Genomic DNA, 57,671 nt, shown 5'->3' on the forward strand with positions numbered 1-57,671 from the left:
TTTAGTGTGTTTTGATAACATTTTTATCCCCCACAAAAGCTTTATTCCTTTCTATTATACAAAAAAAGCTTGTAGACTTGGTCTAATTCTTAGACTTTGTCTACAAGCTGAGAGGGACGGACTATGATAAGTCCGTCCCTCTTTGTATTCTTTCTGTTCCGCTTTTTTGTCCGGCTACGGCGGCTAGACCCTCGAGGGTTTTCTAGGCTGCTACGTCCCTTTTGTTGAATACCAGGAAGGCAAGCAGCTGGAAGATGATGAAGTAAATGATCAGCATGGTGATGGAGAAGCCCATGGTCATGCCATCGACGAGTGGCGCTGTAAAGCCTGTGTACTGAGTCAGGTCTGTGTTGGCGAACAGACTGTATTTTGCCCAGTCGAATTTAAGGGCGAGCAGGCTTGTGGCATTGCCCCCGACGAATAGTAGGAATAATGAAATTCCGATCGCCAGTGAGCTGCTTCTGAACACAGCTGAAATCATGAAGGCCATAGTAGCCATCATCACGATATTGACGGTTTGTAATAAGTACGTCTTGATCAAGTACCCAACAATATTCTGTTCAACCACTTTTCCATCCACAAATGCCAGGTGAGTGGACTGATCTGTCCCTCCGAACAATAGAAGCCCAAGAAGGAGTGATACGACAAATAATAATAACAACATACTCATACCGTACAGTAAGACTGTAAAGTATTTAGAAAGAAGGATCTTCGTGCGTGAAATCGGACGGATGAGCAATAGCTTGATGGTCCCCCAGCTAAATTCACTCGCGACGATACCTGCTGCCACAATGATGGTAAATAATCCGACAACCAGAACGATATTGGCATTCGTCTCTACGAACGTCCAGGCCGTTTCTTTTACCTTTGGTTCGATATTGTTCTCAATGCGGTATTCGTTAATTGCGATTCTTCGTTCAGTGTCTTTTTCAATAAATTTATTCAAATTTGGAGTTTCAGCCAGCATTTGCTTATCTGATTCCACCTGGGCTGATAGTTCCTGTTTCCAGTTATTCATTTCTTTCGCTTTCGAATCACTATATTTGGTGAATGCCCCTGTCACTCCAATAATGAGAATCAACAGTCCGAGCATGACAAACGTTCCGACCCGCTTGAAGATTTTGGTCCATTCATTTCTGATAAGACTAAGCATGCATGACCTCTCCTTTATCATTTGTAATTTCCAGGAACCTGTCTTCCAATGTTTTGGCTACAGGCATGACGCTGTAAATTTGGACACCGTCTTCTACCAGTGACCGTATAACTTCAGGTACTTGTTCTTTTGTCAGGGCCACTTGCACTTGTTTTCCTTGAGCTTCAAATTTGATGCCAGGATCGATTGATTTAAGGACAGCCTTCATTTTATCCACTTCATCGATTTCAAAGTGATAGACCTGTTCAGATCCTTCTACAAAGTCCCTGACTTGTTGTACATCGACAAGCTTACCGGACTGGATGATCCCGATCCGGTCACACATCATTTCCATCTCGGATAATAAGTGACTCGATACGATGACCGCCATTCCCTCTTCCTGTGCAAGTTTTCTGATATACGCACGGATTTCGCGGATTCCCGCCGGATCAAGGCCATTTGTCGGCTCATCGAGAATGAGAAGTTTCGGTTTATGAAGCAGGCATTGAGCAAGCCCCAGACGCTGTCTCATTCCAAGGGAGTAAGTCTTCACCTTATCATGGATGCGATCTGTTAAACCGACCAGCTCGATCACTTCCTTCATTCGTTCATCGGAAATCCCCTTTTGCATGCGCGCAAAGTGCTTTAAGTTCTGATAACCGGACATGAACTTATAGAGCTCAGGGTTTTCGACGATCGCCCCCACATCCTTTATGGCGCCTTCGAAGTCTTTCTTGATGCTTTTTCCGGAGATGAGGACATCTCCTTTTGAGATATTCATCAATCCCACGATCATGCGGATCGTCGTTGTTTTCCCTGCTCCATTGGGTCCAAGGAAACCGAATACTTCCCCTTCATACACGTCAAACGATAAATTATCAATGATCGTCTTGCCTTTGATGACTTTGGAAACACTTTGCAATTGCACAACCGTTTTCATCCATTCATCTTCCCTTCTGATTTTGTTGTCTTTTTCAACCACTGCAGGACAGATAAGCCTTCTGATTCTCTCAGTTCCTCCACCTGGCAATGGCCTTTTATTTCTCCATCCGAGATGATATAGGCCTCATCCAGGATCGCTTCAATTTCATCGATTTCATGGGTGGCTATGATCACGGTCTGATGTCCGAAATCAATATAGGAGAGGAGGCCTTTTACGATCGTGTCCCTCACCATGGGATCCAATCCCGAAAAGGGTTCATCGAGTAGCAGCACTTCCGTGTTACGGGACAATGCCAATACGAGCTTCAGCCTGCCCCGATTCCCTTTCGATAAGTGCTTGATTTTCTTCCCGCTATCAAGCTCCATGAATTCCACCAGTTCATTCGCTCTCCCTGTATCAAAATCAGGGAATTGAGAGGCATAGAAACGGATCATCCCCTCAACGGTGAATGCTTCATAAAACATATCCAGTTCCGTCAAATAAGCGACTTCACTGGCACTTTTCCTGGTGACTGGTTTCCCGTTCATGGTGACCTTGCCGGCGTTCGGGAACACAAGCCCGGCAATCATTTTTAATGTGGTGGATTTGCCGCTGCCGTTCGGACCGAGGAGACCATATATCTTCCCTTTTTGAAAATGAAAGGATGTCTCGTTCAGTGCTATTTCGTTCCCGTACTTCTTGGTGACAGCTTCAAATTTCACAACCATCTCTATTCCTCCCCTCTTCAATCAAGGTATTTTTCAACACCCTGGATCATTTGATCTTTCGTCAGACCTAGTTCTTTCATGTTCCGGATGAAGGACTCGATCACTTCCCTCTGGACCTTTTCATTCAGCTCTGTCAGAACCTCTTCCTTTTCCGTCACAAATGTTCCCTGTCCTCTCCTCGTCTCCACGATGTCCATCCTTTCTAATTCACTGTACGTACGTTGAATGGTATTCGGATTCACTCCTGATTGAACGGCCATTTCACGGACGGAAGGCAGTTTATCACCAAGTGCTAACTCTTTCCGGACGATTTCACGGATGATTCGATCGGCAATCTGCAGGTAGATGGGCTTGGAAGCTGTGTATTCTTCTGTCATAAGCTACACCTCAACCTTGCGATCCAATAGCCGGCAGGAAATGATAAAGACGATGATCATGATCATTCCTTCAAACAGGAAAGGCATGACCGGGAATGGGATCATCTCTCCATCGAAACCTGCATTCGTTTCATTTGCACCAACAGAGAAAAAGAACCCGGAACTAACCCTTACGGTAAAGGTTTCAAAGAAGAACTTTTCGACCCATTCAATACTCATAATAATAGCCACTGCACTTTGATAGACAATGATGCATCCCGCTATAACGATCCAGCGTATATTCTTGATGGAGGGATACTTTGAGAGTGAATGATACAGTGTCCACAGGAATATCGTCCATCCCGTGAAATAGAGACCGACGATCGTCACGCCAAGATTAAAGAGAATGCCTTCTTTGATTGGCCAATAAGAGAAGAGGGAATCCTCCTGAAAAAAGACCATGGTCAGCATCCCTAAAATATCCACTACCAAAAGTGACAAAGTGGAATACATAAAGGCAATGATGATTTTCGGTAATAGGAGCTTAAACCCGCTGTGGGGACTATGAAGCCACAGCTGCGTTTTTCCTTCCACCCTCAGCATGGAGCAGACGATTCCGGGAAGAAAGGCGAAATGGAATACTCCGATCATAATGAGGAAAATTTGTGTCACGCTTGGCTCATGGATATAATGGCCAATCACCAACCCTATGATAAAAATGAGAAATATAATGGCTATCCAGCCATAAAACCAGATACTGGAGGTTTTGAAGTCTTTCCAAAGTAGTCCTTTAAACGCAATCATCCATACACTCCTCCGTAAAGTGTTTTAGTGTTCTAGTTAGATAGTACACTAGGGCCGGACGAATCGTCAATCCTTTTTTTACCTATTTATTGGAATTTTTTCAACAGACATTTCTGAAAAGAGGGACAAACAAAAGGACTGAATCCAGCTCTGGGATTCAGTCCTTTTGAAGGGTCATGATTTGTCTTTTACTCTTTTGATTTCAATATCCTTTAACAACTCGTTCATCACATGACTCGCTGCAATCAGTCCGGCCACGGAAGGAACGAAGGCATTGGATGACGGGGGAAGCTGTGCTTTACGGATCTTCGCATCATCTTTCCCTACTTCCTTCCTGATTTCTTCACGGATGACGATAGGGCTCTCATCAGAGAAAACCACCGTCACGCCTTTTTTGATTCCCTCTTTTTTCAGGCGGGTACGGATCACTTTGGCAATTGGATCTGTATGCGTCTTGCTGATATCAGCAATTTTGAAGCGGGTCGGATCGGTTTTATTCGCCGCTCCCATGCTCGCGATCAACGGGATATCCCGCTTCAGGCATTCTTTCATTAAATGAATTTTATATGAAATCGTGTCAGAGGCGTCTATGACATAATCGAGTCCTTGATCAAAGAATTCCTCGTATGTTTCTTCCGTGTAGAACATTTTTAAAGCGATGACTTCACAGTCTGGATTGATGTCCATAATGCGGTCCCTCATCAGATCAACCTTTGGCTGACCCACAGTGGAGAGTAATGCATGCACTTGACGATTTACGTTGGTGATGTCCACATCGTCTTTATCCACTAACACTAAACGGCCTACACCGGAACGGGCTAACGCCTCAGCTGCAAAGGATCCCACTCCCCCGATTCCGAGTACGGCCACTGTACTATTTTTAAGGGTTTGGAGACCTTCCTTACCGATCGCTAGTTCATTTCGAGAAAACTGGTGTAGCAAAATAATCAACTCCATTATAAGTATTCAACTAGGTTTATACTGAATTAGAATAAAGGATAGGTGACCGAAAATCAACATGAAATGTTGTCCTTCTCTTTCGTTTACCCTATTAAGGGCAGATTTAGTCCCAACAAAAGAGTCAGGCTGCTGTCAGCCTGACTCTTCACTTTATTCAATATCATTTATTGGATTTGTTTGGACGAGTCCCAATCGTGCCGCCGCCATCATTTCCTTCGTTTTGAACCCGCTCTCGGCAGGTGGGTGCTTTATTCCACTATTTGTTAGTCCCCGGCACGGGGCATGAACGCCTAGCGGAAACATCAAGCTCCCGAAGTTTGAATTGTTCGGTCAAAACTGTTAGGTAAAAACGTCGTACACATCAGGACTCGTTTGTGATTGTCTAAATAATATCATACCACCAGGATGATTTCAACGAATGACCCCCGGTATTTAATTACATTATTCTACATCGAGTGACAAAGATAATTCTTTTAATTGAGCTTCACTCACTCCACCCGGTGCGTCTGTCAGTACACAGCTTGCACTTGCCGTTTTCGGGAACGCAATCGTATCCCGGAGATTCGTGCGGCCTGCAAGGAGCATCACCAAACGGTCCAGTCCAAGGGCGATCCCGCCATGTGGAGGCGTTCCATATTCGAAGGCTTCCAATAAGAAACCGAATTGCTCTTCCGCTTCTTCTTTCGAGAATCCAAGCACCTTGAACATTTTTTCCTGAATGTCACGCTCGTATATACGGAGTGATCCGCCTCCAAGTTCGTATCCGTTCAAGACAAGGTCATACGCTTCCGCGCGAACAGATGCAGGGTCGGTTTCGAACAGTTCAAGATCCTCCTTCACCGGCATGGTGAATGGATGATGGGCTGCATAGTAACGGTTCTCCCCTTCGTCGAACTCAAGGAGCGGCCAGTCTGTCACCCACAGGAAGTTAAATACCGTTTCATCAATCAGCTTCAAGTCTTTCCCTAATTTCAATCGAAGGGCTCCAAGGGCATCTGCCACGACTGATTTCTTATCCGCCACAAACAGCAACAAGTCTCCAGCTTCCGCATTCGCAGAAGTTGAAATCGCCGAAGCATCTTCTTCGGTCACAAATTTGGAGATCGGGCCTTTCAAGCCTTCCTCTTCTACCTTCAGCCAGGCTAACCCTTTTGCTCCGTAACGGGAAACGAACTCAGTCAAGCCATCAATGTCTTTACGGGAATACTGTGAAGCGCCGCCTTTCACATTGATCAGCTTCACTTGTCCACCGTTTGCGACAGCGCCGGCAAATACTTTAAATCCTGATTCCTTGACGATTTCGGATACATTGATCAGTTCCATGCCGAAGCGTGTGTCAGGTTTGTCAGAACCGTAACGGCTCATGGCATCGTCATACGTCATTCTTGGGATAGGCAATGTAACATTTACGCCTTTCACATCATTCATCAGCTTCTTCATCATATCTTCGACAAGTGAAATGATCTGTTCTTTATCCATGAAGCTCATTTCCATATCGATCTGAGTGAATTCAGGTTGACGGTCTGCACGAAGATCTTCATCACGGAAACAGCGGGCGATTTGATAATAACGGTCGAATCCGGAAACCATCAATAGCTGCTTAAAGATTTGTGGTGACTGTGGAAGGGCATAGAATTCCCCTTTATGAACCCGGCTCGGAACGAGATAATCACGTGCCCCTTCAGGCGTACTCTTTGTTAAAATCGGCGTTTCCACATCCAGGAATCCGTTATCGTTCAAGAAATTACGGAATGATGTCGTTACATTATGACGCATCTTGAACGTTTCCATCATCGCTGGACGACGAAGGTCAACGTAACGATATTTCAAGCGGACATCCTCCGACACTTCCATCTGGTCATCAATCATGAACGGTGGGGTTTTAGCTTCATTGATGATTTGAACCTCTTCAGCGTGGATTTCCACTTTTCCGGTTTTCAGGTTCGGGTTCACCGTTCCTTCTCCCCTTGCCACGACCGTACCCGTTATGCTCAGGACATACTCATTTCGGATTTTCTCTGCAAGTGAAAGGGCCTCTTCCGATAAATCCGGATTAAACACGACCTGTACGATTCCCTCTCTGTCACGAAGGTCGATGAAAATCAAGCCTCCCAGGTCCCTTCTCTTTTGAACCCAGCCTTTGATCGTGATTTTCTCATCGATGTATGTTTCTGTTATGTCTCCACAATATGCGGTTCTTTTTGTCATCATGTTCTCCTCCTTATCAAATCAACAGGTTCTATTTACCGAGCTTGCTCTTTACACTTTCAACAAACTGATCTAGGCTCACTTCTTCCTGTTCACCAGTAGCCATGTCTTTCAGATTAATTTTATTTTCTTGTAATTCATTATCACCGATGACGGCGACATATTTCGCTTCATAACGGTCGGCCGCTTTGAATTGGCCTTTTACCTTGCGATCCAGATAATCTTTCTCTGAAGAAATCCCTGCCGCTCTTAATTGATGAAGAAGCTTGACAGCATGATCTTTCGCGTCATCGCCCAATGATACGATGAAGCACTCAACTCCCTGTTCGATCGGGAGTTCGACCCCTTCTGCTTCCAGAGCCGAAAGCAGCCTTTCGATACTGAAGGCGAATCCGATTCCCGGGGTCTCAGGACCACCGATCATTTCAACCAGTCCGTTGTAGCGTCCACCGCCACAAAGAGTGGTAATGGCCCCGAAGCCTTCTGCATCACTCATGATTTCAAAGGCTGTATGGTTATAATAATCAAGCCCTCGTACAAGGGTGGGATCGACTGTGAATTCCACATCCATGTCAGAAAGGTGAGTCTGGACTTTTTCAAAATACTGCTTCGATTCGTTATTTAAGTAGTCGAGAATCGATGGTGCTGTAGACATCAACTCATGGTCGCGGTCTTTCTTACAGTCAAGGATCCTGAGCGGATTTTTCTCCAGGCGATTCTGGCAATCGCCACAGAATTCATCGATCCTCGGTTTAAAGTGATTGATCAATGCTTCTCTGTGTGCATTCCTGCTACCGGCATCACCGAGACTATTAATGACAAGCTTTAATTGAGTCAGCCCTAGTTTCTTGTAGATTCCCATTGCGAGGGAAATCACTTCTGCATCAATGGCAGGATCTTCACTTCCGAGAGCTTCGACGCCAAATTGGACAAATTGACGATAGCGTCCTGCCTGAGGTCTCTCATAACGGAACATGGGACCCGAGTAGAAGAGCTTCGTCGGCTGATTCGGGTGCCCGAACATTTTATTCCCTACAAAGGAGCGGACAACGGAAGCGGTCCCTTCAGGCCTGAGCGCCAGGCTTCTGCCTCCCCTGTCTTCGAACATATACATTTCTTTCTGTACGATATCCGTCGTATCCCCCACTCCACGGGTGAACAGTTCACTCGCCTCGAAAATCGGGGTGCGGATTTCTTTATACTGATAGTTGTGACAAAGGGTCTTTGCCACTTCCTCTACATACTGCCATTTTTCCACTTCACCAGGCAGGATGTCCTGTGTACCTCTTGGAATCTGAATGGACAAGATGATTTCCTCCTTTTATCGTGCACGTTGATCTTTATGTAAATAAAAAAAGCCCTCAGTCCCTTGTATATCATACAAGGGACGAGAGCTGTTATTCCCGTGGTGCCACCCTAATTGAAGTCTATGAAAGACCTCCACTTAGCCAGTTAACGCCTGGTACGTTCATCTCCTACTGACGAATCGTTTTCAGAGAGAAACCTCCTGAGTGTTCATTCACTAAGTCACATTGTAGAAATGCTCTCAGCCAAGGCATTTCCTCTCTTTACATGCGGGGGTTAGCTACTATGCTCGATCAACGGTTTTTGTAATGTTATTTTATTTGTATAATGATACGGTTGGCGCAGGTCCATGTCAAGAGGTTAAAGAAAATTTCGTCAGGATCGCTCCATTTTCTTTTTTAACAATTTCACTTCCCGTAATGATAATCCGAATTCGGAAGCAAGTTCAACGTTCAACGCATCTTTTTCACGTTCTAAAAACTGGTGGAAATCCACTCCAAATAACTGGTTATCCCCATTTGCATTCATGAATCCTTTTTCACTCGTCCTCACGTACACTCATCCTTTCAAAAACATTCCTACCTTTATCATTTCCAATTACCTATTTTTCTTTCGTTTTAAAGGGATTTTATTTTTTTTATCGTATTAAATCCATAAGGATTTCTTCCGGAACATCCCTTCTTTTAAAAAATTGACAGATGGTGTTCAACAGTTGAGCAGGAATATCCGATATTACTATGGGTGTTTGTATTTCTTACAGGAGGTGACGAAGATTAAGAAAGTAATCGCATCAATGCTGATTGTGCTCCTTATGTTCCCCTTGCAGCCCTTCATGGATCAGGCACAGGCTGAAACCGGAAAGGTCACGATCAGTGTCTCGACCCTTAATGTCCGGACAGGACCGGGACTGAGCTTCCCTGTTTTGACAACGGTACATAGAGGGGAAGAGTACAAAATAGTAGATACGCAAAAGGATTGGTATAAAGTCGAAACAAACAGTGGGGACGGCTGGGTGGCCGATTGGCTCGTCAACGTGGAAAAGACCGTTTCTGCTGATCCATCCCCTCGAGATGGCCAGGTGAACACAGACGGTCTCCGCGTCAGAAATGGCCCAAGTACCTCAGACGACGTCGTCACGGTATTACAAAATGGAGATATGGTGACCGTTATAAAAGAAGATGGGGACTGGCTGAACATTGAATCAGGAAGCATCAGGGGATGGGTCCACCGTGATTACATAACGGGAACAGAAGCCGCCCAAGGGAAAAAAAAGGTGAACCAAAAAGGGATCATCACAGATGACGCTTTGAATGTCCGAACATCACCATCCCTGCAGAGCTCCATCCTTGGCGTATTGAATAAGGGGGATGAGGTAGAGGTGACCGGAAGTGTTTCCGGTTGGTATGAGGTCCGATTCGGCGATGAGGTGGCATGGATCAGTGATTCATACGTAGAGTTCTCTACCGGTTCTGATGAAGATGAAACAAGCCCATCTGAAGAGGAATCATCCTCTACTGGAGATATGGTCGGGATCATTTCGGTACATGGTCTCAATGTCCGAGATGAAACCTCCCTGGACGGCCGAATCGTCGGTAAAGTATCCAAGGGTGAGAAATTCAAATTGTTAAAAGAGAAAAATAATTGGTATCAAATCAAGCTCTCGAATGGGGAGAAAGGCTGGGTTGCCGGGTGGTATGTTCAAAAAACGGTGACAGCCGCCGCCCACGAAAGTAGCAGCTCGAATGAAAACATCACGATTCTATACAACGGCACAAATATCCGCAGTGAAGCAAACACCCAGGCAAGTGTGGTCAAACGAGCTTCAAGTGGAGAGTCTTACGGGGTAAAAAGTAAGGATGGAGACTGGTATGAGGTGGAATTAGCCGATGGCAGTGCCGGGTTTGTAGCCGGCTGGGTCGTTTCGGTCCGCTCTGCAGCCGGTGAAGACACGACGCCTGACCGCAAGAAAAGCGGTGGTCTAAAAGATAAAGTGATCGTGATCGATCCCGGACATGGAGGAAGGGACAGTGGCACTACGGGAGCAAGTGGTACACTTGAGAAGCTTCTTACCATGAAAACCGGCGAACTCCTTGCAGAGAAATTGAAAAGTGCAGGGGCAAAAGTCAAATTAACAAGAAAAACCGATGAATATTTATCGTTACCGTCCAGGGTATCATTATCCCATTATAATCAGGCAGATGCCTTTATCAGCATACACTTTGACAGCATTATGGATTCTTCCATTGCAGGCCATACGACTTACTACTATCAGAACCAGCAAAAAGAGCTGGCAGAGGACGTCCACGAGAATCTCTCGGATCGATTACCCACCTCAGACCGGGGTGTCCGCATCGGGGATTATCATGTCATCCGTGAAAACAACCGGCCAGCCGTTCTTTTGGAATTAGGATTCCTCAGTAATCCCTCAGAAGAAGCCAATGTTAATACTCAGTATTTTCAAGATTTGGCTGCGACGGCCATCTATCATGGTTTAAGTGATTATTTCTCAGAGTGATGTCCATTCAAATAAAAAGGCTGATTCCGGTAGTGGAATCAGCCTTTGTTATCAGGTTTTACTCTCGATCAAGAGTGTAACAGGACCATCATTCGTCAAATTCACATCCATCATTGCACCGAATACGCCTGTTGCCACCTTCACTCCTTTTTCCTCAAGGATCTCATTGAAATAGTCATAGATCACTTCTGCATGGTCGGGTTTGGCTGCATTCATGAAATTCGGCCTTCTTCCCTTTCGGACGTCGCCATACAGGGTGAATTGGGATATGGATAGAATCTCTCCCCCAACATCCAGGAGTGAATGATTCATCTTCCCCTCTTCATCCTCAAAAATGCGAAGATTGACAACTTTTTCTGCCGTATAACGGGCATCTTCTTGTGTATCTTCATGGGTGATCCCCACAAGCAGTACAGCGCCTGATCGGATTTCCCCCTTTACTTCTCCATCTACAGTGACGGAGGCTTCTTTACTTCTCTGCAGTACAACCCTCATAAAGAAATCTCCTTTAGTTCATGATTCGTCTTACAGCATATATATCTGAAATCTGTTTGATTCTCTCTACCACTTTGTGAAGATGGGAAATGTTTTGAATCGAAATGGACATGTTGATGGTGGCCACCTTGTTCCGGTCCGATTTCCCGCTCACAGCCGATATATTCGTCTTCGTTTCATTCACCGCCTGAAGCACTTCATTCAGGAGGCCTCTGCGGTCATAGCCGGAGATTTCAATATCGACATTGTATTCTTTACGGTCATTCCCGTCACTTTCCCATGATACGGGAATGAGGCGCTGTTCCACTTCATCCGCCATGACATTCGTACAATCCGCACGATGCACTGAAACGCCGCGGCCCTTTGTAATGAAGCCGACGATTTCATCCCCGGGAACCGGACTGCAGCAGCGGGATAACCGGATAAGGAGATTGTCGATGCCCTCTACCTGTACACCCGCATCTTTTTTGCGCTTGACGGGTTGAGCGTTCAATTCCTTCATCGTTTCTTCCAGGTTATCTTCCTGTTCCCGCTTCTTCCGGTGTTTTTCCGTTAGCCGGTTGGCAATTTGAGCCGCTGTGATCCCGTTATATCCGACAGCTGCATACATATCATCTTCGTTTGAGAAATTGAATTTCTCCGACACACGCTTGATGTTTTCCGGATTCAGGATCTCCTTGACATCGAAATCCTGATTCTTGATTTCTTTTTCGACCAACTCACGGCCTTTTTCAATATTTTCTTCCCTGCGCTGTTTCTTGAAGAACTGCTTGATTTTATTCTTCGCCTGGGAAGTCTGGGCAAGCTTCAGCCAATCCTGACTCGGCCCATACGAATGTTTGGACGTAAGGATCTCGATGATATCCCCTGTTTTCAGCTTGTAATCGAGAGTGACCATTTTCCCGTTGACCTTGGCACCGATCGTTTTATTGCCGATTTCCGAGTGGATCCGGTAAGAAAAATCGATGGGGACGGAGCCTGATGGCAATTCCAATACGTCTCCTTTAGGTGTGAATACAAAGACCATATCGGAAAACAGGTCGATTTTAAGAGATTCCATGAATTCTTCAGCATTGGCCGATTCATTCTGGAACTCGAGTATCTCCCTGAACCAGGATAGCTTCTTCTCGAACGACACAGGTTCATTCGCTTCTTTCCCTTCTTTATACGCCCAGTGTGCCGCTACCCCGTATTCAGCGATCTGGTGCATCTCAAGAGTTCTGATCTGCACTTCCAGTGGATCTCCTTTAGGACCGATGACCGTCGTATGAAGGGATTGATACATATTCGGTTTCGGCATGGCAATATAATCCTTGAACCTTCCAGGCATAGGTTTCCAGCAGGTATGAACGATTCCGAGTACAGCATAGCAATCCTTGATGCTGTCTACTACAACCCGTACGGCCAGGAGGTCGTAAATTTCATTGAATTGTTTGTTCTGCAGCGCCATCTTACGATAGATGCTGTAAATATGCTTAGGGCGTCCAGAAATTTCAGCCACGATTTTCACATCGCCGAGCTTATCTTTTACTTCATTGACGACTTCCTCTAAATACTGTTCACGCTCCGCACGCTTCTTCTTCATCAAATTGACGATTCGATAATACTGCTGAGGATTTAAATACCGGAGCGACGTATCTTCCAATTCCCACTTGATCTTTGAAATCCCCAACCGATGGGCCAAAGGAGCGAAGATTTCAAGTGTCTCATTCGCTATTCTCCGTTGCTTCTCCTGTGGTAAATGTTTCAGGGTTCTCATATTGTGGAGGCGGTCTGCCAATTTAATCAGGATGACCCGGATATCCTGAGCCATCGCCACGAACATTTTCCGGTGATTTTCAGCCTGCTGCTCTTCATGGGATTTGTATTTAATCTTCCCTAGCTTCGTGACCCCATCAACGAGCATGGCCACTTCGGCATTGAACGCTTCTTCAATTTCACCAAGGGAAATGCCTGTATCCTCCACTACATCATGAAGAAACCCTGCAGCAACGGTCGCCGGATCCATCTCTAGATCCGCAAGTATCCCTGCCACCTGGATGGGGTGGATGATGTAGGGTTCACCTGACTTCCGGTATTGCTCACTGTGGGCATCCCTTGCATACTCGTATGCCTTCTGGACCATTTCAACATGCTCATCGTTTAAGTATGCTCTTGTTTTATCAATAACCTGTTCCGGGGTTAGTACTTGATCTTTAGCCATGATCAAAATCACCTTTGTATTTTAATATAGTTCACGATTGTTCGATTTTAATGATTGTTACTATTATCAAAAAAAAAACAGCTTCTGTAAAGTGTTTCGCAGAAAATTCTCAGAATCCAACTGTTTTTGTCGATAAATGTCGATGCTATTCCTCTTTAAATTAAAAAAATAAGGGCTGACACGTTAACAGTTGTCAGTCCCTTATTTCAGTATATCACACATTCAATACGTTTATCAGATTTGATAAAGGTAATTAGTATTGCATCAACGTCATAATATCGTAGTTCTCAAGTTTGTCGCGGCCGTCAAGGTACGTAAGTTCAATTAAGAACGCAGTCCCTGCAACGATTCCACCGAGTTCTTCCACAAGCTTGATCGTTGCTTCGATCGTTCCACCTGTTGCCAGTAAATCGTCCGTGATCAGGACACGCTGGCCGGGCTTGATGGCATCTTTATGGATGGTCAAAGCATCTTTACCATACTCAAGGCCGTATTCCTTCTGGATTGTTTCACGTGGTAATTTACCAGGCTTGCGGACAGGCGCAAAGCCTACGCCGAGTGCATAAGCGACTGGGCATCCGATGATGAATCCACGGGCTTCCGGTCCTACAACCAGGTCGATCTGCTTTTCTTTTGCATATTCGACGATTTGGTCTGTAGCATATCTATAAGCATCACCATTATCCATAAGGGTTGTGATGTCTTTAAACTTAATCCCTTCTTTTGGCCAATTCTCAACGATTGTAACATATTGTTTTAAGTCCATGCTTCTACTTCCTCCTCAATTGTAACAGACTCTTCTATCCTTTCATTAAACCAAGTCTTCAACTCTTGATAGGAAGAATATAACAATTCGTTTTCAAGCTCGTATTGTTGTTGTTTCTTCTGATATGTTCGAGATTCAGAAAGATCTTTCTTGGTTTTCGCAGGATTAAGAGAAATAAATCCATTGTCTATTGTAACAAACTTCAAATCAAAAAACACCTGTGACATGAAATCGATTGTTTCTTTTGACCAGCCTTTGTATTTGGCCAGGTCATCGCCATGCTTATTGACATCGAACGATCCCCTTTTGGTTAAAAAGCCATAGTACCATTTAAAATGGTCCCGGGTCGGCATGGTACTGAAGAAATGATCTTCTTCCTGGAAGAAATGAGCATAGATCCGATGAGGACGCCCCTTCTTCAAAAGCTCTTCAAGTAGAGGCTTGGAATTCGGCAGATCCAACAGCACAAGGCTCGCTTTCTCCGTTGATAACCCATCAAGAGTCGAGCTTTCCTCCAAGAGGATGACTTCATCTTTCGGCAGGTTCAGTTTGTCCAACGTGGATGGATGAAAACAAATCATTTTCTTATTTTCTTCTGGGATGAGTCCGTTCCATTTATGGACCTGCTTGATTCCCCGCACATCAAATAATTGCCAATGATCGATTTTCACATCTTGTAAAAATACCTGGGGCTTCTTGCGGTTGTTCCACTCATTTATGGATAATTCACCAATGACGGACGCATTTGAAAAAGGCGTCATGTGGTCAGCCAATTCACCAAGCCCGAAGCCTACACCATCCAATTGAATGCCCTTGTCCTCTAAAACGAGCTTCAGATGATTTTGGGCAGATCCGATTTTTTTATAATGCTCGATGCTCACATTATCAATGATCCACTTAGGCTTTGGATTCTTCATCCCAAAAGGCGCTAAAAGCTGAAGCTTTTCAATCGATTCTACAGAGATTTCGTCCACTGTCACAGGAGCATCGAGCTGTGTGACCGGGATGAAGTCTTCTGGTGTCAGTTCCGTGCCCGCCAGTTCATTCAACCGATTTCTCAACTGAGCTACATCGTCTAGTTGCAGCGTCATTCCGGCAGCCATCGGATGTCCTCCGAAGTGGGGAAGGATATCCCGGCAGGTTGAAAGATTTTTGAAAAGATCAAATCCTACGATGCTTCTCGCAGAGCCTTTCGCCGTCCCCTTTTCAGAGTCGTAACACAGCACGATGGTCGGCCGGTAAAACTTGTCGACAAGGCGGGAAGCCACAATCCCGACAACTCCCGGATTCCAGCCTTCTTTTCCGATGACGAGTACATGGTTATCCTTCAGCGGGAAGTCCCGCTCCACCATCTCAATGGCTTCCTCGGTCATTTGAGCGACGATCGCCTGTCTTTCTTTATTCAAGCCGTCAATTTCTTCTGCCAATGCCTTTGCCTCTTCTTCGTCTTCTGTAAGCATGAGGTCAACGGCGGGATCGGCATCACCTAAACGACCGACGGCATTAATCCGTGGAGCGATCATGAAGCCGACCGTCTCTTCTGTTATTTCATGCTGCTTCGCATTGGCGATTTTGCATAAAGCTTTGATCCCCAGTCGGTTTGAACCCCGGAGCTCTGCAAGACCTCGTTTAGCCAAAAGGCGGTTTTCTCCTCTCAAAGGAACGAGATCCGCAATGGTTCCAATCGCGGCAAGGTCCAGTAAATGGGTCGGCAGCTCGCCATAAAGGGCATGGGCCAATTTAAATGCCACCCCTACCCCGGCAAGTTCCCCAAACGGATAGGCTACTTCTCCTATCTTTGGATGTAGTAGGGCATAGGTTTCCGGTAATTCGGGTCCAGGTTCATGGTGATCTGTAATGATCAAGTCCATCCCGAGATCTTTCGCGAGTTTAGCTTCGTTCACGGCAGAGATCCCTGTATCGACCGTGATGATGAGCGAGAATTCCTCATCCTTCGCCCAGCGGAACGCCCCCTCATTCGGGCCGTATCCTTCACTGAACCGATTCGGGATATAGAATTCCACCATGGCGCCCAAATCCCTCAGTACCGTCATCATGACCGACGTACTGCTGACCCCATCTGCATCATAGTCACCGTAAACGAGAATTCTTTCCCCGTTTTCAATGGCTTTATGGATCCGTTCCGTAGCTTTTTTCATATCTTCAAATAAAAACGGATCGTGAAATGAGTCGCCTGAATCAAATAAAAAATTACGGGCTTCTTCTACATCGTCCAAGTCACGATTTATCAATAATTTCGCTACAAGCGAAGGTACTTTAAGTTCATTTGCCAATTCTGCTATTTTATGTTCATCTGTTTCTGTCAATATCCAACGTGTTTTTGAGTTTAACATACGTTCACCCCTCAGCCTTACTCATTATACAAAAGTGAGGGGGTTGTTTCAATCTTAATGAAGGTCTGTGAAGAGGATGTAGGATGGGTGGACGTGGTTTTAAAGTCGTCATGGGTGGAAATCCAGCCGCTTTTGGTGAAAAACCAGCCGGAATCGGGAATAATCCGGCGGGTTTACGCCATTTTCCAGCCGTTATGGTTGGAAATCCGGCCGAAATCCAACAGAATCCAGCCGAATGACATTTATATCCAAAAACAACCAACCAAACGCCCCAGTCCAACACAAAAAAAGCCCGGCGGCAACAGCCACCAGACTCATTTATTCTCCCACTTCCCCTACCGAATCGGGAGCGCGTTTTTTCAAGGGGATATCTTCCGTCTTTTGTTTATGCATTCCCTCTGCCTGTTCCCGGAGCAGCATATTTTCCTTTTCAAGGGATTTGACCCTGCGCTGGACGACGAATAACCGGAACAACCCAACGGAGCCGATGATGATACCGCCCATCAGGACAGATCCGAGAATAACTAATATAAGAGGCCAGTCGGATTCACCGAACAGATAATTGACGGTGACCGGGTCGACGTTGATGACGGCGAAAACCGATACGACCAACGCAAAGAAAATACCTAATAATAATGTCCATTGAAACTTCATGAGACTTCCCTCCCTTTAAGTTAAGTCTATTTGATCATCACTTTCTTCAGAAGCAGGATTGAATGGATTGATATGGATGAATACATCATTCACATTGGATTCCTCCAGGAGCTTCTCTTTGACTCTCTTCCCGACACGATGACCTTCCTCTACCGTCATGTAAGGATCGACACTGATTTTTAAATCGATGATGACGTAGTGTCCGTGTTCCCTTGCATGAAGCTCGTTGATTTCCTTCACTTCCGGGACGGTCTCCACGATTTTTCGAAAAGGCAGTACATCCTCGTCATGCATGACGTGATCAAGGGTCGTATGTATGGATTCCGCCCCCAGATGCCAGGCCATCCTGAGTACAAGCAGTGAAACGAATATTCCAGCAACAGGATCCGCATAAACAAGCCAGCCGATATCGAACTTCCCGCCAAGGATGGAAGCTGAGATCCCGACCAGTGCCGCGATGGAAGAGAACACATCCGAACGATGCTCGTATGCATTCACGATCAATGCATCACTCTTTAACCTTTTACCCAAACGATATTTGTATTGAAACATCGCTTCTTTCACGATGATGGAGAAGATGACGGCATAAATCGCAATCGCTGTCGGCGGGGTGAGAGGGTGAAAGAAGGATTCAATCGATGATTTCCCAATTTCGATCCCCACCAGGAACAACAGGACGGCCACGATGATTGCCGCAATGGACTCCGCCTTTCCGTGACCATAAGGATGATCCTGATCGGGGGGCTGCTTGGCAGCACGCAAACCGATAAAGACGGCAAGTGATCCCGCTACATCCGATGCTGAATGAACCGCATCGGCAATCAGTGCCCGGCTATTCCCCATGATGCCTGCCGCCCACTTTATCACCGCCAATACAATATTTCCCACCACACCGATCATGGCAGCAAACTCCGCTTTTTTAAAACGATCCTCATGATTCATTCAAGTCGCCTCCCTTATAACTTCTATTAGTGTAACCCAATGCTGTAAAAATACAAAAAAAGACAGGTCCGGGAAGAAATACTTCCCGGACCTCTTAATCGTCATTATACTTGCGGTTCATCCGACCATGTTTTCTTTTCTTTTACTGTCTTGATGGTTCCTTTTTTCTTCAGTTCTTTCTTCTTCATTACGAGCCATACCTGGGAAGCGATGAATACGGAAGAATAGGTACCTGAGATTAATCCGACCAATAAGGCGATGGAGAAGTTACGGATCGACTCACTTCCGAAGATCATGAGTGCAATGACCGTGAACACCACAGTCAATACTGTATTGACTGAACGGCCCATCGTCTGTCTGATACTTAGGTTCACTACCTCTTCAATGTCCTTATCCGTCTTCAAACGGCGTTTCTTATGAAGATTCTCACGGAGCCTGTCAAAGGTGACGATCGTATCATTGATCGAATAACCGACTATTGTCAGGACGGCTGCAATGAATGTGATATCCACTTCGAGCCTCGTCAAGCTGAAGAATGCGATGATAAAGAATGCATCATGCATAAGGGCAAGGATTGCTCCCAAAGCCATTCTCCATTCGAATCGGAGTGTTACGTATATAATGATCCCGATGGAGGCAATGACCAAAGCAATCATGGCGTTCTTTGCGAGTTCCTTCCCGATGACAGGAGATACGGTACTGATACTCGGTTCAGCTCCATAAAGCTTGTTAAAGTGATCTTTCAACTTTGCGATCTCGTTCTTGTTCAAGTCATCCGTATAGCGGACAACGGCAATGTTATCTTTTTCACCAGAGATGACGACATCATTAGAAGGCAGTTTTATTTCTTTCAGTTCATCCTGAACCTGTTCGGTCTTCAAGCTCTGATCAGCCAGGATTTCCATACGGGAACCACTGACAAAGTCGATTCCAAGATTCAGTCTGAAGATGGCCAGAATGATGATCCCCGCCGTGATGAGTACAGCTGAAAACGCGAAAAACTTCTTACGCTGTCCAGCAAAATCAAATCGGTCGAAGCGGGTAGGCAGATCCAGGGTATCATAATTCTCCGACAGATCTTTGATTTCGGATTTCTTCACACCGAACCAGCCCGGCCTTTTATTAAAGATGCGGCTGTGTACCCAAAGGCTCATTAATAGACGTGAACCCCATACCGCCGTGATGAAGCTTGTCAGAATACTGACGATCAGCATCGTTGCAAACCCTTTAACCGAGCTATTTCCATAGAAGAATAGAACAGCAGCGGCAAGGATCGTCGTCACGTTGGCATCAAGGATCGTTAAGAAGGACGACTTGTTACCGGCCTGGAATGCAGAGCGGATCGGCTTCCCGACTCGCATTTCTTCTTTGATCCGTTCATACGTGATGATGTTCGCGTCTACGGCCATACCCACACCAAGGATGAGGGCTGCAATCCCCGGCAGGGTCAGGACCCCGTTCATGAAATCGAAAATCAACAGAATCAAGTAAATATAAACAGAAAGGGTGATCGTGGCGATCAGTCCCGGGAATCGGTAGTACGCAATCATGAATAAGAAAATGATGGCAATCCCGATGATACCCGCAGTCACTGTCTTATCCAGCGCCTGCTGACCGAATTGCGCCCCCACTGAAGTTGAATATTTCTCCTCCAGTTTGACCGGAAGTGCCCCCGCATTTAGAAGGGAAGCAAGATTTTGGGCCCTCTCAACCGTAAAGTTCCCTTCAATGATGACTTCATCCGAGTTGATCGGCTTTCTTACCGCCGGGTCGGAGATGAATTTCGGGTCTTCCTTCCCTACCTCAGCTTTGTAAGAATCTTTTCCTTCCTCGAAATCCAGCCAGATGACAAGCTGGTTCTGTGGAGCCATCGAGGAAATATCTTTCGTTAATTCATAGAATTTTGAGCGGTCTTTTAATTTTAATGAAACGATTGGATTATTTTTGTCATCAAACGTTTGTTTCGCAGAATCGGATACAAGATCCGATCCGTCCAGACGGACTTTATCGTTCACGTCACGGAACGTCAGATTGGCTTGAGTGGAGAGGATTTCCCTTGCTTCGTTCTGGTCCTCGACACCGGCCAGTTGAACACGGATGCGGTTCCCGTCTTCGATTTGGATATTCGGTTCACTGACACCCAATACGTTAATACGCCTGTCGAGTGCATCGGCAGTATTGGCGACAGTCTCTTTCGTGATTTCCTGGCCTTTTTTGATCGGCTGAACTTCATAAAGAACTTCAAATCCGCCCTGCAGGTCCAATCCCAGTTTAATGTTATCTACAATACTCTTCGTTGTGCCTCCCATAGTACCTGCAAGCAATACCACAAGTATAAAGAAGGCAATGATTCGGCCACGCTTTACCATTATGTATAGATCCTCCTTGCCGTTTTAAAAAAACCATACGAACTATGCTTCAAAAAGTAATATAATTCCTGAAAACTTCACCTTTCTCATTATCTATGAGAAAGAAATGAGTGTCAATTTCTTTTCGGGCTATTTTCCATTCTTATTCGGGCGAAGAAGCTCGTTCAGCTCATCTTCATTCACTTCTGCAAACCAATTGGGAGACCTGTACGCTTCGATCGTTTCAAAGCTCATATACTCTCCTGGCTTGACCGTTAACACATCACTCACTAACTGAAAGAACTTTACATCCACTTCAGGCTTCTTCCATTTCTTCTTCGTTAAGTAGGACCATAGGCGGTCAGCGTCTGCCTTTCCGTATCCAAGAATTTCAAATTCTTCTACTTTGCTTACAAGCGCTGGTACTAATGATTCAAAAAAACGATCGTAAGGATGCTGATTTTTCTTCATACCCCGTCCACCCCATTTGGGCTATATTCAGCCCGAATTGTTCACTACTTGTCATGCTTTGTCCACCCTTATGCATATACATCATTGTAAACGATAATACCAATTTTGAGAAGGCAGGGAATTTTATGTCAAAATTTCTGAAAGGCACCATGATCTTAATGATGGCCGCCTTTATAACTAGAATATTAGGGTTCGTGAACCGCATCGTCGTCGCCAGGTTCATCGGGGAAGAAGGCGTCGGCCTGTTTATGATGGCTTTCCCCACCCTCATTCTCGTCATCACGATCACTCAACTGGGGCTCCCTGTAGCGATCTCAAAAAATGTTGCCGAGGCAGAATCAAAGGGTGATATACGGAAGGTAAAGAAGATATTGGTCGTCTCCCTTTCCATCACCATGGGGCTGTCCCTCATCTTCACCCCGGCCCTCATCCTGCTCGCCCCCTATTTAACTGACGTCTTATTTACAGATGACCGGATATACTATCCATTGGTGGCCATTGCCCCGATCATTCCGATCGTAGCCATCTCTTCCGTCATCCGCGGCTATTTCCAGGGAAGGCAGAACATGAAACCTTCCGCTTATTCACAAGTCATCGAACAGGTAGTCCGGATTACCCTGATTGCCGTATTGACCAAAACCTTTCTTCCATACGGAATTGAATACGCTGCAGCCGCTGCCATGGTGGCGTCGGTCCTTGGTGAACTCGCATCCCTTCTTTATTTATTCGCAAGTTTTAAAGTAAAGAAGAAGTTTAAAATCAGGCACAATTTCTTCACCTCGATCAAGAATGGCCGGGAAACCTTTAATGAACTCATGAGTGTGGCCCTGCCGGCAACAGGCAGCAGGATGATCGGGTCGATTGCCTGGTTTTTTGAGCCGATCGTGGTGGCGAACAGCCTAGCCCTCGCCGGAGTGGCTGCCGGGATGGCGACGAAACAGTATGGCTCCTTGACGGGATATGCCCTTCCCCTTCTGTTTCTTCCATCATTCGTGACCCTTTCATTATCGCAATCCCTTGTCCCGGCCATCAGTGAAGCCAACTCTCAAAAGAATTTCACCTTAATCGAACACAGGCTTCAGCAGGCCCTCAGGTTCTGTTTGATCACAGGGGGAATTTCCGTCGTCATCCTCTACGTGTATGCAAAGCCCCTCATGCAGGTCATGTACGGGAATGAAAACGGGGCAGGTTTCTTGATGATTATGGCGCCTTTCTTTTTATTTTATTACTATCAGGGGCCATTGCAGGCCGTGCTCCAGGCGTTGAACCTTGCAAGGGCCGCCATGATCAACAGCCTGATAGGGGCAGTGGTGAAGACCGGCGTCATCTTTGTCCTTGCTTCACAGCCGGCTTTTGGCATCAACGGGGCGGCACTCGGAATCGTCACCGGGTTCCTGCTTGTGACCCTGCTTCATTTCATGACCATCCTGAAATATATCCCGATGACGATCTACGCCCGGGATTACGTAAAGACGGTGTTAGTCCTGTTGATTACCGGAGTATGGGGACACTTTTCTTATCTTTACTTATTTGATGGTCAGTCCACCGTATTCAGATTGCTGTTCGGGGTCCTGACTTGTACGGCTCTTTATACTGTGCTCTCCATCACCCTTAAGCTCATCGTGAAAAACGACCTTGCCAGGATCCCGTTCATCCGGCGATTCATCACTCCATAGTATCTCCAAATAAAAATACTCCTTGACATTTTGTTGAGGAGTATTTTTATTGGAGTCACTTTCGTAATCGGTATTGCTTCATTTTTCAAAAGTAAGCAGAAAGTTGATTTCCACTCCAGGATGCTCGCTTTCCGCGGGGCTGGCGGTGAGCCTCCTCGGCTACGCCTCCGGGGTCTCACCTGTCCAGCAATTCCCGCAGGAGTCGAGCATCCTTCCGCTCCAATCAACTTACGGAGCATGTATCCTTACACAGAAATTAAATAAGAACAAGAAGGTTAGCAAACAACCTGATTAATATTCAAAAAGATTTTTCAAATCACCAAAAAATAAAATATCGCTAAAAACTTCACTTTTTGTAGAGTGAAAACTCAAATACAAACCTTTTAGGAATGACGCTTGTAATAGCAAAGAGTGGAATGAAGCGGAAGGCATTTGACTCCTGCGGGAAATAGCGAAAAGCGGAGGCGGCTTGCTCAGCCCCGACAAGCATAAGATGAATGGGCCGGGAAGGCGTTTTTTGCCTTCTTGGACCATTTAGCTTATGACCTCGAGGGGCTAGCCGCCGGAGCTGGACAAGGGTAGGACACCACTTGAAGCCCGAGGAGGCTCAACTTCCTCCCCGCGCGAGTCTTGTGCCTGCAACGGAAAGGAACGGTCCACCATTCATAATCAGATCATTTCTCAAAGATTATTTGTTTTTTTCATCAATGTAAAATTGTCCGTTTTGGAAGCTGCAGAAGGAGATTTCCTGGACGTTTTTGAATCCGCGTTCTCTCAGTTCTTTCCGTAACCAGAAGGACGTTTTTCCGATCATATCGAGATGGGTGGTTTGGACTTGTCCATCGAGGATCAGGGGCAGTGTCAGGGAATGCGGAGTCTTTTTGTCTTTCTGGAGGACAGATAGTTTTCCCGATGGCTCTAATATTGCAAATTCGACATCTGCCAAATTGAAAATATCCTTTTCCCTTAATTGAAGAAGCAGATCATCATAATTGTAGCGTTGTTTCTTCATGGCTTCGTCGTCGATTTTTCCGTTATGGATAATGACGGTAGGTTTTCCGTCCAATAATTCCCGAAAAGATTTAGATCTGAGAGAAAACCATGCAAACAGGATCTGGACGAGGACGATGACCCCCATGGGCAGCACTGTATGAATGATGGGATCCTCCGGTTCTTCGATGGCCATGACCGCCATCTCTGCAATCATCATGAATACGACCAGATCCAGAATGCTCAGTTCCCCGATCTCTCTCTTCCCCATGATTCTAAAAATGAAAATGATCATTACGTAAAGAAAAAGAGTGCGTAAAATGATGATAAAATATTCCTCCACTACTTTTCCCTCCCATACACATGTCATTATGTAGTATCGACAGAAGGAGAAAATAAATCGGAGGAATTTTTATCCACCCATGAATGGGCAGATGTATTTAAAATATACGGATATGGTGGCCTCAACGGATACATGGTCAGAGCCCCTCTTTTCCAGGAAGATCCATACTAGTCTACGAGGCTTGACCACATAAAATTTCTAGTCTTTTTTACCATTGCGATGAATATGCTTGTACTAATACGGAATAAAATTATCGATTTAGAAGGGAGAGGACCGTCATCGAAGCGAAAAAAATGGGTGGTGCCGTCCTTTACGGCACGACCACCATATTTGTCATAGCGATTGCCGCAAGTTTATTATTCTCACTGTTGCTCCGGTTTACCGATCTTGCTGAAAACTCCATTACATTGTTTGTCACGATCATTTCATTTCTTTCTTTGTTTGTTGGTGGATTTATGTCAGGTGGAAAAGGAAAGACCAAAGGCTGGGTGCTTGGAGGTTCTACAGGACTCATTTACACCCTCGTCATTTTCTTATTTCAATACCTGGGATACGATAGCCTGTTTTCAATGGAACAGCTTATCTATCACGGGTGTTATATCCTGACGGCCATGATGGGGGGAATCCTTGGTGTAAACATGAGTGGCGGTCCGAGGGAAGGATAATCCATCCCCATAATAAAAAAGGGTCCCTCTTCCACGTGCCTTGGCACATGGAGAGAAACCCTTTTTTTATTATACCTGCTCGGCTCTGATGACTTCCCTGATCGCATTACGATCATATGTAAGACGGCTGCCGTCACCACACAGGATGACTACTTTACCTTCTTCGATAGCATCGATTGATCCGTGTAAACCGCCAATCGTGATAATTCTATCACCCTTCGCAAGCTCATTTTGCATTTTAGAGACTGCTTTTTGACGCTTTTGCTGAGGACGGATCAGTAAAAAGTAAAACAGAACGAACATTAATATCAAAGGTAGTATTGTTCCTAAACTTCCTCCCATTCTTTTTCCCCTCCTTTCAATGATTTATTTATTGCATGCTTTTTTAGAAGTTTTTCGCATCAGGACGGTTGAAGCCGTACTGCTCGAAAAATTCTTCCCTAAAGTCACCTAGACGATCTTCACGAATCGCTTGTCTGACTTGCTCCATCAATTTTAACAGAAAATGAAGATTATGATAAGTCGTAAGGCGAATTCCGAACGTTTCGTCACATTTGATCAAGTGACGGATATAGGCACGGCTATAATTTTTACACGTATAGCAGTCGCAATTCTCATCGATCGGTCTGAAATCCCTTGCATATTTTGCGTTTTTCACGACCAGACGGCCTTCACTTGTCATAAGCGTTCCGTTGCGGGCGATACGGGTCGGGAGGACACAATCGAACATATCGATTCCGCGAATCGAACCATCGATCAGTGAATCCGGAGATCCGACGCCCATCAGGTAACGGGGCTTATCCGTCGGAAGATGTGGCGTGGTGAAATCAAGCACTCGATTCATGACGTCCTTAGGCTCCCCGACAGAAAGTCCACCGACGGCATATCCAGGGAAATCCATGGATACCAGGTCACGGGCACTTTGCTTACGAAGCTCTTCGTATTCCCCACCTTGGACGATACCGAATAACCCTTGATCCTGCGGTCGCTCGTGGGCTTCCAGGCATCGCTCTGCCCAACGCGTGGTACGCTCCACTGAACTCTTCATATACTCGTATTCCGCAGGATACGGTGGACACTCATCGAATGCCATCATGATATCAGATCCCAATGCATTCTGTATCTCCATCGCTTTCTCCGGGCTTAGGAAGAGTTTATCCCCGTTCAGATGATGACGGAAATGGACTCCTTCTTCTTCAATCTGGCGGAGCTTACTCAAGCTGAACACTTGGAAGCCTCCTGAATCGGTCAGGATGGCGCGATCCCAGTTCATGAATTTATGAAGGCCACCTGCTTCCCTTATGATCTCATGACCTGGACGTAACCATAAATGATACGTATTACTAAGGATAATCCCGGATTCCATGGATTTCAGATCCTCCGGGGACATCGTTTTTACAGTAGCCATGGTTCCTACAGGCATGAAGGCAGGCGTTTCGAATGAACCGTGTGGCGTATGGACGCGGCCCAGTCTGGCACCGGTTTGTTTGCATGTTTTAATGTGTTCATATCTTATTGCAGTCAACTTGGGAATTCTCCTTCCAATTTCCATTGGGTTTTACAATCAGTCATCATTTAATCAACATCGCATCTCCAAAACTGAAGAAGCGGTACTTCTCTTTAACGGCGGTTTCATAGGCATGCATCACGTTGTCCTGCCCCGCAAAGGCGCTGACCAGCATGATCAGGGTCGACTTAGGCAAGTGGAAGTTGGTGATCAGCCCATCAATCCCTTTAAACTCATAGCCTGGATAAATGAAGATATTCGTCCATCCATTCTCTTCAACGAACGTCCCATGTTTGGATGCAATGGTTTCAAGTGTGCGGGTGGAGGTAGTTCCCACCGTTATGATCTTGCCTCCATTTGCTCTTACCTCATTCAAGAGGCGGGCGGTCCCTTCCGATACCTGATAGAATTCGGCATGCATATCATGATCTTCTATCGTCTCGACGGAAACCGGCCTGAACGTACCCAGTCCCACATGAAGGGTGATGAAAGCGATGTGTACACCTTTTTCCTTCAGCTCCTCCAACAATTCTTCCGTAAAGTGGAGTCCTGCAGTCGGCGCAGCCGCTGAGCCCCTTTCCTTGGCAAACACCGTCTGGTAGCGGTCCTGTTCTTCCAATCGTTCACGGATATACGGCGGCAGCGGCATTTCACCCAATTCATCCAATACTTCGTAAAAAATCCCTTCATATCGGAATTCAAGGATCCTTCCACCGTGATCCTTCAAGTCAACACACGTTGCTTTTAATTTCCCGTCCCCGAATACAATCTCAGTTCCGACACGGATCCGTTTTGCCGGCTTCACAAGTGTCTCCCATTTGTCGCCGTCCTCCTGTTTCAGGAGGAGCACTTCAATATTGGCACCTGTATCTTCTTTTTGTCCAAAAAGACGTGCCGGCAGTACTCTTGTATCATTCAGGACGAGGCAATCCCCTTCCTGGAGGTACTCGGTGATCTGTTTGAACCGGATATGCTCCATGGAACCATCTTCTTTATCCAATACCATCAGCCTGCTCTCGGAACGGTTCTCAAGAGGCGTCTGGGCAATCAATTCTTCTGGTAAATGAAAATCAAAATCTTCTACTTTCACAGTTCGTCACCTGGCTTATGTAAATCTCACTCATGAATCCTATTTAAATCTCCCGATGAAATAAAAGACAACGGAAAGTATAACACTTATCAGAATAGAAGTCATAAGTGGAAAATAAAATGTCGCATTTTCTTTTTTGATGATGATGTCACCCGGCAGTTTCCCTATTTTGATGAATTGCATAAGGAAGCCGATCACAAGGATGATCGCGCCGATGATCATGACTAATTTAGGCAGACCTGTCAATTGTCCGGCACCTCCAGTTGGAAATGGTCATACACAAGATGAGTGACGATCCTCCCTCTCGGCGTCCGCTGGATGAATCCAATCTGCAAAAGGTACGGTTCGTACACATCTTCAATCGTATGGGACTCCTCCCCGATGCTTGCTGCGATCGTATCGAGTCCCACAGGTCCTCCCCTGAAGCGCTCGATGATCCCTCTAAGAAGCTTATGGTCGATATGATCGAGACCGAGTTTATCGACCTGAAGAAGTTCAAGGGCTTCCCGTGACATGGTGGTGGTAATATCCCCATTCCCCTTCACCTGGGCGAAATCCCTTACCCTCCTGAGCAGCCGATTGGCGATACGCGGGGTCCCTCTTGATCTCCGCGCCAATTCTTCAGAAGCCTTCGCTTCGATCTTCGTGTTCAAAATCGCCGCTGTCCGCTGAACAATTTCATTCAACTGCTCTTCATTATAATATTCCAACCTGCATAAAACACCAAATCGATCTCGAAGGGGAGCCGATAAGGCACCGGCACGGGTTGTCGCCCCCACCAGCGTAAAAGGGGGAAGATCCAAACGGACAGACCGTGCACTTGGACCATTCCCGATGACAATATCCAAACAGAAATCTTCCATTGCAGGATACAGAACCTCTTCGATCGCCCGGGGCAGCCGGTGGATCTCATCGATGAACAACACATCACCCGGCTCGAGTGCCGTGAGGACGGCGGCCAGGTCTCCCGGTCTCTCGATTGCCGGTCCTGAGGTCGTGCGCATGTTCACTCCCATCTCATTGGCAATGACGGCGGCCAGGGTCGTTTTCCCTAATCCCGGCGGCCCGTAAAGAAGGACATGGTCCAATGTCTCCTGTCTCATCTTTGCCGCTTCGATGAAAACCTCAAGATTATGTTTGACCTTATCTTGCCCAATATATTGTTTTATTGTCTGAGGACGCAAGGAATATTCAAAGGAATCTTCATTTAATTCCGATTCTCCTGATACGATTCTGTCTTCCATTTAGACTTCCTCCTTTCATAGCAGTCCTTATTTCAAGAGAAGTTGAAGGGCTTTCCTGATGATTTCGTCTGACGAATGCCCTTCCCCTTTCAGTTTAGGGGTGATTTTCTTGATTTCGCGTTCAGAGTAGCCCAGGGCTTTAAGGGCAAGGATGGCTTCATCAAATGCCTCATCCTTTCCATGGGATACTTCCGCCTCTTCATGATCCGAGAACAGGCTTGGGAAATAATCAGGCACAACATCCTGCAGCTTCCCTTTTAAATCCAGGATCATCTGACGGGCCGTCTTCTTCCCTACACCAGGGAACTTCGTCAGGAAGCTTTCATTCTCTTCCTCAATGGCCGTGATCACCTGCTGAGGGGCACCTGAAGCCAAAATCGCCAGGGCTCCCTTTGGTCCGATCCCCGACACATTTAATAGTTTCATAAAGAGGAGCTTCTCTTCAATGGCAAGAAACCCGTAAAGGGCGATAAGATCTTCCCTGACATGCTGATATGTAAAAATCTGAATCTCTTGATTTTGATATTTTGAATACACAAATGGATTCGCCGTATACAACTGATACCCGATTCCATTATTCTCCACTACAACATACTCGGGACCCACTTGACTGACCGTCCCTTTTATATATTCATACATTTCATTCTCTCCCCATTTGGTACAACTTCCTGTTTATTCTTCCGTCTCTCATTCCTGATCAAAAAGACATATAAAATCTATTGTATCATATCACTATTTGATGGGATGGGAAAGGGAGACGAAAGAGAAACACCTGTTCTTATTTTATCAAAGAATGCGGGGATTGGGCAGAGGAAACTGAAAATAAAAAACCAGTGGCATATGCACTGGTTCTTCGCTGTTATTTAGGGACAGAATAGGGTTTGTATTGTTCGAGTACCTCTTCATACTCCTGTTTCGACTTAATGGGGATCCCTTTGACGAGATCATCGTGACGCTTACTCTCAAGCTTCCCTAAATCGATCTGGAAGAAGGACTGAATGATTTCCGCCTGTCCGGGTCTGCCGTTAAAGATGGACAGTACACCCTTATCCGATATACCGAAGTAGCCATTGGTCTTGAGAAGGGGAGAAATATCATCCATCTTCTTCTGGAACACGATTTGTTCTTCCGTCATATCCATCAGCTGCCAGTCTTCATACGCAGCCCAGAAGTCTTCCATGCTCCAAATCGTTTCCTGCACGATTTCCTCACTCACTTCCCCGTCCAGATACACGCGTTCCAATAGTACCGTGACCGTATGGGCGGACGCAACCTCAGCAGGGGTTTCGTTCAGCATCTCCAGGGAACTGCCGTCTGCAGCCTGTTTTTCCTCTGTATAAAAAAACGTGAAATAAAACGCACCGATCAACAACATCACCATAAACACGATTCGAACCTTCATCGTCATCGTGATCACCTCGAACTTGATTTATGTAATACTCTATCCACTAGTCTTACCAAAGCCTGTTTAGAATATCCAATCTGCCCCAAACTTTTTAGGGACGGACCTCCCCCGCAAAAAAAAGACTACCCAAGAGCGTTCACTCTTTAAGTAGTCCATCCTTGTTATCGGTTGATGCGGTCCTTCACCGACCGGAACATATCGTGCATGTCGAAGTTGAGAGCGTCCCTTGGACCACCGTCGCGTAAATCATTATCAATGTTTCTTACCCGGCTGAAGGTTCCCTCATCGGTCACCACTGAAACCGTTCTTCCGTTCAGATAAGGCTGCACGGCTTCTTTTACACGTGCTTTCGTTTCCTCGATCTTACTATGGTCATCAAGCTCAATGGCTATGAGGACGTCGGAACCATAGGCGACGGCACGAACGTCACTGACGTTCTCCACCTTCCCCGTCACGTCGCCTATCTTCTCGGCCAGATCTCCTTCATATGCTGTATAATAGGATCTTCTTGCAGATCGGGTATTATCATCGAGATGACCATGATAATTCGCATCCCCGTGGCTCGCACGGGCATCCCTTGCCAAGAAGTTCTGGTCATAATCTGCAAGCGGCCGGGACGGGTTCTTCGGATTTCCATTCTCATCCCTCACCTGGAGGAACTGGCGTTTCTTTTGACGGATATCCTGCCCTTCTTTTCCGGCAGAGTGATCATACATTTCAGTCAGAGGTCCGTCCCTCTCATCCCGGTTGTCCCCGCCATGTCCCTCGTTGGAGTAGAAGCCGAGTGGCTCGTAGGAGTCTGAATAACGATCTTGAGCTTTTTCTTCTCCGCTGTTACATGCAGCAAGACCCAGGGTCATGACGGCTGTTAATGGTACCATGAATAATCGTTTATTCAAGTTACGTTTCCCCCTTCAACCCAATACTTGAGCATTCTTTCTGCTCACCATTAGGTTGTGAAAGGAGATTCTTTTTCATTCGGGTCAATGTTTGGAGACATCCCCTGCAATTGGGTATTGATCCTTTTCACTTCTCCATGGAGTTCTTGATTAAATTGCATCCGCTGGGAGAACTGCTGAATCGTCAAGTTCGTTAAATAACCCCATACACGCTGTTTATACGATTGATCTTCCCTGATGAATCGGTTCCACTCCCTGAATACATCGGATGGATACATCAATCCGATGTGAAAGATGAGATGATCACGATAAGGATGGAAAGGTTCCATTTCTTTGATATCACTGAGTGACCAATTTAAATAGGGCAAGATCCGATTGCAGTACTGCAGGTCGTCCGTTATTTCCGTGGAGAGTGACATAAGATCAAAATCGATCAAATAGACAAGCCCATCCTTTCCCCTTAAGAAATTATGATGCGCCACATCTCCATGGGTGATGCAGTCCCCATATTCATGAATGCCGACCGATTTCAATTCTTTTAGTGCCCATTTCCCCCACTCTAAATACGTATATAAGTAATATGGCTGAATGAATGCCTGCAGATAGGGGAGATTATATTGAAACTGCATCAGCCGTTTTTTCCATTTCTTCAGCCAGTGATAATGAGGAATCTCTTCTGTCCATGAACCATGGATCGTTTTTGAAACAGCATGAAACTTTTTCAAAACGTGCAATGCATCATCCCTGTCAACCGCCTGATCGTAATGAATGGCCCTCGAAGTTTCCAGCCACATCGTAATACCGATGGGGGATCCTTCAAATAATAAAAGCTCCCGTTCATGAATGGGATGAAACGGCAGGACATGATAAAACTTTTCCCTTAATAGGGTTGAAATCAGACGTTCCTGAAGCAGGAACTTCAATTGACTGGGAAACCGTTTGACGAACCATTTACTCCCATGGCTTTTCAGCACCCATTTCCCTTCTTTAATCATTTTCAGCGATGCCCCGGGATCCTTTAATTTATATTGCAAAAAAGAAAGGAGACGATGTGAATAATCGTCCCCTCGTGCATGCATCTTATCCCTCAAAATCATCGTCATTGAAATTCGGCATGCTAAATGCTCTTGGACCAAACATTCCCGGTGATCCCATTTGCATACCCTGGCCCTGAGGTCCCATTGGCATCCCCTGAGGACCCATCGGCATTCCCATTCCCTGACCTTGAGGTCCCATCGGCATTCCTTGAGGGCCCATCGCCATTCCTTGACCAGGCATTCCCTGACCCATCATTCCCGGACCGTAGCCGTATGGCTGTTGCATTCCTTGAGGCATCTGCTGCGGCATCATCGGTTGATGCATCATTTGACCTGACTGCGGTCCACCACATCCGCAATCCCACTGGTCACTTGCTCCCATCACATTGGATGGCTGACCCATAGGCGTTTGATACTGTGCTCCCATCACATTGGACGGTTGGCCCATCGGCATTTGATATCCGCCCATGGAAGGCGACTCTTCCGCCATCGCTCCCTGTACCTGGCCTCCAGGTCCCATCGGATACCCGCCCGGCATGCCGCCTTGGAATCCAGGTCCCGGCATGACTGGGGAGACAGGATAGCAGTTCTGTGGATACGGCATATACGGAGCCTGTTGCTGCGGCATTTGAACAGAAGGGTAGTTCTCTTCTGATGCACCCATTACTCCAGACGGCTGACCCATCGGCTGCTGCATCGGCATTTGCATTGGTTGCTGCATATGCATCGGCATCTGCATTGGCTGCTGCATCGGCATTTGTCCCTGTGGCATATACGGCATTACAGAGGACGACTCTTCATCATACCCCATTTGCGGCATCATCGGCATGTTCTGCATTCCTGGCATCGATTGAGCTCCTTGACCCATTGGCATTCCCTGACCCATCGGCATCCCATAACCTGCTCCTGGATGCATTCCATGTGGCGGACAGAATCCTGATCCTGGCATGACCGGGGATACAGGTACGCAATTATTCGGGTTATAATACATAGGCTGGGTGTTCCCTCCTTGTGGTTGTGATGGCATTTGTAAGCTTTCCTCTTCTTGAACACCTTTTACGGCTTCCTGCTTTGGTTTTGGCATCGGCTTTGGCTGTTCTTTTGCTTTAGGGAGTACGTTGGTAGGTTTAGGCGGTGATTTAGGTTTTGGCATTGGTTTAGCCTGTTGCTTCGGCTGCTGTACTTGCATGTTTGCCATATTCATCATGTAATAGTTGTTAATATCGATTTCCGGTACGACTGGTTTCGGCATTTTTGGTGCAAAAGGCTTTTGTACTTCTTTCGGCATTTCTTTCTTTGGTTCTTCGACCGGCATGGCCATAGGCTTCTGCTCTTTGAATGGATGCTCTGCTTTAGGCATCTCCTTCATCGGCATCTCTTTGGATCCGTATTTGATTTGTGTCTCTTTCTTTACGGTTCCGCCTGTAGTCGGCACTTTTATCTTCATGCCGGGCATGATCATATCGGGATTTGAAAGCTGGGCATTCATCTGTTTTAATTCTTCGAAATTCACGCCATACTTCTTGGCGATCTTCCAAAGAGTATCCCCTTTTTGAACGATATGGATTTTCACTCTTTTTCCCTCCTCAGGCATAAGTCTATATATCCTATGACAAGATAGGCAAATTGCTAATCATCTACATAAAAACTTATGAGATATGAAAAAAAAATATACCGTATCCTAAGAGAGGGACGGTATATTTCAGCTTGTTCATTTTTATATAGAGATTCATCAAGCACGTGCCAGCATGCGCTCTAAAGCGAAGATCGCATTCTTCGAGACATCCGCATCCACCTTGATGATATTTTCAGGATTTTGTTCCATTATTTTTTCCAATGACCAAAGGAGATGTGGTAAATCGATCCTGTTCATCGTCAAGCAGGGGCACATATATGGATTAAGGGAAACGATCTGTTTATCCGGATGGTCTTTGATCAGCCGCTTCACAAGATTCATCTCAGTCCCGATAGCAAAGGCAGATCCGGAAGGTGATTCTTCAATCGTTTCTATAATGTATTTTGTACTGCCATTCAAATCGGAATTCTCCACTACTTCCCTGCGGCATTCAGGATGAACGATGATTTTCATATCAGGATGATTTTCACGGATATCCGCGATATTTTTCACAGTGAAATTTTCATGCACCGAGCAATGTCCCTTCCAAAGGATCACTTTCACTTCTTCCATGTCGCCATCATAGTCCAATTCGTTTTGAATGGGATCCCAAACGGCCATCTCACTTAAGGAAACACCAAGATCAGCCGCCGTATTACGTCCTAAATGCTGATCAGGCAAGAAAAGGATGCGCTGTTTCTCTCCAAGTGCCCATTCCACCATTCTGTGGGCATTGGAAGATGTAACCGTGGCCCCCCCATTCTTTCCGACAAAGCTTTTGATGGCTGCAGTCGAATTCACATAGGTAAGGGGGATGATACTGTCACCGAACATCTCCATAAGCTTCCCCCATGCCTTTTCCGTCTGATAAATATCTGCCATATCTGCCATGGAACATCCGGCCCGCATGTCCGGCAAGATGACCACCTGATGATCCTCCGTCAGGATATCTGCGGTTTCAGCCATGAAATGGACCCCGCAAAACACAATGAACTCCGCCTCTTTATTCTCAGCCGACAGTTGGGCCAGCTGCAGGGAGTCACCAACGGCGTCGGCAAATTGGATCACTTCGTCTTTTTGATAATGATGCCCGGGAATGAAAAGCTTCTTTCCCAACTGCCGCTTGATTTCCCTCACTCTATTTTCCATCTCTTCCGTCGAGAGGCTGGTGAGTGATTCAGGCAGGACGTTCGTTTCTTTCGTTAATTCATCGAGTAATCCCATGTTCATACCCCTTTCCCTATTCGTACTCTTGCACTGATATCAAGTGATTTCACAGAATGGGTCAAGTACCCGAGGGAGATATAATGAACCCCTGACCCCGCATAGGCTTGAAGGCTCTCCCTGGTGATGCCGCCCGATGCTTCCGTCACGATATGAGGCGGCACAAGATGTATCCACTCCTTAATCGTCGACGGTAAACAGTTATCGAACATGATGACATCTGCCCCGGCATCAATCGCTTCCAATAATTGTTCCTTCGTTTCAATTTCCACTTCCACTTTCACCATATGCCCAATCTGCCTTTTCACCTGCTTCACAGCCTCAGTGATCGATCCGGCGAATGAAATGTGATTATCCTTTAGCATGACAGCATCATAGAGCCCATTTCTATGGTTGAAACCGCCCCCGGTCCTTACAGCATACTTCTCAAGCATCCGGAGTCCCGGCGTCGTTTTCCGCGTATCACACAGCCGGACCCCTGTGCCTTTCACCTGTTCAACCGCCAGGTACGTTGCCGTTGCAATACCACTCATCCTCTGGATCAGATTAAGGACCACCCGTTCCCCTTGGAGGAGAGCCCCCATCGGACCACGGATTTCAGCAATTGATTGTCCCGCTTCCACCCAGTCCCCATCGGCAGCAAATACCTGGACATCCACTTTGGGATCCATTAGAGAAAAACCTATTTCAATCACATCTCTTCCACAAAAAACACCCTGTTCTTTCATGAATAGAGAAAAGGAACCTTCATCGCTTTTACTGAACAGGATTTCAGACGATACATCACCATCACCCAAATCTTCCAGGTAAAACGTTTCAAGCATAGATTTTAGTTTCATTTTGTTCATGATCTTCCACCCTCAATCGTCCTTCATATTTTTGTAGAACCATTTTCCGTTTCAACCATCCTGCGTTATCTTCCTTCGGGAAATCTGCCCGGATGTGGCCTCCCCTGCTTTCAGTCCTTAATAATGCAGACTCTGTAACAAGAAGGCTAACAATCCACATGAAATACAAGTGAATTTCTTCACGTGAATTAAAATCAATATGTTCACAGAAGGTGAGAGGCTGTTCTTTTAACCACTTCAAATGAGCGGATAAGCCTTCTTCCCTCCGAATGATTCCGACATGTTTCATCATTCCATCTTTTAATTCATGTGCATGAAAAGGGATCGATAATGGGTCCCCTTCCTCAATCCGGTCCAATGGGGAATACATATGTGCGGAGGATAGGGCTCCACTCCCCTTCAAATATTCACCGAGCCGCTCCCCGTACACCAATCCTTCCAGCAGGGAATTACTCGCCAAACGGTTTGCTCCGTGGATGCCGCTGCATGCCACTTCCCCGATGGCATAAAGTCCGGGAATATTGGTCCTCCCTGCCTGGTCAGTGACGATCCCGCCCATCATAAAATGACAACCAGGGGAAACAGGGATCCTCCCTTCCCCGATTGGAATGTGATGTTTTATACATAAGTCGGTAATAGAAGGGAACTTACCTTGAAAGTCTTCTATTCTACTAATATCCAGATACACATTTCTTCCTTTCTGTCGTTCCTTGTATATACACTCCGCCACAATATGCCTCGGAGCGAGTTCCATAAGGGGATCAATGCCTTCCATGATCCTTTTCCCCTCGTCATTCAGGAGTATGGCTCCCTCTCCTCTCACCGCTTCTGAAATGAGACCGCATGTTCTTCCCTCCGACCAAAGGAGCGTCGGATGAAACTGAATGAATTCCATATCCGAAAGCTTTGCTCCTGCAAGAAAGGCAAGAGCCATGCCATCTCCCGTCACGGACGGATGATTGGACGTAGACGGATATAACCCACCGATTCCCCCTGTTGCGAGGACAATATGAGGAGCGTAGTAAAAGCGGATGGCGTCATCTTTATCCTTTGTCTTCACCCCGCAGCATTGCCCCCTGTCATTTTTGACAAGTTCGTATACCATTTCCCGTTCCACGAATTGAACCTTTTCCCGTGAAAGGGATTTCATTAAATGGTTCATTACATATTTCCCCGTCTGATCTCCCCCGCTATGAAGGATGCGATGTTCACTATGAGCCCCTTCCATTCCAAGAGAAAGGCTTCCGTCCTCTTTCCGATCGAAAGGTGCCCCTTCATACACCAGGGATTCCACGATCCTCTTGCCATCTGTTATGAGCTCTTTCACGCTGTCTTCAAGCTGGTGATAGCACCCTGCTTCCAATGTATCCTTCATGTGGGCACGGACAGAATCCTTCCGTCCTACAGGTGCCGCGATCCCGCCTTGAGCGAGATACGAGTTACCGCTTTCGATTTCGCCCTTTGTGATAATCATCACATAATAATGATCTTGAAGTCTCCGTGCCAATTGCAAAGCGGCAATGCCACTTCCTACGATGATTATATCGGCTTTTTCCATCAAAAACCCTCCTGATTATTTACAGGTGTCTTGACACATATATTTACACATATTTAAACTAATGACAAGAGTTTTTTACAAGACTCATATATTCAGACAATTCCCATTAAAGGCAGGTTACATGATGAACTATTTTGATTATGCCGCTACAACTCCTGTAGATGCTGAGAGTTTACGCGTATTTCGGACCGTTAGTGAAGAATTCTGGGGCAACCCGAGCTCTCTTCACGATATTGGAGGGAAAGCAGCGCATCTCCTTTCAAGATGCAGAGAAAAATTGGCTGCTTTGCTCGGTGTCCCCTCTAAAGGGATCCACTTTACTTCCGGAGGGACGGAAGGGAACCATTTGGCCCTCGTCACCCTGGCATTAAGCAGGCAAAAAAAAGGAAGACACATCATCATCGGAGGAGCTGAGCATTCTTCCCTGCATTCCTCAGCCGCATTTCTCCAGGGGCTGGGCTTTACAGTGACGAAGATCCCTTTGAGTTTTGATGGCTTGATCGATCCCCTCACTCTAAAAGAATCGCTTTCAGAACAGACGACCGTCGTGAGCATCGGACACGTCAATGGGGAAATTGGAACGATCCAGCCACTCCATGCCATTCATGAACTACTGAGACACCGTGATATCCTTTTTCACAGCGATATGGTTCAATCATTCGGAAAAATGGACGTTACGGAATTCACTTCGGAGGTCGACAGCTTCACGGTTTCATCCCATAAGATTTACGGTCCCAAAGGTGTCGGCGCATGTTATATCAATCCTAGCCTCGACATCACCCCCATGATACCGGGACAGACCCATGAAGACGGCTTCAGGGGGGGAACGGTGAATCTTCCGGGGATAGCGGGATTTGTAACAGCCGCTGATCTATGCTACCGTTCCTTTGCAACGTCCCATTACACGGGATTGAGAACGCACTTTTTAAATGGACTGGAAGAACAGCTGCCCGGCCGGTACACTCTGTATGAAGGGCCGGCACATGCACAGCTGCCACACGTCATCGGTCTTGGCATCCAAGGCCTTGAGGGACAGTGGCTCATGCTTGAATGCAACAGGCGAGGAATGGGGATATCGACGGGCAGTGCGTGCGGTGCCGGTTCACACGACTTACCCAAGACCCTACAGAGTATGGGCGTCAATCAAAGAGCAGGAAAAGAATTCATCCGGATATCATTTGGAAGGGAGACAAGGGAGGAACACATAACAGAATTGGTCAACGCATTGTCTGACATATATGCGTCCCTGACATCTTCCTTAACTTGAAGCGCCGGTTGTGATATGATTTCCTATATCGATTGGGGACGGAGGAGATAATTTTGGCAGGAAAAAAAATCCTGGGAGAAGAAAGAAGACAGTGGATCCTCGATAAGCTAATGACGAAGCAAGCCCCGATTACAGGGGGAGATCTCGCGAAGCAGACCAATGTCAGCCGGCAGGTGATCGTCAGTGACATCACCCTACTTAAAGCAAAAGGCGAACCCATCATCGCGACGAGTCAGGGCTACTTGTTCATGCCTGCCTCGAATCAGGATACGATGGTTGAACGGACGGTCGCTTGCAGGCATCACCCCCACCGGTCGGAAGAAGAACTCTTTTTACTTGTCGATCACGGGGTCACAGTCAAGGATGTCAGGATCGAACACGGTGTGTATGGTGATCTGACCGCGTCCATCATGGTGTCAAACCGTAAGGAAGTCGAGCAATTCATGAAGAAGATTGAAGAAACCGGGGCATCCTTCCTATCAGAATTGACCGACGGAGTCCATTTACATACACTGATGGCCCAAACGGAACAAGCCCTGGATAAAGCAGAAAATGCGCTTCGCGAAGCAGGCTTCTTGATTCAGGGGGATTTATAGGACTGACAGCGACATATCCTATTATGAGGTCCGAAAAAAAAGGCAGAATCCACAAGGAATCTGCCTTTTTCTTTAGTTATCCAGTAAATAAGAAGAATATGTCCCGATCATTTTCACCGTGCATCCGAGGGCTTCCATTTCACTGATGGCTCCGGGTAGGAGGACATCATCCATTTCATGAGCCACATCAATCAAGAAGAAATAATCACCGAGCCCCGTTTTCAAGGGTCTTGATTCAATTTTACTTAAATTCAGCTGTCTCCAGGCAAACGTGGACAATACCTGATGAAGCGCCCCCGATCGGTCTTTCGGAAGAGTCACCATCAAGGTTGTCTTCTCCATGCTCTTCTTCTGGGGCAGGTTCAGTGGATCCGGTGTCTTATGCAAGACGATGAACTTCGTATGATTATAGGCAAAATCATGAATGTTTTCATGCAGGATGTTCAACCCGTATTTTTCTGCTGCCAGCTCGTTCCCGATCGCGCCAAGGAACGAATCAGGATTCTCACTCACGAATTTAGCAGCGGCAGCCGTACTGGTCGTCTGCTCCAGTGGCACCCCGCGAAACTGCTTATGTAAAAATTTATGACACTGTGCCAATGCGTGGGAATGGGAAAGGACTTTCCCGATCTGATCTTCACTGTCACTCCACGCCGGATGTATCATTAAGTGCTGCTGAATGGCGGACGTCAATTCAGCGACAATCGCTAAGTTCGCTTCATGAAACAAATAATCCACCGTAATATGCACCGAGCCTTCCAGGGCATTCTCCAAAGGCACAACGGCGTAATCCACTTCATTCTCGATCACCGCCTCGATGCAATCGGGTATCGTCACATACGAAACCGTTTCTTCTTCGGGAAAAGCCTTCTTAACGGCTAAATCTGTAAAGGAAGCCTGTGGTCCTAAATATGCCATCTTCACTCTGATCTTCCTCTCGCTCACTTGAAATTGAAATTTATTGAACATTCTAACACGTATGGAAACAAAGGGAAAGGTTTTCCCATAAAAAAAGAAGCGTCAGGCTCCGGAACCCAACACTTCCACTTTCTCGACAAATTCCAAACGACGGAGCTTTGAGAGTAAGTCTTCCAATCCGATCGTGAGGTCCGTCACATTCAAGGAGAGTGTGACATTCGCTCTTCCCTGCAACGGGATCGTCTGATGGATCGTTAATATATTGCAACCATGTTTGGCTGTTTCACTTAATAGATGAGACAACGTCCCTGACCGGTCCTCCAAATGAAAGAACAGTGTGATGATCCTCTCCTTCACGATGGTGTGGAAAGGAAATACCGTATCCTTGTATTTGTAAAAGGCGCTCCGGCTCAAATCGACCCGGTGGACCGCCTCCCATACGGAATCAGCCTTGCCCCTTTCAATCAATTCTTTTGCATCCAGGGTTTTCTTCATCGCTTCAGGCAGCACGTCTTCACGCACTAAATAAAACTTGCCTTCTTGAAATTTTTTCCCCAATGACTATTCCCCCAATTGTCCAGCTGTAGAGGTTCGTATAAAACCGCTTTCGCTATCTATTGTAGAACAGGTGACGGCAGATTTCAGCCACCACCTGTCATTTCGTCTGAATAGATAAGGATGAAACTTAATCTACAAATTCGAACTCATATTTAATTAAGCGGATCGTATCGCCATTTTTGGCACCACGTTCACGAAGGGCATCATCCACACCATACGAACGAAGCTGTCTGGCGAAACGTCTTGCCGAATCTTCCCGTGAGAAATCCGTCATCTTGAACAATCTCTCAATCTTCGCACCGCCGACGACGAACGTCCCATCCGGATCACGAGTGATTTCGAATTCTTTTTCTTCCTCTTCATGCTTATAAAGAACGCGGTGAATACCCGTTTCTTCTTCTTCATGGATAGGGAATTCATCTGTTGTTTCCACTTTATCCGCAACGGCATATAGTAGCTCACTCAAACCTTGCCTTGTGACCGCTGAGATCGGGAAGACTGGATAATCCTCCTGAAGTTTCTCTTTGAAGACCTTCAGATTCTCTTCTGAATCCGGCATGTCCATCTTATTCGCAACGATGACTTGAGGACGCTCCGTCAAACGAAGATTGTATTGCTTAAGCTCTTCATTGATCGTCAGGTAATCCTCGTATGGATCTCTTCCTTCCATTCCGCTCATATCGATGACGTGCACGATGACACGGGTACGTTCAATATGGCGAAGGAATTGATGTCCGAGGCCGACGCCTTCGTGAGCACCTTCGATCAATCCTGGAAGGTCGGCCATGACGAAGCTTCTTCCATCTCCCGTTTCCACCATCCCTAAATTCGGTACGATTGTCGTGAAATGGTAGGAGGCAATCTTAGGCTTCGCTGCTGAAACAACGGAAAGAAGTGTCGATTTCCCGACGCTCGGGAATCCAACCAATCCTACATCAGCAAGAAGCTTCAATTCCATCACGATATAACGCTCTTGACCCGGCTCACCCTTCTCAGACAGCTCAGGAGCAGGATTTGCAGGCGTTGCAAATCGGGAATTCCCTCTTCCGCCCCGTCCGCCTTTCGTGATCACCGCTCGTTGACCATGCTGCACAAGATCGGCAATCGTTTCACCTGTATCATCATCCTTCACGACAGTCCCCGGTGGCACCTTGACAACCATATCCTCCGCATTGCGTCCATGCTGATTCTTACTCATCCCGTGCTCTCCACGAGGCGCCTTGAAATGACGTTGATAACGGAAATCCATCAACGTTCTTAAGCCTTCGTCCACTTCGAAAATGACGTCTGCTCCGTGACCGCCATCTCCCCCTGCGGGACCACCTTTTGGTACATATTTCTCGCGACGGAAGGCAACCATACCGTTACCGCCGTCACCGCCCTTTGTATAAACTTTGACCTGATCTATAAACATACTTTCACTCCTAACTTATCACTGCAATCGCTTCAATCACTCAGCGATTACATGAACGACAAGAACCTCTTCTTGAAGTTGTTCTATTTCTATATTTTCTCCATTTGATAGTTGATTTTTGATCCAGTCTTCCACTAAGCTTGTACTCTTTAGTATACCTGTGAAATCAAATATAAAACGGGATTGTTCTTTAGTAATGTCAAGTATTATGGATAATTGATTTTCTACATTGTTCATTACATTTGATTCAAGGAATTCCAGAAACTCCTTGCACCAATTGTAAAGCCTTTTATCTTCAAGCCGGTGAGGCTCGAGTCGAAGGACTTCAAAATCCAGCTTAATCAAATGTCTTGACCAATTATAGGTTAATATCCATTCTGCCAATAATGGCAGCTTCACATTCGAAAGCTTTGATTCATTTTGTGCAACGAGAACCATTTCCTCGATGACCTGTTTCGCCCGCTCCACACGGCCAAGGTCCAGATTCCCTTTAATTAATTGCAAATCATTCATCCAGTCGTGGCGGGCATGCCTTAACGCCTCGACTACACCCCAATTTTCGCTCATAATCTAACTCCTATACTTAAGTGCTACCTGTAAGTATATCAAAGATGGGCGTCGTGCGTATATTGTTTCTGTGAAATTGGTGTGTGTGAATGGAAATCGGATAAGAATCGTCATACCTTTGATAAAAATAAAACTCTAACCGAAAGTCGGTTAGAGTTTTCGTTAAAGATATGCGATTAAGCTTCATTCGCAACTGGGTATACGCTCACTTTTTTCTTGTCACGACCCATGCGTTCGAAACGAACAACACCGTCGGTTTTAGCGAAAAGTGTATCGTCGCCGCCACGGCCGACGTTTAGGCCTGGATAAATTTTCGTACCGCGTTGACGGTAAAGAATTGATCCACCAGAAACCATTTGACCGTCTGCACGCTTAGCACCAAGGCGCTTTGAGATAGAGTCACGACCATTCTTAGTCGAACCTACTCCTTTTTTGGACGCAAAAAACTGAAGGTCTAATCTTAACATCTGTTCCACCTCCTACTTTTTGAAGGTTATTTTAATAAAATCACTATAGTCTCTTTCAATCGTCTGGAGGCTGATTAGCATGCCGTCAAGCAGCAGCTGAACCTTGCTCTCCGTTTCTTCCGGAAGATCATCAGGGATGACGCAGCGAAGGAATCCACCATCAGAGGATTGCTCGATGGACGGTTCTACACCGGTTAACGCCATAATGGCATTAATACTGCCGAATGAAACAGCAGAAGCACCTGCACAGACAATGTCTTGCCCATTTTCGGCAAAATCAGCATGTCCATCCATGGAGAAAGAACGGATTCTTTTCCCGGGGGAACGCTCTACGTAAACGTTAATCATGATCTCACGCCTTACGCGTTGATTTCGTCAATGACAACTTTAGTGTAAGGTTGACGGTGACCTTGCTTACGACGGTAGTTCTTTTTCGCTTTGTATTTGAATACTACAAGCTTTTTCGCGCGGCCTTGTTTTTCAACTTTCGCTGTTACAGTAGCTCCATCCACTAAAGGACTTCCTACTTTCACATCGTCACCACCAACGAATAGAACTTTGTCAAAAGTTACCGTGTCGCCTTGTTCTCCGTTAAGCTTTTCGATGTAGATAGCTTGACCAGCTTCTACACGGATTTGCTTACCACCTGTTTCGATAATTGCGTACATAATCGCACCTCCTTATAAACTCAGACTCGCCAATGACAGGTGTTGGATTGCTCCAAGCTTTTGTACCTGTAATGAGCGGTTGTAGCACGGGTGCTACAATCAATAACATTAGAATCCTATCACAAAAACTGATGGACTGTCAATAACATTCAAGAAATTCATAGGATCTTTGTTATCCTGAAATAAGGATGAGTGTGAGTGATTTCATGAATCATGATCTTTTTATTCAATACTTTCTGGAGTCTCTCGATATGGATGCCCTGTTTGCCAGAAAAACTATCCGCCACTTCACGGGTCGCTTCCACTTCAATTCGTGAGCCGTCCATCCCTTCACATTCCCACAGCTCCCGTTCAAGCGCGAAGGCCATCGTCTCCGGGCTCATTTCCCTCCCAGTACCATGACATACCGAGCACGGCCGGGTCAAGGACCCGGCAAGGGGCTGCCGGGTCCTCTTCCTCGTCAATTCCAGGATCCCGAGTTTAGTGAACCCTACAATCGTTGTGCGCTGCCGGTCTGAAATAAGGGCTTCTGAAAGAGCATCCATCACTTCCTGACGGTGGCTGTCCTTTTTCATATCGATGAAATCAATCAGGATCATCCCGCTTAAATTGCGGATCGTAAGCTGCTTCGCCATTTCAGCTGCCGCGAGTTTATTCGTCTCCAGTATGGTTTGTTCCAAGTTGTCTTTCCCGGTGAATTTTCCTGAATTGACATCCACCACCGTCATCGCTTCCGTTGCTTCAATGATAAGCGTTGCTCCGTTCGGCAGCCACACTGTTTTTTTCAGTGCGCTTTCCCATGCAGAGGAAACGTCAAAATGCTTAAAAATATTTTCGCGGCCCTGATAAAGCTCGAAATTCCACTTTTCCCTGATTCCCTCACCGCTCATTTCCTCAACCTGAAGAAGGCTGTCATACTCATCGAAGACGATCTTCCCGCCCCCACCTTTTTTCAGATACTCGTGGAGATCCTCATAGAAGGTATCCTGCCGGGATAGGAGGGACGGACACTTCGCCCTCATGGACACCCTCTCAAGACCCTCATAGCGCGTCCGCATGGAGATGACCTCTTCTTGTAATACTGCCTCTTTCACCCCGGAGGCGTTGGTGCGCATCACAATGCCTTCTCCCCCTTGTTTCCACTCATTGGCCAACCGCCTCAACACCTTGCGATTTTCATCATCCACTTTTTTGGATACCGCCACATAGTACCCCTTTGGCATGTACACCAGATGTTCACCCTTCAGCTCGATGACCGCGGTCAATCTGGCACCCTTCGTCCCCATCTCATCCTTTAAGACCTGAACGATGATTTTTTCCCCTTCATGGACAAGGTTTCCGATCGGGGTTGGATCGCTCCCCTCATGATACGCTTTCACATTTTGCGGAAAGTCCTTTTCATGGAGATACCCATTCTTCCCCTGACCAAAATCGATGAACGCCGCACCGAGTCCCTTTTGGACCTTGATCACACGTCCCAGGTAAATATTTCCTGTCAAGCTTTCTTCTCCAGGAGGATATGTATATAGACCGATAATTTCATTATGTGAACGGTGTACCCACCGTTTTTCCCTACCCTTACTGTGTACAATCATTTCTTCCATACCCTAAACCTCTTTTCCACAGAAAAACTCATAAGAAAAAAGGGTTGATTCCAACCCTTTTACCAGTATGCCCTTACTTTATACAGTTCGTCTCCATTCGTCAATAAAGGTAGAGAAGATCCTTCGTTTTGGCGGATGTCATCTTTTCTGCAAAGAAGGCGTGGAGCAGTTCGTTCTCATCAAGCTTCCCCACTTCGACTCCCTTGTCAAATACAACGAGGGGATGCTTGACACCCCTCTGAAACCTCTCCACCACCGTTATGATGGATTCTTCACTCTCGATCGGCAACGGCCTCAGTTGCACAAATTGATGACTCTTCCCGTAGTACCTCTCCAATAAAAACTTCATAAACGCATATCTCCTCTGCTTCCAGTCGACCCATAGGGAGAAGTACAGGAAGGACAGGACGATCCACAGATTCAAATGCAGGGGAGCGGTTATGAGTACAATCAAATGGAACAGCAATAATAATCCAAATGAAAAGAGGAGCGTGTATTCATACGCTCTCAAATAATTAAACTTCGTCGCAAGGAGCAGGGAAACCAACTTTCCCCCGTCCAATGGCCAGATGGGCAGGAGGTTAAACAGCAGCACCATCAGATTCAATTGAAAAAAAAGCGAAAAGGTGTCCTGACTGATCACTCCAAACTCCAAAAGACCAAAGCCAACTGCAATGAGCCAGACGTGCTGCAAGGGACCTGCCACCACCACCCAGAACTCCTCCATTAAGGAACGGTTCCCGTGCTCATCCATCTCAGCGACGCCCCCAAAGGGTAACAGGGCTATTCTCTTCACCCTCCACGAAAAGGATTGAGCCATGATGCCATGGCCCAGTTCATGGATCGTGATGATGACGAGGAGCAGGATCAGTTCAAAGAAGTGGGCCGTCATGATGGCAATCCCGATCACAACCCACAGCAAGGGATGGACGTAAAATTTCTTCAATAGTGAAATGATATTAGTCAAATGACATCACCTGGATCGGGTCGATGAATTCATCACCCATTTTAATCGCGAAATAAAACTCACCCGTCGCTTCGTCTTGACTGCTGGATGAAACCTTCCCTACAAGGGAGCCCTTCTTGATTGATTCATACTGCTTCACATCAATCGATGCCAAATTGCCGTACCACGATTCTGATTTATCCGCATGTTGAATGACCACCGTATTCCCAAGCTCCTCCTTTTTCCCTGCAAATAGAACCAAACCTCCCTTCATGGCCGTTACATCCTCACCAAGGACCGTCTGAAGCATGATTCCCTGCCCATTGGTCTTGAAATTCTCTACGACCTTCCCGGAAGCAGGCCTTGCATATTCAGCGCTTGGTTCGGATGCGGATTCTTTCTCGGAATTACTTGCAGGCAATAAAGCAAGCGGTTTTCCGAATTGATCTTCATACCAGGTGGAAATGGCGGCGAATTGAAACTCCGTATCCATCGTCTTCATGACAACAGATCTTGCATCAACGAATGCCGCAGAAGGGCTTTTGAACATGATGGCCGTCACCAATACCATGATCCCTGCCCCGAGTATTTTCAGCATGAAGGTTTCTTTCTTAAAAAGAGGATGGACCCCTTCCGGTGGAGGACCGCCTTCAAAGCTTGTCTGTCGCTCCATTCCATAGCGCTCCTCATCCGTTGTCAAAAAGTACGATGGATTCCCGCCGGAGCCTGTTCCACCCATCTTTTTCCGTTTGGCGATCCGCTTCCGTATTTCATCCGCTCGATTCCCCATGTACACCATTCCTTTTTATAAGGTATTGTTTCATAACCAGTGATTGGCTTGGTCCATTCCTGCTGATGGGCAAACGGGTGTCAGATCCATACCAAGATTCCATTACACATGTTTTGCTACAATGTATGACTTGTCCCGTAAGAATATTCATGAAGAATACAAAAAAGTCCCGGCAGGACGCATCATGCGACCTGCCGGGACCGGCGATAACTTTAGGCTTTTACACCAAATAACCTTTTAATTTTCATAAAGACGCCCGTTCTTTCTTCTTCCAGGGATTGCAATGGAACCGACTCTCCTAAGATCCGCCTTGCAATATTCCGGTAAGAAATCGACGCTTTACTTGTCGAATCAAGTGCGATCGGCTCACCTTTATTCGATGATTTGATCACATTGTCATCATCGGCGACAATTCCAAGAAGATCGATGGAAAGATGGGAGGTGATTTCATCCACATCCAGCATTTCACCGTTTTTCATCATATGATTACGTATACGATTGATCACCAATTTCGGAGGTTCGATGTTCTCCTTCTCCAGAAGGCCGATGATCCGGTCCGCATCCCGCACAGCCGAAATCTCAGGCGTGGTCACGACAATCGCACGATCTGCACCTGCGACGGCGTTCTTATACCCCTGCTCAATTCCTGCAGGGCAATCAATAATGATATAATCATAGTCTTGCTTTAAGTCCAGTACCAGCTTTTTCATCTGTTCAGGATTGACAGCGGATTTATCACTCGTCTGAGCAGCGGGCAGTAAGAATAGTTTGTCTTCGAAACGCTTGTCTTTCACAAGGGCCTGATGGATTTTACATCTGCCCTCCACTACGTCCACTAAATCATAAATGATCCGGTTTTCAAGGCCCATTACCACGTCCAGGTTCCTGAGGCCGATATCCGTATCAATCAGACAAACCTTTTTGCCTTGTAGAGCTAATGCTGTACCAACATTGGCAGAAGTAGTCGTCTTTCCCACTCCACCTTTACCTGAAGTAACAACTATCGCTTCACCCACATTAGCTTCCTCCTTTAAAACTAGTAATATTTGGTCTAAGATGCTTCAAAACCTGCAATCGATCGACAACGATCTGGCCACTTTCATCCACATACGCACATTCCATCTCGCGGTCATCTTCTTCCTCCACCCGGTCAGGTGCACGGTTCAGGGAATCCGCGATCCGAAGCTGGGATGGGACCATTTTCGAAGCCACGATGACCGACTCATCGTTTCCATTGCAGCCTGCATGGGCAATCCCTTTTAATGAACCTAATATGTAAATATTCCCCCCGGCGAGGACCTTCCCCCCGGGATTGACATCACCCACTACAAGGATATCGCCGGACACTTCCACGACCTGTCCCGAACGGATGACCCCTGTGAGGGTTTCGATATTTCGTTCATCTATGAGTTTCTCAGCATCATTTTTTGTTATGACATTACTCCATACTTCGTTTACAACTAAATTGCGTTTTTGTCTTACAATATCCTTCAACTCTTCAACTTGATCTTCTTCCAGGTAACGATTGCCTGTTTGGATATTGACCGTCAAGAGAGGGGTTCCTTCTGTTTCCCTGTATTGGGCAGACAGCTTATCGTCCAGTTCCTTTTTTAATTCCTGAAACGAGCATTGATCGTTGAGATGAAGGGTCAGTCCTTCTTTTGTTCCCTTGATCATCACATTTGGCTTCTTATTCATGTCGTAATTTTTCACCTCAGTCGTCTATAAATTCGACATAAGCAGTGTCATTTCCTCTTTATATGAAAAAATTACTAATGGAATTTATTCATCCAACCACTCTTTCCGTTTATTCAGAAGGTAGTTTCTAAATGGAAATGCAAGAATGATATAAAACAGGACATTCAGGACCAAAGTCGGCCATAAACGCCAGTCCACAAACTGCATGAACGTCAAATCCGTCCTCTTGATAATATGGTTGATCTCGTATACCAAAAACTCTAAAACAGAAATATTCACAAGGGTTATGGTCCCTAACACGAAGAGGTTATTATGTAACACCTTCATCATCTGATGTGAAAGAAAGATGACAAATGGGAATAACACCAGGTAAATCCCATTGATTTCAGTGTAATAAATATCAAATAAGAAGCCAAAGATGAATCCATAAAGAAGTGCGGTCCGGTATTGATAGAACGCACAAATAAAGAACAGCACAATGACCAGGAAATGGGGAACGATCATTTTCTGATCGAACCACTCTTCACTGGGGAAAAGATGGACAAATAAACTTTCACTGTAGAAGAAAAGCAAGGTCATGAAAGGAAGGAGGAGCCTGCTGATCATTGCTCTTCCTCCTCAACCGCATCCTGTTCCGTCACACCTTGGATTTCACGGTCGATGACCATGACATGCTCTAAATGATAGAAATCAGCAGCAGGCTTCACATATGCCGTTTGCGTCAGTCCATATTGATCCGGCTTGACTTCCTTCACTTCACCGATGACCAATCCTTTAGGAAACACGCCACCTAGGCCGGAGGTCATCACTTTGGACCCCTTTTCGACCTTCATATCGTTGGAAATCCGCTTCACCAGAATTTCTTCTTTCTTGCTGTCGTATCCTTCAATCCATCCGTTTATATCCTGGTCTTTGCTTTGGATGACGGTAGAAATGCGGTTTTTTGTATTATTGGTCGAAATTAATTCGACCGTAGATGAAAATTCATTGACACTTTTAATCTTTCCGATCAATCCGGCTGAAGAGATGACGGCCATATCCGATTGGATCCCGTTCACTTCACCTTTATCGATGGTGATGAGCTCCTGCCATTGATCCGGATTTCGTGCAATGACGGTTGCCTGAACCGTTTTATAAGCACGGAGATTCTCCTTCTTATCCAGGACCGCCCGTAATTCATCGTTATCCTGCTTCAGGTCTTTCACTTTTGTTTCAAGCTTGATCAGCTCATCCAAGCGCGTTTTCAGTTTTTCGTTTTCTGTGTATGTATTTTGAAGATCTTGAACGTTATCAACAACTCCGGCTACATAATTGACTGGTTTTGAAACCAACGATTGTCCGAATCCTACCATATCTTTCACAAACTGCTCCGGCCAGCTGATACTATCCCGGTCCCGCAAAGAAAATCCGATTAATCCCACCAGGACAATGACACTGACGAGCAGAATGATCAAACGTTTATTCAGGAAGAATTGTGGCATGATGTACACCTCAACCTTTTCTCATTCTAGTAAATACTATATCAAAAATCGTTTATATTTGATATCATTCGTCAAAATATTCATGGTTCTTCAAAAAAAGATGGGGCCGGCCTTAAGGCTGCCCTTGCATCCTTAAGGAAACGTCCCCCATTTCGATCAATTATTATTTCCCACGTGTTTTAAATAAGTGAATGTGGTCAAGGGCTTTCCCTGTCCCGATTGCCACGCAATCCAGTGGTTCCTCGGCAATGAGCACCGGCATCTTCGTTTCATCGCTGATCACTTTATCAAGATTACGAAGAAGTGCTCCCCCACCGGTCAGCACGATCCCTCTGTCCATGATGTCCGCTGCAAGTTCCGGTGGAGTCTTCTCCAGCGTACTCTTAACGGCATCCACAATCGTGTAGACGGTATCATGAAGGGCAGATGCAATTTCCACAGCCGTTACTTCAATCGTTTTCGGAAGTCCTGTCAGAAGATCTCTCCCGCGGATTTCCATTGCTTGGATGCCTTCAGAATCCCCTGCCGAACCCACTTCCATCTTGATGGTCTCCGCTGTACGGTCCCCGATCATCAGGTTGTATGTCTTACGGATATAGTTGATGATCGCGTCATCCATTTCATCCCCGGCAACGCGGATCGATTGACTTGTCACGATTCCACCTAAAGAGATGATCGCCACTTCCGTCGTTCCTCCACCGATATCCACGACCATGCTTCCTGTCGGTTCCCATACCGGGAGATTTGCGCCGATCGCCGCTGCGAATGGCTCTTCAATCGTGTAAGCGTCCCGTGCCCCTGCTTGTCTTGTCGCATCGATGACGGCTCTTTCTTCCACCCCTGTAATGCCTGAAGGTACACATATCATGACATAAGGCTTTCGTGAAAAAGCCCCCTTATTCCGTGTCGCCTGCTTTATGTAGTACTTCATCATTGTGGCGGTCGTTTCGTAATCAGCGATCACTCCATCTTTCATCGGACGGAGCGCCACGACATTCCCCGGTGTACGGCCGATCATGTTCTTGGCGTCATTCCCCACAGCAACGATCTGCTTATTATCTGTTTGAAGTGCCACAACAGAAGGTTCACGAACGACAATCCCCTTGCCTTTCACGTACACCAATGTGTTAGCAGTTCCTAAATCAATCCCTAAATCTTTCGTTCCAAACATGAATGGTATCTCCCTTTCTGATACAAATTGGCTGGTTTTTATAAAGGTTTATGTGTTTTCATAGGAGAGTTGTCCAATCACTCTCTACCTCGTAATTTTCGTCACAATAATGCTTCGTTCATGCATAACGAAAAGACTCATTCCCTTGTAGAATGACTCTCTTATTTCAGTAAGCCCGCGTTATATTGAATCACGATATTGTTTGTAAAAATCATAAGCTTTATTATATCGTAACCAGGAAAAAAATCATAGTGTCATAAATACCCTTTTTCCTTTAAACTGATAAACTTCTTCTCTCCTATTATAAGGTGATCGAGTATATCAATACCAATGATTCGACCGCATTCCACCAATCTTTTTGTCACTTCTATGTCTTCCCTGCTCGGGGTAGGATCCCCGGACGGATGGTTATGGATGCAAATGATGGAGGCGGCGGAGCGGCGAAAAGCTTCTTTGAAGACTTCCCTGGGGTGTACAATGGAGGCGTTGAGGCTTCCGATGAAGATGGTTTGCTTGTGGAGTACTTGATTCTTTGTGTTGAGGTATAAGCAGACAAAATGCTCCTGGGCCAAAAACCTCATATCATTCATGACATAATTGGCCCCGTCTTCTGGGGAACGGATTGAATATCTGTCATCGAATGCCAGATTGCTGATGCGACGGCCGAATTCCACCGCCGCCATGATCTGAACGGCCTTGGCAAGACCGATCCCTTTCGTTTTCGTGATCTCTTCCAGGGACGCATCCTTTAGTAGATTCAATCCATCAAATTGAGTTAACAGACGGTTGGATAGTTGAAGAACGGACTCGGATTTGGTTCCGGTCCGGAGTAAAATGGCGAGCAGTTCCTGGTTGGAGAGACTTGCTGCTCCGCTTTGGATCATCCTTTCCCTCGGTCTCTCATCTTGTGGGAAATCCCTGATCATCAGACGGTTTTCTTCCTGATGGGGCATCGTTTTTACCATTGGTTCCTCCTATTCTTACGTGAAGGAGTCATTCTGAAGGAAGATAGCCCATTTCGAGTAGCGCACGATTCACACGTGAGATCGGGAGACCGACAACTGCGAAATAATCGCCCTTGATTTCCTTGACGAATTTCGCACCGATTCCCTGGATCCCATATGAACCCGCTTTATCAAATGGTTCTTCTGTTGCGATATAGTCATCGATCTCTTTAGAGGTCAACTCCCAAAACGTAACATCCGTTTTTTCATAAAAGAGTTTCTCCTCCTCACCATGGACGATCGCGACACCCGTGTAAACCTCATGGGAAGAACCGGAAAGCATCTGAAGCATATCCTTCGCTTCTTCCTTCGATTCCGGTTTCCCAAGAATCTTACCGTCTTTTGTCACAACCGTGTCAGAGCCAATCACATAGTGAGAAGGGTGTTGATTCGCTATTACCCTGGCTTTTTTCCTTGCGAGAAACATGACGACTTCATCGGGCATTAAATCAGGAGAAAAGGTTTCATCCACACTGGAACCCATAATGGAAAAAGAGAGTTGGATTTGTTCGAGAAGTTCTTTTCGTCGGGGGGATTGTGAAGCGAGTATGAGGTTGGACACACCATACCATTCCTTTCAGAGTGCAAATTGGGAGATACAAGAATATACTACCAAATCCACCCTGACTAAACAAGTAAAAATAGAGCTGCCTCAGTACGCGACAAGGGGAAGATCCCACGTACCGAGGCAGCTCACAGACCATTATTTCCTAGAAAATAGTCTAATTCAGTCGAAACTATAACCCGCTATATTGTTGAAGATAAGATAATAAATCCTCTTGAATTTTTTGAGCATCTTCAGGAGATTTCATCGTTGCTGCCAGATTCCCGGCATCCACCAATGATTTCTTCATGGAGGCGATGGAATCCTGACCGACCTTGATCCCTTCCAATTCTTTCACTCCGGATTGAATCGTTTTGATCGTTGCCTCATCCGCAGTCCCCCCGGTCATTCCACTGCTGCTGGCCTGGGCTATAGTGCTGAAGAGGGCATTCCCTTTTTCCAGGAACGTCTTTTCTTCTTTTGAAGCATTTATCCCCTTGGATCCAATCACAAAATCCTTCGCGTAAACGTCCACCCCTTGATCCTTCAGTTTCCCTCCAAGGGTTTTGGCCGTTTCCAAGTCACCGGAAACTCCGAGCATCAAAAAGAACTGGCCGTCTTTCTCCACAGATGCACCTGGAAGACCTTTTGCCTCTAAACTATCCTTCATGGCCTTCATCGCTTCCTCTGTCGAAAACACGCCGCCCTGTAGGATGGTGGTAGAAAAATCCTTTAATTCGACGGCAGAAACCGCCTGCTGATCGTCCGTTTTCCCTGCTGATGTGCTATCCTGCAGCGTTGCGGCCGGGGCAGCCGGGGCATCCGTCGTCGTGATCACCTTAAGGGTCCCAAAACCAAGAACCGCCCCCACAACGATCGCCCCGATCAAAGACATGACCAAGTTGACCGAATCCTGAAACGGGTTAATAAACGATTTTTTCTTCTTCTTGCTTCCAGACACATAATGGATCTTTTTATATTCCTGTGGAGGCTCGGCTTCTTCATCGGGAAGGATCCAATCAAACCCGTCATCCTTCGCCTCTTCCCCGGCAGCCGTTTCCGATTCCCCCAACTTCCAATCGTACACAAGGAGATCTTCATCGAACTTCGTTTTCTCCCCATTGATTTTAATAGAAATCTTTTTGTCGTTTTTCCCACGATCGCTCATCATCGCCACCCTCCTTCATCTAGTTTTTTCCATGCTATCACATCCCATAAAAAAAAGAACAAGACTTTTGTCGTCTTGTCCTAATAGGTTTTCGTCAAATTTTTTAGTTCTCAGGAAAGGCCGTGTCAGCTTGCATTTCGGCTGTTCCTTCTTCCGAAGAAGGATCCGTATACTGGATAAAAGGATTCTTCTTCAATGAAGGGGGCGGACTATCAATCGACGGCAGACTGTCTTGTAAGCCAGATAGACCCGGTATATAAAAGGCCGATGCCACCAGTTGAAAAATGAGTGGCTCTGGACCCTCATCCGTCAAAACGGGGCTCATTTCCTCCCTGCCCTGGATTAAAAGTTGATTCACTTCAACAATCCTCGGAAGATTCTCTAATTCATGGATGAATTTCTCCATCTCAAAATAGTTCCCGGACTGTACCGTCATCGTCATTTGCAATCTTTTGACCGCTGAGTTGTCACTTCCTGATTCTTGTGGACTTGAAGAGCCTTGTGAATTCCCCTCAAGCGTATCATCACTTTCTTCACTAGAATAAGCAAAGTCCTCTTTTGCAAAATTAATGGACTGTATCTCACTTTGTGATAACACTTCCGCTTTCTCAAGCTGCAGGATGATCTGATCTGTTAGCGGTTCAACGGGAATTTGTTTTTGCAAAGTATGGATATCTTTGTAGGAATGAGCTTCAATCTGCTCTGTTTTCGCTTCGACTGCTGATAGAATTTTTTGTTCTGCTTTTAATTCCTTCTGTTTCATTTCCAACCTGTCTTGTTGTGGAGAATAGACAAAGTAATAACAGAGAAACAAAGAAAACAGGCATGCGAATGTACTCACTATCAATAGCAGCCTTTCTTTCTTAGTCAGTGATGAAATCATTGTTCATTCCCCTCTTCTAAAGAGGTTTCTTCAGCTTCCTTTAACTCTTGAAGCTTTTTCGAATCCAGTGTCAGCGAGTACTCGACAAGATACCTTGGGGCCACTTCATTATCTGCCGAAAGCATATTTTCACTTTCTGTTATCTCAGCAGTCATTTCAAGGATTTCCGCTTCCCGGATCCACTCTACTTCCTTTAAATGATGCAGATAGTAGGCTGCTTCTCGTGAAGAATCGAATTGGATGGAGGCATTGATCGTTTGTCTTCCGCTGTACTCCAATGCTTGGATGAACCCTCGGGAAGGAAGTAAAGTAATTAATTCATTGAGAACCGGTACGGTTTTGACTGGATAGTCCATCATTGATTCAACCGTTCTTTCGAGGTCTTTCATTCCTTGGGAAGATTCTGAATCAAGCAACTTTGTTTGCTGCACTTCAATGAGCTGCTCTGTTTGGGAAATGCTTCTAACTGTGCTTTCCGTTTCCAAATGCATACTTCGAAGCGAAAAAAAGAGGTAGAGGGAACCGACTAAAAATAATAGAAGAATGATGGCCAAAGAATAAACAAATACGGGTCCTTTCTTTTCCTTTTCAGGCAATAGATTAATATCAATGAGATTCAACATATTGCACCTCTTTTAACGCAAGCCCCAGGGCGATGACAAACCTATCAGAAATCCTTCCGTCTTCTACAGTTTTTATCTCTTTCAGAGATTGATAATGCACAGGTATGTTCAGTCTATCGTTAATGGCCGATTCAATCTTTCGCAGGTTCGGGTGATCACCACTAATCATGGCCCTTTCGACAAAACACTCTCCTTTGTGAAGTGAATACTGATAAAAATTCATGACTTTTTCTATTTCACTGAAGGCGTCCTCTACATTTCTCCAAGCAATATGGTCTTCCATCAGTACATCCTGGTTTTGTTCTTCTAATACAATCGGCCTTGTAAAGATCGGTTGATGTCCAAGAAAAATCGAAACCGTTAATAATTTTTCATCAAAATGTAGGAACATCGTGTGTTCTTGTGGGGAAATGCTTCCCCTCTCGATCGATAATCGATAAAGAGCCAAGGGGGAGATGTCAGCCACTATCGGTTTCATTTTGACCTTTTCCAGGAGATCCTTGTAGCTATCCACCACATCCTGATGCGATGCGACCAAAAGGGCTTCCCTATTCCCTTCCGATTCGTTTATCAGGGCATAGTCGAAGACAGGATCCTCAAAAGGTAAATGAATGCTAGTCCCGATTTCAAGAAACAGATACCCTTCTATTTCATCCTGCTTAATATCCCCCGGAATGGTCACTTTTCGCAAAACGACGAACGGATCGGGAACGATGAATCGGACGGATCTTCCTTTCAATCCCCATTCTTCTACACATTCTTCCAAAATAAAAGATAGAGTCTGTTCATCAATGATTTTCCCGCCTTTAATGATGTTCTCAGGAAGTGTGCGCTCCCCGTATGCTTGAACAAGTAGAGGCGAAGTATGCTTCAACTCTAGATAGCGGATGGAATTGTCTGTGAATACAATATTGGATGTTTTTTGGCTAGCAGAGAGAAACGATAATAATCCCATAAAACGAACCCTTTCTTTACATTAATAGAAAAACGATAGATAAGCAGATAGAAGGGCATCACCATACAAATAAGAAAGAATGGTGCCAAGGGCGATAAATGGACCAAACGGAATTGGTTTCCCTCTTTCTATCAATTTTAACGTCAAAGCGATCAATCCGAAGACGGCCCCGAAGAATGTTGCCAGCATAAAGGAAAGAACCATGACCTTTAACCCCACAACAAAGCCGATTACAGCATATAACTTGATGTCCCCTCCGCCCATGCCACCTTTACTCACAACGGCGATAAGAAGCAGGAGTCCGAAGCCGGCTGCAGCTCCGATCAAGCTGTCCCACCAGGGAGTCAGCGGAATGAACAGGCGTTCCACTAAAAACAGTCCCGAAAAAAACAGAAGGACTTTATCAGGGATCACCATATATTTCAAATCAGAAACCGTGATGATGATGAACAATGAAATAAGGGTCCAGGCGACAAGCAGCTCCCAGTCGAGTCCAAACTCTATGTACGCTAGTACAAAAAGACCAGCATTCAAAGCTTCCATAAACGGATATAAAGGAGAAATGCGCCCTTGACAACGGCGGCATTTCCCCTTTTGAATGAGATAAGAAAAGACAGGAAGCAGCTCGATCGCAGTCAATTGATGACCACAATAAGGACAGCTTGACCTTGGCTTTACGATGGATTTCTTTAACGGCACCCTCAGGCCGACTACGTTGTAGAAGGAGCCTATGAGGAGTGCGTAAAGTACAATAATTACTAGATACATCTTATTTTGCTTCGTCAGTTAACTGTTTTTCAGTAATAAAACCATCCGCACCTGTAGCTGCAGTTACTACTGATGAAGCGTCATGGTTCTTTATGCTATAAATTCCACCTTCATATTTAACAATATAATCTAAACCTTCATCTTCAACGTTAGAAACATATTCACTTAACCCACCATAAGCCGGCGTTGCACCAGTTCCAGTTGTCGCAGTAGCGCCTGTATGTTTCCAATTTTTAATTTCAGAATCATTCGAGTGGGCCAACTTTGCTGAATTTATCAATTGAATTGCCTCAGCAACTTTCGCATCATCCTTGCTT

Annotated in this window: 60 protein-coding genes, 1 other RNA gene and 2 other annotated features (1 of these 63 running past the window's edge); of the genes, 6 read left to right on the top strand and 55 right to left on the bottom strand. The window is 45.9% G+C overall.

Features of this window, described 5'->3' with window-relative positions:
- Positions 1-202 precede the first annotated feature (202 nt).
- The 10 genes from V8G47_RS07855 to V8G47_RS07900 all read right to left on the bottom strand — a co-directional run bounded on the left by V8G47_RS07855 (position 203) and on the right by V8G47_RS07900 (position 8,967).
- Complete coding sequence (locus V8G47_RS07855; RefSeq protein WP_336199627.1) at positions 203-1,153, bottom strand: ABC transporter permease; 951 nt, start codon at positions 1,151-1,153, stop codon at positions 203-205.
- Positions 1,146-2,072, bottom strand: coding sequence for an ABC transporter ATP-binding protein (locus V8G47_RS07860; RefSeq protein WP_336199628.1), 927 nt, complete (start codon positions 2,070-2,072; stop codon positions 1,146-1,148). Before V8G47_RS07860 ends, V8G47_RS07855 begins: the two co-directional genes overlap by 8 nt.
- Entirely contained in the window at positions 2,069-2,782 is a 714-nt protein-coding gene (locus V8G47_RS07865) for an ABC transporter ATP-binding protein (protein ID WP_336199629.1), read from the bottom strand. The genes V8G47_RS07860 and V8G47_RS07865 overlap by 4 nt, the downstream gene beginning before the upstream one ends.
- Before the next feature lie 17 nt (positions 2,783-2,799).
- The gene (locus tag V8G47_RS07870; protein ID WP_336199630.1) at positions 2,800-3,159 is read right to left on the bottom strand and encodes a GntR family transcriptional regulator; all 360 of its coding nucleotides are present in this window, start codon (positions 3,157-3,159) and stop codon (positions 2,800-2,802) included.
- A gap of 3 nt (positions 3,160-3,162) precedes the next feature.
- A complete protein-coding gene (locus V8G47_RS07875) occupies positions 3,163-3,942 on the bottom strand; it encodes a hypothetical protein (RefSeq protein WP_336199631.1) in 780 nt (259 codons plus the stop codon).
- Between the two features lie 174 nt (positions 3,943-4,116).
- The gene (locus tag V8G47_RS07880; protein WP_336199632.1) at positions 4,117-4,884 is read right to left on the bottom strand and encodes a tRNA threonylcarbamoyladenosine dehydratase; all 768 of its coding nucleotides are present in this window, start codon (positions 4,882-4,884) and stop codon (positions 4,117-4,119) included.
- A gap of 199 nt (positions 4,885-5,083) precedes the next feature.
- Positions 5,084-5,273: non-coding RNA, 6S RNA (gene ssrS, locus V8G47_RS07885), on the bottom strand.
- Between the two features lie 70 nt (positions 5,274-5,343).
- Positions 5,344-7,110, bottom strand: a complete 1,767-nt coding sequence (gene aspS, locus V8G47_RS07890) for an aspartate--tRNA ligase (RefSeq protein ID WP_336199633.1) — start codon at positions 7,108-7,110, stop codon at positions 5,344-5,346.
- 31 nt (positions 7,111-7,141) lie between these two features.
- Positions 7,142-8,416 carry a histidine--tRNA ligase gene (hisS, locus tag V8G47_RS07895; protein ID WP_336199634.1) on the bottom strand — a complete coding sequence of 425 codons (1,275 nt, stop codon included), beginning with the start codon at positions 8,414-8,416 and terminating at the stop codon, positions 7,142-7,144.
- Positions 8,417-8,490: 74 nt separating this feature from the next.
- Positions 8,491-8,721, bottom strand: a binding site (T-box leader).
- A gap of 69 nt (positions 8,722-8,790) precedes the next feature.
- The gene (locus V8G47_RS07900) at positions 8,791-8,967 is read right to left on the bottom strand and encodes an RNA polymerase subunit sigma-70 (protein WP_336199635.1); all 177 of its coding nucleotides are present in this window, start codon (positions 8,965-8,967) and stop codon (positions 8,791-8,793) included.
- A gap of 211 nt (positions 8,968-9,178) precedes the next feature.
- Between V8G47_RS07900 and V8G47_RS07905 the strand changes: the two genes are divergently transcribed.
- A complete protein-coding gene (locus tag V8G47_RS07905) occupies positions 9,179-10,930 on the top strand; it encodes an SH3 domain-containing protein (RefSeq protein ID WP_336199636.1) in 1,752 nt (583 codons plus the stop codon).
- Positions 10,931-10,981: 51 nt separating this feature from the next.
- Here the strand turns inward: V8G47_RS07905 and dtd are convergent, their stop codons facing one another.
- The 4 genes from dtd to recJ all read right to left on the bottom strand — a co-directional run bounded on the left by dtd (position 10,982) and on the right by recJ (position 16,748).
- Positions 10,982-11,425 carry a D-aminoacyl-tRNA deacylase gene (gene dtd, locus V8G47_RS07910; protein WP_336199637.1) on the bottom strand — a complete coding sequence of 148 codons (444 nt, stop codon included), beginning with the start codon at positions 11,423-11,425 and terminating at the stop codon, positions 10,982-10,984.
- Between the two features lie 13 nt (positions 11,426-11,438).
- Complete coding sequence (locus V8G47_RS07915; RefSeq protein WP_254651864.1) at positions 11,439-13,628, bottom strand: RelA/SpoT family protein; 2,190 nt, start codon at positions 13,626-13,628, stop codon at positions 11,439-11,441.
- Positions 13,629-13,881: 253 nt separating this feature from the next.
- Positions 13,882-14,394: an adenine phosphoribosyltransferase gene (locus V8G47_RS07920; protein ID WP_060670793.1), complete on the bottom strand. Its 513-nt coding sequence runs from the start codon at positions 14,392-14,394 to the stop codon at positions 13,882-13,884.
- Complete coding sequence (gene recJ / locus V8G47_RS07925; protein ID WP_336199638.1) at positions 14,385-16,748, bottom strand: single-stranded-DNA-specific exonuclease RecJ; 2,364 nt, start codon at positions 16,746-16,748, stop codon at positions 14,385-14,387. Before recJ ends, V8G47_RS07920 begins: the two co-directional genes overlap by 10 nt.
- Positions 16,749-16,831: 83 nt before the next feature.
- Here recJ and V8G47_RS07930 point away from each other — a divergent pair, with 83 nt between their 5' ends.
- On the top strand, positions 16,832-16,987 hold the full coding sequence (locus tag V8G47_RS07930) for a hypothetical protein (RefSeq protein ID WP_336199639.1): 156 nt from the start codon (positions 16,832-16,834) through the stop codon (positions 16,985-16,987).
- A 79-nt stretch (positions 16,988-17,066) separates the two neighbouring features.
- Here the strand turns inward: V8G47_RS07930 and V8G47_RS07935 are convergent, their stop codons facing one another.
- From V8G47_RS07935 to V8G47_RS07950, 4 genes are all read right to left on the bottom strand, one after another.
- Entirely contained in the window at positions 17,067-17,402 is a 336-nt protein-coding gene (locus V8G47_RS07935; RefSeq protein WP_336199640.1) for a LapA family protein, read from the bottom strand.
- Positions 17,403-17,417: 15 nt separating this feature from the next.
- Entirely contained in the window at positions 17,418-18,344 is a 927-nt protein-coding gene (locus tag V8G47_RS07940) for a cation diffusion facilitator family transporter (RefSeq protein ID WP_336199641.1), read from the bottom strand.
- A 104-nt stretch (positions 18,345-18,448) separates the two neighbouring features.
- Positions 18,449-20,713: a protein translocase subunit SecDF gene (secDF, locus tag V8G47_RS07945; protein ID WP_336199642.1), complete on the bottom strand. Its 2,265-nt coding sequence runs from the start codon at positions 20,711-20,713 to the stop codon at positions 18,449-18,451.
- 129 nt (positions 20,714-20,842) lie between these two features.
- Positions 20,843-21,163 carry a post-transcriptional regulator gene (locus tag V8G47_RS07950; protein ID WP_336199643.1) on the bottom strand — a complete coding sequence of 107 codons (321 nt, stop codon included), beginning with the start codon at positions 21,161-21,163 and terminating at the stop codon, positions 20,843-20,845.
- 125 nt (positions 21,164-21,288) lie between these two features.
- On the opposite strand from V8G47_RS07950, the gene spoVB reads away from it, so the two are divergent.
- The gene (gene spoVB, locus V8G47_RS07955) at positions 21,289-22,839 is read left to right on the top strand and encodes a stage V sporulation protein B (RefSeq protein ID WP_336199644.1); all 1,551 of its coding nucleotides are present in this window, start codon (positions 21,289-21,291) and stop codon (positions 22,837-22,839) included.
- 688 nt (positions 22,840-23,527) lie between these two features.
- On the opposite strand, the gene V8G47_RS07960 is transcribed toward spoVB, so the two are convergent.
- Positions 23,528-24,172 (bottom strand): DUF421 domain-containing protein, encoded by a 645-nt coding sequence (locus V8G47_RS07960; protein ID WP_336199645.1) that lies wholly within the window; start codon positions 24,170-24,172, stop codon positions 23,528-23,530.
- A gap of 293 nt (positions 24,173-24,465) precedes the next feature.
- Here V8G47_RS07960 and V8G47_RS07965 point away from each other — a divergent pair, with 293 nt between their 5' ends.
- Positions 24,466-24,837 (top strand): TIGR04086 family membrane protein, encoded by a 372-nt coding sequence (locus V8G47_RS07965; protein ID WP_336199646.1) that lies wholly within the window; start codon positions 24,466-24,468, stop codon positions 24,835-24,837.
- A gap of 69 nt (positions 24,838-24,906) precedes the next feature.
- Here the strand turns inward: V8G47_RS07965 and yajC are convergent, their stop codons facing one another.
- The 13 genes from yajC to nadB form a co-directional block, all read right to left on the bottom strand.
- Entirely contained in the window at positions 24,907-25,179 is a 273-nt protein-coding gene (gene yajC / locus V8G47_RS07970; protein ID WP_279724368.1) for a preprotein translocase subunit YajC, read from the bottom strand.
- A 43-nt stretch (positions 25,180-25,222) separates the two neighbouring features.
- The gene (gene tgt / locus V8G47_RS07975) at positions 25,223-26,362 is read right to left on the bottom strand and encodes a tRNA guanosine(34) transglycosylase Tgt (protein WP_336199647.1); all 1,140 of its coding nucleotides are present in this window, start codon (positions 26,360-26,362) and stop codon (positions 25,223-25,225) included.
- Positions 26,363-26,408: 46 nt separating this feature from the next.
- Positions 26,409-27,434 carry a tRNA preQ1(34) S-adenosylmethionine ribosyltransferase-isomerase QueA gene (queA, locus tag V8G47_RS07980; protein ID WP_336199648.1) on the bottom strand — a complete coding sequence of 342 codons (1,026 nt, stop codon included), beginning with the start codon at positions 27,432-27,434 and terminating at the stop codon, positions 26,409-26,411.
- 39 nt (positions 27,435-27,473) lie between these two features.
- Complete coding sequence (locus tag V8G47_RS07985) at positions 27,474-27,680, bottom strand: DUF2905 domain-containing protein (RefSeq protein WP_079531786.1); 207 nt, start codon at positions 27,678-27,680, stop codon at positions 27,474-27,476.
- The gene (gene ruvB / locus V8G47_RS07990; protein ID WP_336199649.1) at positions 27,677-28,678 is read right to left on the bottom strand and encodes a Holliday junction branch migration DNA helicase RuvB; all 1,002 of its coding nucleotides are present in this window, start codon (positions 28,676-28,678) and stop codon (positions 27,677-27,679) included. Before ruvB ends, V8G47_RS07985 begins: the two co-directional genes overlap by 4 nt.
- Before the next feature lie 27 nt (positions 28,679-28,705).
- Positions 28,706-29,317 carry a Holliday junction branch migration protein RuvA gene (gene ruvA / locus V8G47_RS07995; RefSeq protein WP_034757251.1) on the bottom strand — a complete coding sequence of 204 codons (612 nt, stop codon included), beginning with the start codon at positions 29,315-29,317 and terminating at the stop codon, positions 28,706-28,708.
- A 220-nt stretch (positions 29,318-29,537) separates the two neighbouring features.
- Positions 29,538-30,086 (bottom strand): intercompartmental signaling factor BofC, encoded by a 549-nt coding sequence (locus V8G47_RS08000; protein ID WP_336199650.1) that lies wholly within the window; start codon positions 30,084-30,086, stop codon positions 29,538-29,540.
- Between the two features lie 158 nt (positions 30,087-30,244).
- Complete coding sequence (locus tag V8G47_RS08005) at positions 30,245-30,982, bottom strand: YhcN/YlaJ family sporulation lipoprotein (RefSeq protein WP_336199651.1); 738 nt, start codon at positions 30,980-30,982, stop codon at positions 30,245-30,247.
- Between the two features lie 50 nt (positions 30,983-31,032).
- Positions 31,033-32,085: a phosphotransferase gene (locus tag V8G47_RS08010; protein ID WP_336199652.1), complete on the bottom strand. Its 1,053-nt coding sequence runs from the start codon at positions 32,083-32,085 to the stop codon at positions 31,033-31,035.
- Entirely contained in the window at positions 32,063-33,592 is a 1,530-nt protein-coding gene (safA, locus tag V8G47_RS08015; RefSeq protein ID WP_336199653.1) for a SafA/ExsA family spore coat assembly protein, read from the bottom strand. The genes V8G47_RS08010 and safA overlap by 23 nt, the downstream gene beginning before the upstream one ends.
- A 159-nt stretch (positions 33,593-33,751) precedes the next feature.
- A complete protein-coding gene (gene nadA, locus V8G47_RS08020; RefSeq protein WP_336199654.1) occupies positions 33,752-34,858 on the bottom strand; it encodes a quinolinate synthase NadA in 1,107 nt (368 codons plus the stop codon).
- 2 nt (positions 34,859-34,860) lie between these two features.
- A complete protein-coding gene (gene nadC / locus V8G47_RS08025; RefSeq protein ID WP_336199655.1) occupies positions 34,861-35,706 on the bottom strand; it encodes a carboxylating nicotinate-nucleotide diphosphorylase in 846 nt (281 codons plus the stop codon).
- The gene (gene nadB / locus V8G47_RS08030; protein ID WP_336199656.1) at positions 35,675-37,264 is read right to left on the bottom strand and encodes an L-aspartate oxidase; all 1,590 of its coding nucleotides are present in this window, start codon (positions 37,262-37,264) and stop codon (positions 35,675-35,677) included. Before nadB ends, nadC begins: the two co-directional genes overlap by 32 nt.
- A gap of 124 nt (positions 37,265-37,388) precedes the next feature.
- Here nadB and V8G47_RS08035 point away from each other — a divergent pair, with 124 nt between their 5' ends.
- The gene (locus V8G47_RS08035; RefSeq protein WP_336199657.1) at positions 37,389-38,531 is read left to right on the top strand and encodes an IscS subfamily cysteine desulfurase; all 1,143 of its coding nucleotides are present in this window, start codon (positions 37,389-37,391) and stop codon (positions 38,529-38,531) included.
- A gap of 50 nt (positions 38,532-38,581) precedes the next feature.
- Positions 38,582-39,127: a transcription repressor NadR gene (locus V8G47_RS08040; RefSeq protein WP_336199752.1), complete on the top strand. Its 546-nt coding sequence runs from the start codon at positions 38,582-38,584 to the stop codon at positions 39,125-39,127.
- A gap of 72 nt (positions 39,128-39,199) precedes the next feature.
- On the opposite strand, the gene pheA is transcribed toward V8G47_RS08040, so the two are convergent.
- The 23 genes from pheA to V8G47_RS08155 form a co-directional block, all read right to left on the bottom strand.
- A complete protein-coding gene (pheA, locus tag V8G47_RS08045; protein ID WP_336199753.1) occupies positions 39,200-40,051 on the bottom strand; it encodes a prephenate dehydratase in 852 nt (283 codons plus the stop codon).
- A 96-nt stretch (positions 40,052-40,147) separates the two neighbouring features.
- On the bottom strand, positions 40,148-40,603 hold the full coding sequence (locus V8G47_RS08050; protein ID WP_336199658.1) for an ACT domain-containing protein: 456 nt from the start codon (positions 40,601-40,603) through the stop codon (positions 40,148-40,150).
- Positions 40,604-40,730: 127 nt separating this feature from the next.
- On the bottom strand, positions 40,731-42,017 hold the full coding sequence (gene obgE, locus V8G47_RS08055; protein ID WP_336199659.1) for a GTPase ObgE: 1,287 nt from the start codon (positions 42,015-42,017) through the stop codon (positions 40,731-40,733).
- A gap of 36 nt (positions 42,018-42,053) precedes the next feature.
- Complete coding sequence (locus V8G47_RS08060) at positions 42,054-42,584, bottom strand: Spo0B C-terminal domain-containing protein (RefSeq protein ID WP_336199660.1); 531 nt, start codon at positions 42,582-42,584, stop codon at positions 42,054-42,056.
- 176 nt (positions 42,585-42,760) lie between these two features.
- On the bottom strand, positions 42,761-43,051 hold the full coding sequence (gene rpmA, locus V8G47_RS08065; RefSeq protein WP_034757227.1) for a 50S ribosomal protein L27: 291 nt from the start codon (positions 43,049-43,051) through the stop codon (positions 42,761-42,763).
- 12 nt (positions 43,052-43,063) lie between these two features.
- Complete coding sequence (locus tag V8G47_RS08070) at positions 43,064-43,399, bottom strand: ribosomal-processing cysteine protease Prp (RefSeq protein ID WP_336199661.1); 336 nt, start codon at positions 43,397-43,399, stop codon at positions 43,064-43,066.
- Between the two features lie 11 nt (positions 43,400-43,410).
- Positions 43,411-43,719, bottom strand: coding sequence for a 50S ribosomal protein L21 (gene rplU / locus V8G47_RS08075; RefSeq protein WP_060670849.1), 309 nt, complete (start codon positions 43,717-43,719; stop codon positions 43,411-43,413).
- Positions 43,720-43,731: 12 nt separating this feature from the next.
- Positions 43,732-43,810 (bottom strand) — a sequence feature (ribosomal protein L21 leader region).
- A 67-nt stretch (positions 43,811-43,877) separates the two neighbouring features.
- Positions 43,878-45,323: an Rne/Rng family ribonuclease gene (locus V8G47_RS08080; protein ID WP_336199662.1), complete on the bottom strand. Its 1,446-nt coding sequence runs from the start codon at positions 45,321-45,323 to the stop codon at positions 43,878-43,880.
- 100 nt (positions 45,324-45,423) lie between these two features.
- Positions 45,424-46,290 (bottom strand): M50 family metallopeptidase, encoded by an 867-nt coding sequence (locus tag V8G47_RS08085; protein ID WP_336199664.1) that lies wholly within the window; start codon positions 46,288-46,290, stop codon positions 45,424-45,426.
- The gene (locus V8G47_RS08090; RefSeq protein ID WP_336199665.1) at positions 46,283-47,059 is read right to left on the bottom strand and encodes a M23 family metallopeptidase; all 777 of its coding nucleotides are present in this window, start codon (positions 47,057-47,059) and stop codon (positions 46,283-46,285) included. Before V8G47_RS08090 ends, V8G47_RS08085 begins: the two co-directional genes overlap by 8 nt.
- 212 nt (positions 47,060-47,271) lie before the next feature.
- The gene (gene minD / locus V8G47_RS08095; RefSeq protein ID WP_034757216.1) at positions 47,272-48,075 is read right to left on the bottom strand and encodes a septum site-determining protein MinD; all 804 of its coding nucleotides are present in this window, start codon (positions 48,073-48,075) and stop codon (positions 47,272-47,274) included.
- Between the two features lies 1 nt (position 48,076).
- Entirely contained in the window at positions 48,077-48,757 is a 681-nt protein-coding gene (gene minC / locus V8G47_RS08100) for a septum site-determining protein MinC (RefSeq protein ID WP_224519429.1), read from the bottom strand.
- A gap of 84 nt (positions 48,758-48,841) precedes the next feature.
- Complete coding sequence (gene mreD, locus V8G47_RS08105; RefSeq protein WP_336199666.1) at positions 48,842-49,363, bottom strand: rod shape-determining protein MreD; 522 nt, start codon at positions 49,361-49,363, stop codon at positions 48,842-48,844.
- Positions 49,360-50,238 (bottom strand): rod shape-determining protein MreC, encoded by an 879-nt coding sequence (gene mreC, locus V8G47_RS08110; RefSeq protein WP_079532452.1) that lies wholly within the window; start codon positions 50,236-50,238, stop codon positions 49,360-49,362. Before mreC ends, mreD begins: the two co-directional genes overlap by 4 nt.
- 163 nt (positions 50,239-50,401) lie before the next feature.
- Positions 50,402-51,409, bottom strand: a complete 1,008-nt coding sequence (locus tag V8G47_RS08115) for a rod shape-determining protein (RefSeq protein ID WP_336199667.1) — start codon at positions 51,407-51,409, stop codon at positions 50,402-50,404.
- A 254-nt stretch (positions 51,410-51,663) separates the two neighbouring features.
- The gene (gene radC, locus V8G47_RS08120) at positions 51,664-52,374 is read right to left on the bottom strand and encodes a RadC family protein (protein ID WP_269146685.1); all 711 of its coding nucleotides are present in this window, start codon (positions 52,372-52,374) and stop codon (positions 51,664-51,666) included.
- Positions 52,375-52,402: 28 nt separating this feature from the next.
- On the bottom strand, positions 52,403-52,975 hold the full coding sequence (locus V8G47_RS08125) for a Maf family protein (protein ID WP_336199668.1): 573 nt from the start codon (positions 52,973-52,975) through the stop codon (positions 52,403-52,405).
- Positions 52,976-53,150: 175 nt separating this feature from the next.
- The gene (locus tag V8G47_RS08130; protein ID WP_336199669.1) at positions 53,151-54,125 is read right to left on the bottom strand and encodes a hypothetical protein; all 975 of its coding nucleotides are present in this window, start codon (positions 54,123-54,125) and stop codon (positions 53,151-53,153) included.
- A gap of 103 nt (positions 54,126-54,228) precedes the next feature.
- Positions 54,229-55,008, bottom strand: coding sequence for a type II secretion system protein GspM (locus V8G47_RS08135; RefSeq protein WP_336199670.1), 780 nt, complete (start codon positions 55,006-55,008; stop codon positions 54,229-54,231).
- Positions 55,005-55,631 (bottom strand): hypothetical protein, encoded by a 627-nt coding sequence (locus V8G47_RS08140; RefSeq protein ID WP_336199671.1) that lies wholly within the window; start codon positions 55,629-55,631, stop codon positions 55,005-55,007. The genes V8G47_RS08135 and V8G47_RS08140 overlap by 4 nt, the downstream gene beginning before the upstream one ends.
- A complete protein-coding gene (gene pilM, locus V8G47_RS08145; RefSeq protein ID WP_336199672.1) occupies positions 55,615-56,586 on the bottom strand; it encodes a type IV pilus biogenesis protein PilM in 972 nt (323 codons plus the stop codon). The genes V8G47_RS08140 and pilM overlap by 17 nt, the downstream gene beginning before the upstream one ends.
- A gap of 21 nt (positions 56,587-56,607) precedes the next feature.
- Positions 56,608-57,354, bottom strand: a complete 747-nt coding sequence (locus V8G47_RS08150; protein WP_336199673.1) for a prepilin peptidase — start codon at positions 57,352-57,354, stop codon at positions 56,608-56,610.
- Position 57,355: 1 nt separating this feature from the next.
- A protein-coding gene (locus V8G47_RS08155) for a pilus assembly FimT family protein (protein WP_336199674.1) crosses the window boundary here: on the bottom strand, positions 57,356-57,671 show its 3' portion. 131 nt of this gene lie beyond the right edge of the window; only the last 316 of its 447 coding nucleotides appear in the window; its start codon lies beyond the right edge, outside the window; it ends in the stop codon at positions 57,356-57,358.

It is taken from the genome of Rossellomorea sp. LJF3, assembly GCF_037046045.1.
Classification (GTDB): domain Bacteria; phylum Bacillota; class Bacilli; order Bacillales; family Bacillaceae_B; genus Rossellomorea.

What these genes read in the sequence shown, in the direction of transcription:
- V8G47_RS07855 (WP_336199627.1), bottom strand. Translation starts at nt 1,153, where the DNA reads ATGCTTAGTCTTATCAGAAATGAATGGACCAAAATCTTCAAGCGGGTC.
- V8G47_RS07860 (WP_336199628.1), bottom strand. Translation starts at nt 2,072, where the DNA reads ATGAAAACGGTTGTGCAATTGCAAAGTGTTTCCAAAGTCATCAAAGGC.
- V8G47_RS07865 (WP_336199629.1), bottom strand. Translation starts at nt 2,782, where the DNA reads ATGGTTGTGAAATTTGAAGCTGTCACCAAGAAGTACGGGAACGAAATA.
- V8G47_RS07870 (WP_336199630.1), bottom strand. Translation starts at nt 3,159, where the DNA reads ATGACAGAAGAATACACAGCTTCCAAGCCCATCTACCTGCAGATTGCC.
- V8G47_RS07875 (WP_336199631.1), bottom strand. Translation starts at nt 3,942, where the DNA reads ATGATTGCGTTTAAAGGACTACTTTGGAAAGACTTCAAAACCTCCAGT.
- aspS (WP_336199633.1), bottom strand. Translation starts at nt 7,110, where the DNA reads ATGACAAAAAGAACCGCATATTGTGGAGACATAACAGAAACATACATC.
- dtd (WP_336199637.1), bottom strand. Translation starts at nt 11,425, where the DNA reads ATGAGGGTTGTACTGCAGAGAAGTAAAGAAGCCTCCGTCACTGTAGAT.
- V8G47_RS07915 (WP_254651864.1), bottom strand. Translation starts at nt 13,628, where the DNA reads ATGGCTAAAGATCAAGTACTAACCCCGGAACAGGTTATTGATAAAACA.
- V8G47_RS07920 (WP_060670793.1), bottom strand. Translation starts at nt 14,394, where the DNA reads ATGGACTTAAAACAATATGTTACAATCGTTGAGAATTGGCCAAAAGAA.
- recJ (WP_336199638.1), bottom strand. Translation starts at nt 16,748, where the DNA reads ATGTTAAACTCAAAAACACGTTGGATATTGACAGAAACAGATGAACAT.
- V8G47_RS07930 (WP_336199639.1), top strand. Translation starts at nt 16,832, where the DNA reads ATGGGTGGACGTGGTTTTAAAGTCGTCATGGGTGGAAATCCAGCCGCT.
- V8G47_RS07935 (WP_336199640.1), bottom strand. Translation starts at nt 17,402, where the DNA reads ATGAAGTTTCAATGGACATTATTATTAGGTATTTTCTTTGCGTTGGTC.
- V8G47_RS07940 (WP_336199641.1), bottom strand. Translation starts at nt 18,344, where the DNA reads ATGAATCATGAGGATCGTTTTAAAAAAGCGGAGTTTGCTGCCATGATC.
- secDF (WP_336199642.1), bottom strand. Translation starts at nt 20,713, where the DNA reads ATGGTAAAGCGTGGCCGAATCATTGCCTTCTTTATACTTGTGGTATTG.
- V8G47_RS07950 (WP_336199643.1), bottom strand. Translation starts at nt 21,163, where the DNA reads ATGAAGAAAAATCAGCATCCTTACGATCGTTTTTTTGAATCATTAGTA.
- spoVB (WP_336199644.1), top strand. Translation starts at nt 21,289, where the DNA reads ATGTCAAAATTTCTGAAAGGCACCATGATCTTAATGATGGCCGCCTTT.
- V8G47_RS07965 (WP_336199646.1), top strand. Translation starts at nt 24,466, where the DNA reads ATGGGTGGTGCCGTCCTTTACGGCACGACCACCATATTTGTCATAGCG.
- yajC (WP_279724368.1), bottom strand. Translation starts at nt 25,179, where the DNA reads ATGGGAGGAAGTTTAGGAACAATACTACCTTTGATATTAATGTTCGTT.
- ruvB (WP_336199649.1), bottom strand. Translation starts at nt 28,678, where the DNA reads ATGGAAGACAGAATCGTATCAGGAGAATCGGAATTAAATGAAGATTCC.
- ruvA (WP_034757251.1), bottom strand. Translation starts at nt 29,317, where the DNA reads ATGTATGAATATATAAAAGGGACGGTCAGTCAAGTGGGTCCCGAGTAT.
- V8G47_RS08000 (WP_336199650.1), bottom strand. Translation starts at nt 30,086, where the DNA reads ATGACGATGAAGGTTCGAATCGTGTTTATGGTGATGTTGTTGATCGGT.
- V8G47_RS08010 (WP_336199652.1), bottom strand. Translation starts at nt 32,085, where the DNA reads ATGACGATGATTTTGAGGGATAAGATGCATGCACGAGGGGACGATTAT.
- nadA (WP_336199654.1), bottom strand. Translation starts at nt 34,858, where the DNA reads ATGGGATTACTCGATGAATTAACGAAAGAAACGAACGTCCTGCCTGAA.
- nadC (WP_336199655.1), bottom strand. Translation starts at nt 35,706, where the DNA reads ATGAACAAAATGAAACTAAAATCTATGCTTGAAACGTTTTACCTGGAA.
- nadB (WP_336199656.1), bottom strand. Translation starts at nt 37,264, where the DNA reads ATGGAAAAAGCCGATATAATCATCGTAGGAAGTGGCATTGCCGCTTTG.
- V8G47_RS08035 (WP_336199657.1), top strand. Translation starts at nt 37,389, where the DNA reads ATGAACTATTTTGATTATGCCGCTACAACTCCTGTAGATGCTGAGAGT.
- obgE (WP_336199659.1), bottom strand. Translation starts at nt 42,017, where the DNA reads ATGTTTATAGATCAGGTCAAAGTTTATACAAAGGGCGGTGACGGCGGT.
- V8G47_RS08060 (WP_336199660.1), bottom strand. Translation starts at nt 42,584, where the DNA reads ATGAGCGAAAATTGGGGTGTAGTCGAGGCGTTAAGGCATGCCCGCCAC.
- rpmA (WP_034757227.1), bottom strand. Translation starts at nt 43,051, where the DNA reads ATGTTAAGATTAGACCTTCAGTTTTTTGCGTCCAAAAAAGGAGTAGGT.
- V8G47_RS08070 (WP_336199661.1), bottom strand. Translation starts at nt 43,399, where the DNA reads ATGATTAACGTTTACGTAGAGCGTTCCCCCGGGAAAAGAATCCGTTCT.
- rplU (WP_060670849.1), bottom strand. Translation starts at nt 43,719, where the DNA reads ATGTACGCAATTATCGAAACAGGTGGTAAGCAAATCCGTGTAGAAGCT.
- V8G47_RS08080 (WP_336199662.1), bottom strand. Translation starts at nt 45,323, where the DNA reads ATGGAAGAAATGATTGTACACAGTAAGGGTAGGGAAAAACGGTGGGTA.
- V8G47_RS08090 (WP_336199665.1), bottom strand. Translation starts at nt 47,059, where the DNA reads ATGGGGAATCGAGCGGATGAAATACGGAAGCGGATCGCCAAACGGAAA.
- minC (WP_224519429.1), bottom strand. Translation starts at nt 48,757, where the DNA reads ATGAATAAGAAGCCAAATGTGATGATCAAGGGAACAAAAGAAGGACTG.
- mreD (WP_336199666.1), bottom strand. Translation starts at nt 49,363, where the DNA reads ATGATCAGCAGGCTCCTCCTTCCTTTCATGACCTTGCTTTTCTTCTAC.
- mreC (WP_079532452.1), bottom strand. Translation starts at nt 50,238, where the DNA reads ATGCCACAATTCTTCCTGAATAAACGTTTGATCATTCTGCTCGTCAGT.
- V8G47_RS08115 (WP_336199667.1), bottom strand. Translation starts at nt 51,409, where the DNA reads ATGTTTGGAACGAAAGATTTAGGGATTGATTTAGGAACTGCTAACACA.
- radC (WP_269146685.1), bottom strand. Translation starts at nt 52,374, where the DNA reads ATGGTAAAAACGATGCCCCATCAGGAAGAAAACCGTCTGATGATCAGG.
- V8G47_RS08130 (WP_336199669.1), bottom strand. Translation starts at nt 54,125, where the DNA reads ATGAGCGATCGTGGGAAAAACGACAAAAAGATTTCTATTAAAATCAAT.
- V8G47_RS08135 (WP_336199670.1), bottom strand. Translation starts at nt 55,008, where the DNA reads ATGATTTCATCACTGACTAAGAAAGAAAGGCTGCTATTGATAGTGAGT.
- V8G47_RS08140 (WP_336199671.1), bottom strand. Translation starts at nt 55,631, where the DNA reads ATGTTGAATCTCATTGATATTAATCTATTGCCTGAAAAGGAAAAGAAA.
- pilM (WP_336199672.1), bottom strand. Translation starts at nt 56,586, where the DNA reads ATGGGATTATTATCGTTTCTCTCTGCTAGCCAAAAAACATCCAATATT.
- V8G47_RS08150 (WP_336199673.1), bottom strand. Translation starts at nt 57,354, where the DNA reads ATGTATCTAGTAATTATTGTACTTTACGCACTCCTCATAGGCTCCTTC.